51 protein-coding genes, 1 pseudogene and 1 riboswitch (2 of these 53 running past the window's edge) are annotated in these 57,671 nt (G+C 58.8%); of the genes and pseudogenes, 39 read left to right on the plus strand and 13 right to left on the minus strand.

What is annotated here, in order from left to right; all coding sequences use genetic code 11:
• Positions 1–14, minus strand: the 5' portion of a protein-coding gene (locus tag H598_RS0101905; protein ID WP_028111492.1) for a Do family serine endopeptidase. The gene continues 1,348 nt to the left of window position 1, outside the view; 14 of the gene's 1,362 nt are visible here — the first part of the coding sequence; it begins with the start codon at positions 12–14; its stop codon lies beyond the left edge, outside the window.
• Between the two features lie 77 nt (positions 15–91).
• Complete coding sequence (locus tag H598_RS0101910) at positions 92–481, minus strand: Z-ring associated ZapG family protein (protein ID WP_028111493.1); 390 nt, start codon at positions 479–481, stop codon at positions 92–94.
• Between the two features lie 138 nt (positions 482–619).
• Here H598_RS0101910 and zapE point away from each other — a divergent pair, with 138 nt between their 5' ends.
• The 26 genes from zapE (at position 620) to lpxC (ending at position 27,463) form a co-directional block, all read left to right on the plus strand.
• Positions 620–1,735 (plus strand): cell division protein ZapE, encoded by a 1,116-nt coding sequence (gene zapE / locus H598_RS0101915; RefSeq protein ID WP_028111494.1) that lies wholly within the window; start codon positions 620–622, stop codon positions 1,733–1,735.
• A 265-nt stretch (positions 1,736–2,000) separates the two neighbouring features.
• On the plus strand, positions 2,001–2,429 hold the full coding sequence (rplM, locus tag H598_RS0101920; protein WP_028111495.1) for a 50S ribosomal protein L13: 429 nt from the start codon (positions 2,001–2,003) through the stop codon (positions 2,427–2,429).
• A gap of 16 nt (positions 2,430–2,445) precedes the next feature.
• Positions 2,446–2,838, plus strand: a complete 393-nt coding sequence (gene rpsI / locus H598_RS0101925; protein ID WP_028111496.1) for a 30S ribosomal protein S9 — start codon at positions 2,446–2,448, stop codon at positions 2,836–2,838.
• A gap of 284 nt (positions 2,839–3,122) precedes the next feature.
• Positions 3,123–3,713 carry a ubiquinol-cytochrome c reductase iron-sulfur subunit gene (petA, locus tag H598_RS0101930; protein ID WP_028111497.1) on the plus strand — a complete coding sequence of 197 codons (591 nt, stop codon included), beginning with the start codon at positions 3,123–3,125 and terminating at the stop codon, positions 3,711–3,713.
• A 2-nt stretch (positions 3,714–3,715) separates the two neighbouring features.
• Positions 3,716–4,927 carry a cytochrome b gene (locus H598_RS0101935; RefSeq protein ID WP_371878036.1) on the plus strand — a complete coding sequence of 404 codons (1,212 nt, stop codon included), beginning with the start codon at positions 3,716–3,718 and terminating at the stop codon, positions 4,925–4,927.
• Complete coding sequence (locus tag H598_RS0101940; RefSeq protein WP_028111499.1) at positions 4,927–5,622, plus strand: cytochrome c1; 696 nt, start codon at positions 4,927–4,929, stop codon at positions 5,620–5,622. Before H598_RS0101935 ends, H598_RS0101940 begins: the two co-directional genes overlap by 1 nt.
• Positions 5,623–5,717: 95 nt before the next feature.
• Positions 5,718–6,347 (plus strand): stringent starvation protein SspA, encoded by a 630-nt coding sequence (gene sspA / locus H598_RS0101945; protein WP_028111500.1) that lies wholly within the window; start codon positions 5,718–5,720, stop codon positions 6,345–6,347.
• Complete coding sequence (locus H598_RS0101950) at positions 6,340–6,783, plus strand: ClpXP protease specificity-enhancing factor (protein WP_035414947.1); 444 nt, start codon at positions 6,340–6,342, stop codon at positions 6,781–6,783. The genes sspA and H598_RS0101950 overlap by 8 nt, the downstream gene beginning before the upstream one ends.
• A 75-nt stretch (positions 6,784–6,858) precedes the next feature.
• Positions 6,859–7,107 carry a hypothetical protein gene (locus H598_RS0101955; protein ID WP_156896897.1) on the plus strand — a complete coding sequence of 83 codons (249 nt, stop codon included), beginning with the start codon at positions 6,859–6,861 and terminating at the stop codon, positions 7,105–7,107.
• A gap of 151 nt (positions 7,108–7,258) precedes the next feature.
• A riboswitch (cyclic di-GMP riboswitch) is annotated at positions 7,259–7,343 on the plus strand.
• 100 nt (positions 7,344–7,443) lie between these two features.
• Positions 7,444–9,450: a hypothetical protein gene (locus H598_RS26825; protein WP_028111503.1), complete on the plus strand. Its 2,007-nt coding sequence runs from the start codon at positions 7,444–7,446 to the stop codon at positions 9,448–9,450.
• A 277-nt stretch (positions 9,451–9,727) separates the two neighbouring features.
• Positions 9,728–10,186: a division/cell wall cluster transcriptional repressor MraZ gene (gene mraZ, locus H598_RS0101965; protein ID WP_028111504.1), complete on the plus strand. Its 459-nt coding sequence runs from the start codon at positions 9,728–9,730 to the stop codon at positions 10,184–10,186.
• Positions 10,186–11,136, plus strand: coding sequence for a 16S rRNA (cytosine(1402)-N(4))-methyltransferase RsmH (rsmH, locus tag H598_RS0101970; protein WP_028111505.1), 951 nt, complete (start codon positions 10,186–10,188; stop codon positions 11,134–11,136). Before mraZ ends, rsmH begins: the two co-directional genes overlap by 1 nt.
• A 3-nt stretch (positions 11,137–11,139) precedes the next feature.
• The gene (gene ftsL / locus H598_RS0101975; RefSeq protein WP_028111506.1) at positions 11,140–11,451 is read left to right on the plus strand and encodes a cell division protein FtsL; all 312 of its coding nucleotides are present in this window, start codon (positions 11,140–11,142) and stop codon (positions 11,449–11,451) included.
• Positions 11,452–11,558: 107 nt separating this feature from the next.
• Positions 11,559–13,265, plus strand: coding sequence for a penicillin-binding transpeptidase domain-containing protein (locus tag H598_RS0101980; protein WP_051252297.1), 1,707 nt, complete (start codon positions 11,559–11,561; stop codon positions 13,263–13,265).
• Positions 13,252–14,721 (plus strand): UDP-N-acetylmuramoyl-L-alanyl-D-glutamate--2,6-diaminopimelate ligase, encoded by a 1,470-nt coding sequence (gene murE, locus H598_RS0101985; RefSeq protein ID WP_156896898.1) that lies wholly within the window; start codon positions 13,252–13,254, stop codon positions 14,719–14,721. Before H598_RS0101980 ends, murE begins: the two co-directional genes overlap by 14 nt.
• Positions 14,714–16,078 carry a UDP-N-acetylmuramoyl-tripeptide--D-alanyl-D-alanine ligase gene (locus H598_RS0101990; RefSeq protein WP_028111509.1) on the plus strand — a complete coding sequence of 455 codons (1,365 nt, stop codon included), beginning with the start codon at positions 14,714–14,716 and terminating at the stop codon, positions 16,076–16,078. The genes murE and H598_RS0101990 overlap by 8 nt, the downstream gene beginning before the upstream one ends.
• On the plus strand, positions 16,079–17,161 hold the full coding sequence (gene mraY / locus H598_RS0101995) for a phospho-N-acetylmuramoyl-pentapeptide-transferase (RefSeq protein ID WP_028111510.1): 1,083 nt from the start codon (positions 16,079–16,081) through the stop codon (positions 17,159–17,161).
• A gap of 7 nt (positions 17,162–17,168) precedes the next feature.
• Positions 17,169–18,461: a UDP-N-acetylmuramoyl-L-alanine--D-glutamate ligase gene (gene murD, locus H598_RS0102000; RefSeq protein WP_028111511.1), complete on the plus strand. Its 1,293-nt coding sequence runs from the start codon at positions 17,169–17,171 to the stop codon at positions 18,459–18,461.
• Positions 18,462–19,679 carry a cell division protein FtsW gene (gene ftsW, locus H598_RS0102005; protein WP_028111512.1) on the plus strand — a complete coding sequence of 406 codons (1,218 nt, stop codon included), beginning with the start codon at positions 18,462–18,464 and terminating at the stop codon, positions 19,677–19,679. It begins immediately after the preceding gene.
• Positions 19,663–20,760, plus strand: coding sequence for an undecaprenyldiphospho-muramoylpentapeptide beta-N-acetylglucosaminyltransferase (gene murG / locus H598_RS0102010; protein WP_169629186.1), 1,098 nt, complete (start codon positions 19,663–19,665; stop codon positions 20,758–20,760). The genes ftsW and murG overlap by 17 nt, the downstream gene beginning before the upstream one ends.
• Before the next feature lie 7 nt (positions 20,761–20,767).
• The gene (murC, locus tag H598_RS0102015; RefSeq protein ID WP_028111514.1) at positions 20,768–22,204 is read left to right on the plus strand and encodes a UDP-N-acetylmuramate--L-alanine ligase; all 1,437 of its coding nucleotides are present in this window, start codon (positions 20,768–20,770) and stop codon (positions 22,202–22,204) included.
• On the plus strand, positions 22,197–23,117 hold the full coding sequence (locus tag H598_RS0102020; RefSeq protein WP_028111515.1) for a D-alanine--D-alanine ligase: 921 nt from the start codon (positions 22,197–22,199) through the stop codon (positions 23,115–23,117). Before murC ends, H598_RS0102020 begins: the two co-directional genes overlap by 8 nt.
• Before the next feature lie 3 nt (positions 23,118–23,120).
• Positions 23,121–23,879: a cell division protein FtsQ/DivIB gene (locus tag H598_RS0102025; RefSeq protein ID WP_051252262.1), complete on the plus strand. Its 759-nt coding sequence runs from the start codon at positions 23,121–23,123 to the stop codon at positions 23,877–23,879.
• 3 nt (positions 23,880–23,882) lie between these two features.
• Entirely contained in the window at positions 23,883–25,118 is a 1,236-nt protein-coding gene (gene ftsA / locus H598_RS0102030; RefSeq protein ID WP_028111517.1) for a cell division protein FtsA, read from the plus strand.
• A gap of 106 nt (positions 25,119–25,224) precedes the next feature.
• Positions 25,225–26,451: a cell division protein FtsZ gene (ftsZ, locus tag H598_RS0102035; protein WP_028111518.1), complete on the plus strand. Its 1,227-nt coding sequence runs from the start codon at positions 25,225–25,227 to the stop codon at positions 26,449–26,451.
• Between the two features lie 100 nt (positions 26,452–26,551).
• A complete protein-coding gene (gene lpxC, locus H598_RS0102040) occupies positions 26,552–27,463 on the plus strand; it encodes a UDP-3-O-acyl-N-acetylglucosamine deacetylase (RefSeq protein WP_028111519.1) in 912 nt (303 codons plus the stop codon).
• Positions 27,464–27,468: 5 nt separating this feature from the next.
• Here lpxC and H598_RS0102045 read toward each other — a convergent pair whose 3' ends face one another.
• Positions 27,469–27,948, minus strand: a complete 480-nt coding sequence (locus H598_RS0102045) for a DUF721 domain-containing protein (protein WP_169629187.1) — start codon at positions 27,946–27,948, stop codon at positions 27,469–27,471.
• Here H598_RS0102045 and H598_RS0102050 point away from each other — a divergent pair.
• The 3 genes from H598_RS0102050 to mutT all read left to right on the plus strand — a co-directional run bounded on the left by H598_RS0102050 (position 27,947) and on the right by mutT (position 32,056).
• Positions 27,947–28,852: a M23 family metallopeptidase gene (locus H598_RS0102050; RefSeq protein ID WP_028111521.1), complete on the plus strand. Its 906-nt coding sequence runs from the start codon at positions 27,947–27,949 to the stop codon at positions 28,850–28,852. The genes H598_RS0102045 and H598_RS0102050 overlap by 2 nt on opposite strands.
• Before the next feature lie 73 nt (positions 28,853–28,925).
• Positions 28,926–31,613 (plus strand): preprotein translocase subunit SecA, encoded by a 2,688-nt coding sequence (secA, locus tag H598_RS0102055; RefSeq protein WP_028111522.1) that lies wholly within the window; start codon positions 28,926–28,928, stop codon positions 31,611–31,613.
• Positions 31,614–31,675: 62 nt separating this feature from the next.
• The gene (gene mutT / locus H598_RS0102060; protein WP_028111523.1) at positions 31,676–32,056 is read left to right on the plus strand and encodes an 8-oxo-dGTP diphosphatase MutT; all 381 of its coding nucleotides are present in this window, start codon (positions 31,676–31,678) and stop codon (positions 32,054–32,056) included.
• A gap of 7 nt (positions 32,057–32,063) precedes the next feature.
• On the opposite strand, the gene yacG is transcribed toward mutT, so the two are convergent.
• From yacG to H598_RS0102105, 9 genes and pseudogenes are all read right to left on the minus strand, one after another.
• A complete protein-coding gene (yacG, locus tag H598_RS0102065; protein WP_028111524.1) occupies positions 32,064–32,267 on the minus strand; it encodes a DNA gyrase inhibitor YacG in 204 nt (67 codons plus the stop codon).
• Positions 32,264–33,019 (minus strand): cell division protein ZapD, encoded by a 756-nt coding sequence (locus H598_RS0102070; protein ID WP_028111525.1) that lies wholly within the window; start codon positions 33,017–33,019, stop codon positions 32,264–32,266. Before H598_RS0102070 ends, yacG begins: the two co-directional genes overlap by 4 nt.
• On the minus strand, positions 32,997–33,620 hold the full coding sequence (coaE, locus tag H598_RS0102075; RefSeq protein ID WP_028111526.1) for a dephospho-CoA kinase: 624 nt from the start codon (positions 33,618–33,620) through the stop codon (positions 32,997–32,999). The genes H598_RS0102070 and coaE overlap by 23 nt, the downstream gene beginning before the upstream one ends.
• Entirely contained in the window at positions 33,617–34,498 is an 882-nt protein-coding gene (locus H598_RS0102080) for a prepilin peptidase (protein ID WP_028111527.1), read from the minus strand. Before H598_RS0102080 ends, coaE begins: the two co-directional genes overlap by 4 nt.
• 36 nt (positions 34,499–34,534) lie before the next feature.
• Positions 34,535–35,773, minus strand: a complete 1,239-nt coding sequence (locus tag H598_RS0102085) for a type II secretion system F family protein (protein ID WP_028111528.1) — start codon at positions 35,771–35,773, stop codon at positions 34,535–34,537.
• 8 nt (positions 35,774–35,781) lie between these two features.
• Positions 35,782–37,308: pseudogene (pilB, locus tag H598_RS0102090) on the minus strand (type IV-A pilus assembly ATPase PilB); the annotation flags it as partial.
• A gap of 69 nt (positions 37,309–37,377) precedes the next feature.
• Positions 37,378–37,815 carry a pilin gene (locus tag H598_RS0102095; RefSeq protein ID WP_035414953.1) on the minus strand — a complete coding sequence of 146 codons (438 nt, stop codon included), beginning with the start codon at positions 37,813–37,815 and terminating at the stop codon, positions 37,378–37,380.
• A gap of 217 nt (positions 37,816–38,032) precedes the next feature.
• Positions 38,033–38,872, minus strand: a complete 840-nt coding sequence (nadC, locus tag H598_RS0102100) for a carboxylating nicotinate-nucleotide diphosphorylase (protein ID WP_028111531.1) — start codon at positions 38,870–38,872, stop codon at positions 38,033–38,035.
• 6 nt (positions 38,873–38,878) lie between these two features.
• On the minus strand, positions 38,879–39,379 hold the full coding sequence (locus H598_RS0102105; RefSeq protein WP_028111532.1) for a retropepsin-like aspartic protease family protein: 501 nt from the start codon (positions 39,377–39,379) through the stop codon (positions 38,879–38,881).
• A gap of 45 nt (positions 39,380–39,424) precedes the next feature.
• Here H598_RS0102105 and ampD point away from each other — a divergent pair, with 45 nt between their 5' ends.
• From ampD to H598_RS0102145, 8 genes are all read left to right on the plus strand, one after another.
• Positions 39,425–40,003 (plus strand): 1,6-anhydro-N-acetylmuramyl-L-alanine amidase AmpD, encoded by a 579-nt coding sequence (gene ampD / locus H598_RS0102110; protein WP_028111533.1) that lies wholly within the window; start codon positions 39,425–39,427, stop codon positions 40,001–40,003.
• Positions 40,004–40,852 carry a beta-lactamase regulator AmpE gene (gene ampE / locus H598_RS0102115; RefSeq protein ID WP_028111534.1) on the plus strand — a complete coding sequence of 283 codons (849 nt, stop codon included), beginning with the start codon at positions 40,004–40,006 and terminating at the stop codon, positions 40,850–40,852.
• A 581-nt stretch (positions 40,853–41,433) separates the two neighbouring features.
• A complete protein-coding gene (gene pdhR, locus H598_RS0102120; RefSeq protein WP_028111535.1) occupies positions 41,434–42,189 on the plus strand; it encodes a pyruvate dehydrogenase complex transcriptional repressor PdhR in 756 nt (251 codons plus the stop codon).
• 75 nt (positions 42,190–42,264) lie between these two features.
• The gene (gene aceE / locus H598_RS0102125; protein ID WP_028111536.1) at positions 42,265–44,931 is read left to right on the plus strand and encodes a pyruvate dehydrogenase (acetyl-transferring), homodimeric type; all 2,667 of its coding nucleotides are present in this window, start codon (positions 42,265–42,267) and stop codon (positions 44,929–44,931) included.
• A 15-nt stretch (positions 44,932–44,946) separates the two neighbouring features.
• Positions 44,947–46,602, plus strand: a complete 1,656-nt coding sequence (gene aceF, locus H598_RS0102130) for a dihydrolipoyllysine-residue acetyltransferase (protein WP_028111537.1) — start codon at positions 44,947–44,949, stop codon at positions 46,600–46,602.
• Positions 46,603–46,728: 126 nt separating this feature from the next.
• A complete protein-coding gene (gene lpdA, locus H598_RS0102135; protein WP_028111538.1) occupies positions 46,729–48,153 on the plus strand; it encodes a dihydrolipoyl dehydrogenase in 1,425 nt (474 codons plus the stop codon).
• 137 nt (positions 48,154–48,290) lie between these two features.
• Complete coding sequence (locus H598_RS0102140) at positions 48,291–52,661, plus strand: EAL domain-containing protein (RefSeq protein ID WP_028111539.1); 4,371 nt, start codon at positions 48,291–48,293, stop codon at positions 52,659–52,661.
• Between the two features lie 39 nt (positions 52,662–52,700).
• On the plus strand, positions 52,701–54,902 hold the full coding sequence (locus tag H598_RS0102145) for a patatin-like phospholipase family protein (RefSeq protein ID WP_156896899.1): 2,202 nt from the start codon (positions 52,701–52,703) through the stop codon (positions 54,900–54,902).
• Positions 54,903–54,946: 44 nt separating this feature from the next.
• On the opposite strand, the gene hxpB is transcribed toward H598_RS0102145, so the two are convergent.
• The gene (gene hxpB / locus H598_RS0102150) at positions 54,947–55,594 is read right to left on the minus strand and encodes a hexitol phosphatase HxpB (RefSeq protein ID WP_028111541.1); all 648 of its coding nucleotides are present in this window, start codon (positions 55,592–55,594) and stop codon (positions 54,947–54,949) included.
• Positions 55,595–55,737: 143 nt separating this feature from the next.
• Between hxpB and H598_RS0102155 the strand changes: the two genes are divergently transcribed.
• Complete coding sequence (locus tag H598_RS0102155; protein ID WP_028111542.1) at positions 55,738–56,751, plus strand: DUF4382 domain-containing protein; 1,014 nt, start codon at positions 55,738–55,740, stop codon at positions 56,749–56,751.
• 287 nt (positions 56,752–57,038) lie between these two features.
• Positions 57,039–57,671, plus strand: partial view of a bifunctional aconitate hydratase 2/2-methylisocitrate dehydratase gene (gene acnB / locus H598_RS0102160; RefSeq protein ID WP_028111543.1) — the beginning only. 1,965 nt of this gene lie beyond the right edge of the window; 633 of the gene's 2,598 nt are visible here — the first part of the coding sequence; its start codon is at positions 57,039–57,041; its stop codon lies beyond the right edge, outside the window.

The following is a 57,671-nucleotide window of genomic DNA, read 5'->3' on the forward strand; positions in this document are numbered from 1 at the left end:
ACAGACTTATTCATCTATAGAAATTCTCCGTAATTCAGCAAATTTTTCTACTTGCTTATCGACCCCCTCGCTGCCGCTTTAGTTCCCCTGGTCAGCTGACTTTTTTTCTCGGGCTGATGATGCCGTGGGAGCCGTGAACGTAATCGTTAGGCTGCTGATCTTCGGTGGTCAGTGGCTCTGGCTCCGGTTGATGCAGCGGCAACTTGGCGGTGCTGAGTTGCTCCTCAAACAGGTGCGAGGCCGATTCGTTCCACAGCCGGTTGGCCTTGTCCACATCCTGGCTCAACTGCAGCAGGGTTGCGTGAGACTGCTCAAAGTAGTCCGCCATCTCCTGTCGTTGCTGATCCAGTTCGAAACGGGCTTTTTCCAGCTTTTGCCTGACGCTGTGGGCATCGGCGGGGGTACCTGAGGTGCGCCAGCGAACGGCGTAGCCGAGGCCAAATCCCACAATCAGGGCCAGTACTATCCAAACTTCATTCATATCTACTCCAAACCGACCCGTAAATTAAGGCCAAAAAAATTAGCACTATCTACTTGTTATAGACCAACTATACATCGGCTTGGGCTGCCATGGTACTATGACCACTCAAAGCTAAGACCAGTGACGAGGGCCATGGAAGTGCCACAGGCGACCCCCTTACAACGTTATCAGGCGGATCTCTCCCGCCCGGATTTTCACCCCGACCCGGCTCAACGCCACGCCGTCGAACAACTGCAACAGTTGTACGATGCCCTTCTGGCCCGAGATCAGTTCGAACCGGGCTTACTAGGGAAGTTGGGTGGCTGGCTCGGTAAAACGTCGCCGTCACCCACGGTTCGGGGCCTCTATTTCTGGGGGGGCGTCGGCCGGGGTAAGACCTACCTGGTGGATACGTTTTTTGAGGTGTTGCCGCTGCAGCGCAAAATGCGCATCCACTTTCACCGCTTCATGCACCGGGTCCATCAGGAGCTGAATCAGCTCAAGGACCAGCCCAACCCGTTGGAGCGAGTGGCCCAGACCCTGGCTGACGAGGCCGAGGTGATCTGTTTCGATGAGTTTTTTGTTTCAGACATCACCGATGCCATGTTGCTGGCAGGGTTGATGAAAGCCCTGTTTGCCCGCGGGGTGGTGTTGGTGGCCACCTCCAACATTCCGCCACGGGAGCTGTACCGGAACGGGTTGCAGCGAGCCCGTTTCCTGCCAGCCATCGACCTGATTGAACAACATTGTCAGGTAGTCAATGTGGATCATGGCATCGATTACCGGCTGCGGGCACTGGAACAGGCGGAGATTTTTCACTCTCCGCTGGATCAGCAGGCGGACGATAACCTGCACCGCTACTTCGAGCAGTTGGCTCCGGAGGCCGGCCATTTCGGCGGCGACATCGAGGTCGAGGGGCGGTTAATCCCGGTGCGTCGACAGGCGGATGGGGTGTTACTGGTGGATTTTATGGCGCTGTGCGACGGTCCCCGCAGCCAGTTGGATTACATGGAGCTGGCCCGCTGTTACCACTCGGTGCTGCTCAGTGGCGTTCAGGCCATGGGGGCCCAGCTGACCGGTGACGACATCGCCCGGCGCTTCCTGGCGCTGGTGGATGAGTTCTATGAACGCGGGGTGAAGTTGATCATCTCCTGCGAAGTGCCGTTGCCGCAGTTGTATCAGGGCGGCGGGCTGGAGTTTGAGTTTCGTCGCTGCCTGAGTCGGCTGCAGGAGATGCAGAGCCACGACTACCTGGCTCGCCCCCACCTGCCTTAATGCGTTTTTTATGCTGCCAGGACCGCGGTCGGCCGCTGTCGATTCTGGCAAAACTCGCCCATTGGCGGATTGGCTGTAAAAAACGGGTGATTTTTACGGCGCCTTACTCTATAATTCGCGCCCTGCCCACGTTACGAATGGTTGATTTATCAACCGGCACTCGGTTCCGATGTGTTCGAAGGGGCACGGAAGAAACCAACATAGGGCGTATTGTCGGCCCCGACAGTGCGCTGATGTGTAACAGCTAATTTGGGTTATTAGTCTGATGAAAACCTTTACTGCAAAACCAGAAAGCGTAAAGCGCGACTGGTTCGTCATCGATGCCGATGGCAAAACTCTGGGTCGTCTGGCCACTGAAGTTGCTCGTCGCCTGCGCGGCAAGCATAAGCCAGAATACACTCCTCACGTTGATACCGGTGACTACATCGTAATCATCAACGCTGAGAAAGTTACCGTTACCGGTAACAAGGCTCAGAACAAGATGTACTACAGCCACTCTGGTTACCCTGGCGGTATCAAAGAGATCAACTTCAGCGATCTGCAGGCTCGTAAGCCTGAAATGATCATTGAAAAAGCGGTTAAGGGCATGCTGCCGAAAGGCCCTCTGGGTCGTGCCATGTTCCGTAAGCTGAAAGTGTACGCAGGTAACGAGCATGCTCACGCAGCTCAACAGCCTCAAGTACTAGACATCTAATACGGAGATTTTGGCAATGGCACAAACTCAATACTACGGCACTGGCCGCCGCAAGAGCTCTACCGCTCGTGTATTCATTAAAGCTGGTAGTGGCAACATCACTGTAAACAAGCGTACTCTGGACGTTTACTTCGGTCGTGAAACTGCTCGTATGGTTGTTCGTCAACCTCTTGAGCTGGTTGAAATGCTGGAGAAACTGGACATCTACGTAACTGTTCAGGGTGGTGGTATCACTGGTCAAGCCGGTGCAATCCGTCACGGCATCACTCGTGCTCTGATGGAGTACGATGAGACTCTGCGTCCTGCACTGCGTAAAGCTGGCTTCGTTACTCGTGACGCCCGTGAGGTTGAGCGTAAGAAAGTCGGTCTGCGTAAAGCACGTCGTCGTCCACAGTTCTCCAAGCGTTAATTCGCCGCGAGCACAAGGACTGGAAAACCCGCTGCATGTCAGCGGGTTTTTTTATGTCTGTCTAAAATCAAAGCGCAATCCACTGTTTTGTAAACTTATCGCCAACTCATGTTTTCAAATTATTGTTATTCAGCACAATATCCCCACGGAAAGTATGATCTATCTCTAATTTTTCTATATAATGGGCGCGCGACCGAGCTTCAGCGCTACCTGAATCCACAATTTGGGTAACAACTGCTCGGGTCATTAAAAAATAAAAGCAGACCCCAATGGGAGAAAAGTGGATGAGCAATGCGCCTGTCGATAATGGACGTCGCAGATTCCTGACCGCTGCTACAGCCGTAGTGGGCAGTGTCGGCGCCGCTGCTGTTGCGGTTCCATTCATTAAATCATGGAACCCGAGTGCCAAGGCAAAAGCCGCCGGCGCTCCAGTAGAAGTCAATATCAGTAAAGTGGAACCTGGACAGCTGCTGCGCGTTGAGTGGCGCGGTAAGCCAGTGTGGATCGTACGTCGCACCGAAGCGGTGCTGGATGGATTAACCAAGCTGGACGATCAGCTGCGTGATCCGGACTCCGTCGAGCCTCAACAACCTCCTTACGCTCAGAATGCCTTCCGTTCCATCAAGGACGAATATTTTGTTGCCGTTGGCCTGTGTACCCACCTAGGGTGCTCACCGACCTATCAGCCCGATACCTTTGGCCAGCAGGTCGAAGGGGTGCCATCCGGCTTCTTCTGCCCTTGCCACGGTTCAAAGTTTGATATGGCCGGCCGGGTTTTCCAGGGGGTGCCTGCACCGCTGAACCTGGTGATTCCGCCGCACTTCTATGTTGATGAAAAGACCATTTTGATCGGCGTTGAGAAGGGAGTGGCCTGATTATGAAAAAGATCATTGATTGGATCGACGAGCGGATCCCGATGACGGCCACGTACAACAAGCACGTGGGCCAATACCCTGCTCCTAAGAATTTCAACTTCTGGTACTACTTCGGTTCTCTGGCAATGCTGGTGTTGGTGAACCAGTTGCTGACCGGTGTCTGGTTGACCATGAACTACGTTCCCACCGCCGAAGGCGCGTTCGCTTCGGTGGAATACATCATGCGGGATGTGGAATACGGTTGGTTGCTGCGCTACATGCACTCCACCGGGGCCTCCGCCTTTTTCGTGGTGGTCTACATGCACATGTTCCGCGGCATGATGTACGGCTCCTATCAGAAGCCCCGGGAACTGTTGTGGATCTTCGGCATGCTGATCTTCCTGATCCTGATGGCCGAAGCCTTTATGGGTTACCTGCTGCCCTGGGGACAGATGTCCTACTGGGGGGCTCAGGTGATCATCTCCCTGTTTGGTGCCATTCCGGTCATCGGTGACGATCTGACCCTGTGGATTCGAGGCGACTACGTGGTCTCCGGCGCCACACTGAACCGCTTCTTTGCCCTGCACGTGATTGCCTTGCCTCTGGTACTGGTGGTGCTGGTATTCCTGCACATCATCGCGCTGCACGAGGTGGGGTCCAACAACCCGGACGGCATCGAAGTGAAGAAGAACAAGGGCCCGGACGGCTGGCCAGTGGATGCGATTCCCTTCCACCCCTACTACACCGTGAAGGACATCATGGGAGTGGCCGGATTCCTGATCATCTTCTGTTATGTGCTGTTCTTTATGCCAGAGGGCGGGGGTTACTTCCTGGAGCGGCCAAACTTCGAAGCGGCCAACCCGCTGAAGACGCCGGAACACATCGCGCCAGTGTGGTACTTCACCCCGTTCTACGCCATTTTGCGCGCCATCCCGGACAAGCTGCTGGGTGTGGTCGGCATGGGCGCGGCCATCGGCGTGCTGTTTGTGCTGCCATGGCTGGACCGCTGTAAGGTGAAGTCCATCCGCTACCGCAGCATGCTGCACAAGGTGAACCTGTCACAGTTTGTGGTCTGCTTCATCGTTCTGGGTTACCTGGGTGCCGTACCGGCCACTCCGACCCTGACCCTGTTGGCACGCATCTGTACCCTGGGTTACTTCGGCTTCTTCGTACTGCTGTTTGTGTACAGCAAGAACGAGAAGTGCAAACCGGTTCCAGAAAGGGTGACAGGCTAATGAAAAAGTTAATCGCAGTAATGATGGCTTGCCTGCCGGCTCTGGTGTTTGCCGCCGGCGGCAACAATGAACACGTGGTCAGTGCCAACATTGATCTGACTGACAAAGCGTCGCTCAAGCGCGGTGCTCAGGCATTCATGGATAACTGCAGTGGCTGTCACAGCCTGCAGTACCAGCGTTACCAGCGCATTGCCGATGATCTGGAGATGACCGAAGAGGAGGTCGGAAACCTGATTCTGAGCGATGCCAAGATTGGTGAGCAGATCAAGTCGGCCATGAGTACCGACAATGGTGCCACCTGGTTTGGTGCGCCGCCGCCGGATCTGACCCTGGAAGCGCGGCTGAAGAGCCCGGACTGGATCTACTCCTACCTGAAGGCGTTCTATGTGGATGAAAGCCGTCCCTTCGGCGTCAACAACCTGGTGTTCCCGGCGGTGGGCATGCCCCATGTCCTGGAAGGACTGCAAGGGACACCGGTGTTGCAGGAAGACGGTACCATCGTCGCCAGCGGCGGCCAGATGAATGCCGAAGAGTATGATCAGTACGTTCTGGATATCACCAATTTCCTGGCCTATACCGGTGAGCCGGTCAAGCTGGAACGTGAACGTATTGGTAAATGGGTACTGGCTTTCCTGGCCTTCTTCTTCGTGATTGCGTTTTTCTTGAAGAAGGAATATTGGCGAGATGTACACTAATCGCCAATAACAGGTTACAATCTACCTCTTGCGCATTTGGGGGCATTCTTGCCCCCAAATGTTTTATCGTTTCTGAGTGAGTTTGGAGGATGTCGATGGCTGTTGCTGCCAATAAACGCTCTGTAATGGCGCTGTATTCCGGTGCTAGTGATCTCTATAGCCACCAAGTACGCATTGTCTTGGCGGAGAAGGGCGTCGGTGTCGAGGTAATCCAGGTTGATCCAAACCAGCTACCGGAAGACTTAGCAGAGCTCAACCCATACAACAGCGTTCCGACCCTGATCGATCGTGAATTGGTGCTGTACAACTCCCGTATCATTATGGAGTACCTGGATGAGCGTTTCCCTCATCCGCCGTTGATGCCTGTGTATCCGGTATCCCGTGGTCAAAGCCGTCTGATGATGTACCGCATCCAGAATGACTGGTATGCATTGGCCGAACGCATTATGCGTGGTGAGAAAGCCGATGCGGCTCGTAAGCAGCTGACCGAAAGCATTCTGGGCCTGAGCCCGGTATTTGCGGAAACCCCTTACTTCATGAGCGAAGAGTTCACCCTGGTAGATTGCTACCTGGCAGCCCTGTTCTGGCGCCTGCCTCAGCTGGGCATCGAAGTGGCCGGCCGTGGCAGCAATGAAGTGAAAGCCTACATGACCCGCATCTTCGAGCGTGAGTCCTTTAAGGCATCGCTGACCGAAGCCGAGCGCGAGCTGCGCATCGGTGTCTGAGGTAGAGCACAGCCTGTCACCCCAACGCCCCTACCTGTTGCGGGCGCTGTATGAGTGGCTGGTTGATAATGATCTGACCCCTCACCTGGCGGTCAATGCCGAGTTACCCGGCGTCCGGGTACCGACTCAGTATGTGCAGGATGGCCAGATTGTGCTGAACATAGCTCCCCATGCGGTGGGCAATCTGCAGATGGGCAATGACGACGTCCGCTTTAATGCCCGTTTTGGCGGTCAGCCACAGGCCATTGTGGTCCCCCTGTATGCCTGTGAGGCTATCTATGCCCGGGAAAATGGCGCCGGAACCCTGTTTCCGCCTGAACCGAGCTATGAGCTGCAACTGGAGCAGCAGCAGGATGACACCACTGCGCCTGAGGCTGTCGACTCGCAGGACAGTCGTCCCGAGCCGGGGCGACCCACTCTCAGGGTCATCAAGTAAGCATTCGATGATTGAAAAGCCGGAGCCTATGCTCCGGTTTTTTTTGCTTTGTCCGCGGAAAATCGTTCGGATTTAATGAAGCCTGCATTGGGCCTGAGCTTCTTTGCCCAGTCTTGGTTACAAAAAAGCGATTTCCCCAATATCGCTCATGTGATCGCGATCACGTTTTTGGCCTTTGATACTCAAGTTTTTGCATTTTGCGACGGTGTCGAGCTTGCTGCTCCGACCATCGATAAAATTGGCGTCAGAACAATTGATTGTAGAAAGCTTCTGAAAATTGGTGGCTCAGCCGGCAACCTTAATTCCAATCTGAAGTGTAATTAATGAAGATCATTTTTTGCTCTATATCAGTAAATTAATTTCTTCAAGGGGGTGGTTTTGAGCTGTTTGTCTAAAAAATGGGCCTTGAGTATTCTCTTCCCACTTCGTTATTCGGTGTCCGCGCCATTCGCAGCGGCATCGGGTGTGTTTAGACAGCAGACAAAGGCAAAACCAGTGAGAGCTGGCGACGCAAAATCTCCGGTCTTAAGGCGTACGCCAAAGATAGCGGGATTACCTCATGTCGTATGTGGTGTATTGAGGGAACAACGGTGCCGGGCTTATGGCCTGGTGTACTGACCAACCGTCGCGTGAAATTGTCTGCCGATTTAGGAGCATTAGATGTCAAATCGGCATTTTCAGCTGGGCCCCAATGGCCTGGTAACACTGAAGACCCTGTTTTCAGTCACCCTGTTAGCGGTCACCCTGAGCGGGTGTGGGGGCGGATCATCGGATCCGTCGCCGGACCCGGATCCGCCGCCGGTCATTCCGGACCCGGATCCTGAGCCGGACCCGGATCCAGATCCGGACCCGGACCCAGACCCAGATCCGGACCCAGATCCAGACCCGGACCCAGACCCAGATCCAGACCCGGACCCGGATCCAGACCCGGACCCGGATCCAGACCCAGAGCCGGATCCAGACCCGGAAGTGGGGGTGATTCTGAGCTCCGATGCGGTGGTGTTTAATGGTCAGAATGCCTATGGCGAGATTGCCGATTGGCGTGCCGACGGCGATTTTCGCGTCGTGGCCTGGCTGGACGAGATTGCGGTTGAGGCCGGTGCCAAAACCATGCTGTTGTCCTCCGCCGCCAATGGCGATTATCTGGCCTTTACCCACAACAGCGTCGAAGGTCGCTGGAACGGTCAGACGGTGTCTGTCGGCGGGCAACTGGCGTTTGATCAGAGCCGCTACGTAGAGATTACCGTGGCCAATGGCAACCTGACCGCCTCGGATGGCAGTGCCAGCGCCACCACCAGCAACGGTGCGGTAAGCCCGACGGCGGTGACATACAACTGGTTGTATCGTCAGCAGGATCAGTATTCTCAAGGGGCGTTGCAGTCACTGGCGTTGATCGACCTGGATAACAACGATCACTCCCGCGCCCTGAGCTTTGACCAGGACAAGGGCGTGGTGGCCTCCGGAGCGGGCGCCAACGGTACGCATCTGCTGATGAACGTGGCGGCGTCGGACTGGCGAGCCATTGAGTCGAACGTCAAGGCGCCGATGCCGCACCTGGCGAGCCAGGCGGAGTGGGATGCCCGCTTCGAACAGATGTACCCTAACCAGCGTCCGGTCATGAATGAGACCAAGGGCAACGACAACCTGGTGTACGCCTGGGAAGGGCATTACTGGCTGCGGGCTTACGTGCGCATGGCTAAGACCTATGGGGACAGCAAGTACCTGGACTACGCGGTTGAGCTGGCGGATCACATGCTGTATTACACCGACGAACAGCGGGTAGAGCGGGGTGAGCTGAACATCTTCAATGAGCCTTACCATGAGTTGGCGCCGAAGTTGTATCTGACCACGCCCGGGTTACCGGTTCCCGGATGGCGACGCCCCTATAATGGTGGCTGGCGCAATGAGGCACTGACCGACGGCATGATCCTCAATGCCATTATGCGGCTGGCGGATCACATTAAGAGTGACAACCTGACCGCCTATATGGCCAAGGCCGACAGTTACATCGAACGGGCGAAAGTGATTGTACGGGCACACGACACCTCATTCAGCACCACCAAGAATGCGGCGATTCAGGGCTCCTACTTTTACGTCAACCCGGATAATGCCGATACCGGTGACAGTGGTTTGTACTCCAACCCTCTGCCGTTTAACCACAACATGACCCTGGGTGTGGCGATGATCTACCTTAACAAGTGGACCAACGACAGCGGTGACCTCGGTCAGAAGGCCAATGAGATCCTGGGCTTCTATATGGATAACCTCAAGGCGGACAGCAACAACGTCTGTACCTGGGATTATCAATACAAGGCCGACGGCAGTGGTAAGATGGAAGACTTTAACCACGCCCACCTGGACGTAGGCTTCATGGTTCTGGCCCGCCAGGAAGGGATGTTGGACAGCGACCAGCCGCTGACCTGCCTGGCCAACACCATGGTCAGCAATGTGTTCGTGGCGCCGGCCATGGCCAGTTTTGGTGTCGATGGCACTGGCTTGAGTTCAACCTGGGATCAGGTGGCCGTAGGCTATGACTGGATTGATCTGCAGGCGTACGATGCCCGCATCGGAGACATCAGCGATCACATCCTGCGTCACTACGGCGCGCCGAACTGGTACCGGCCGTATCTGGCATCTGCCAATACCCTGTACTGGAACAACCAGTAACCCTCAGGGTTGTTGGAAAACGGATTGGCTGCCTTCGGGCAGCCTTTTTGTTTTTTTGCTCAGTTAATGACTCTGGTTACCTCGGTTAAGCCGCCGCTGATTACGGGTTAACTAGTTAAAAAATAAGTGTAAGAACCCCATTCTGACGGGATTTGACGCCGATCGTCTCACCTTGACAATACTCGCTTTGTGTCCATAAACTTGGTAGCTTGTGGGAAAAAGTGGTTATTTGTGGGATGAAGTCGTCCGATTGAATTTAACAGGGATGGGATAGCTTTTGTTTAGAGGCGCCAGCAGCATCTCTCTCGATGCCAAAGGCCGGATCGCAATACCAAAGCGATACCGGCCGTTGTTGTGCGCGCAAAACGACAATCAGTTGGTGGTGACCGTCGACATCAAGTCGGCCTGCCTGCTGCTGTACCCGCTGGATGCCTGGCAGGAGGTCGAGCAAAAACTGGCGACCCTGTCCGATACCCAACCCAGTGAGCGCGCCATTAAACGGCTGTTGCTGGGCTACGCCGCCGATGTGGAGATGGATCGCATGGGCCGGGTGTTATTGCCTCCCCCTTTACGACAGTACGCGCAACTGGATAAGCAACTGATGCTGGTCGGTCAGCTCAACAAGTTTGAGATCTGGTCGGAAAGCAACTGGCAGCAACAGATTGCCGACTCTCAAACCGCTTTAGAAGCGGAAGCCTTTATTGATAACCAACGTTTACAGGAATTTGCCCTCTAATGGCGGAAAGTTTTAGTCACGTAACCGTGCTGCTGAAAGAAGCAGTGGACGGATTGAACATCAAAGCCGACGGTACATACATCGATGGTACCTTCGGACGTGGCGGTCATAGCCGGGAAATTCTGTCGCGTCTCGGACCCGATGGCCGTTTGTTTGGCATCGATCGCGACCCCCAGGCGGTTCAAGTGGGTCAGCAACTGCAGCAGCAGGACCCCAGATTCACCATCATTCATGGTCCTTTCTCCGGGCTGGCCCAGTACCTGGAAGCGCGTGACCTGGTCGGTCAGGTCGATGGCGTACTGTTGGATCTTGGGGTGTCGTCGCCGCAACTGGATGATGCCGAACGCGGCTTCAGCTTCCTGCGGGATGGGCCGCTGGACATGCGCATGGACAACACCCAGGGCGAAACCGCATCACAGTGGTTGCACCGTGCCGATGCCAAAGACATCGCCTGGGTGATTCGCACCTTTGGTGAAGACAAGTACGCCGGGCCCATCTCCCGGGCCATCAAGGCCCACATCGAGGAGGGCAAGCCGCTGGAGCGAACCCGGGACCTGGCCAAATTGATTGAAGACATTACTCCGAAACACAAGATGGAGAAGGGCAAGCACCCGGCGACCCGCACCTTCCAGGCGGTGCGCATCTACATCAACAGCGAACTGGAGGAGATCGAACAGGCGCTGAAGGGCTCCCTGGTGGCGTTAGCCCCAGAGGGACGGTTGTCGATCATCAGCTTCCATTCGCTGGAAGACCGGATGGTCAAACGCTTCATGCGACGTCAGAGTCAGGGTGAGCCGTTGCCTCCCGGCCTGCCTCTGACCGAGGAACAGATCAATAAGACCCGAACCATGAAGACCGTCGGCAAAGCGTTGAAGCCGTCGGATGGTGAGGTGAGCGATAACACCCGTTCCCGCAGTTCGGTGCTGCGGGTTGCTGAGCGATTGGGGTAATTCATGATTGGCGACTCCAGCCTGGCTGGCATCATCTGGCGAGACCTGTGGCACCACAAGAGCGTGGTGCTGCTGAGCGTGCTGGTGCTGGTGAGTGCCTTGGGGGTGGTCTGGACCGCGTATGAAGCCAGGCTACTGACCAATGATCTCAACGATCAGCGTCAGCGCCGTGATGAACTCGACATTCAATGGCGTCACTTGCTTCTGGAGGAGCAGACCCTCACCGAACACAGCCGGGTCAGCCGGTTGGCGGAGAAGCAACTGGACATGAGCCGACCGGCACCGGGTCAGGAAGTGGTGGTGAGGCTGCCATGAAACCCAGTCAACGCCGCCATCGGCGTCCCAATGCCCGCCCCGCCAAAGCCGCCAAGCCTGCGGCAAAATCCGGTGCCAAGCAGAAGCTGAGACCGACGCTGTTTCAGATGCGCTACCGTTTCGTGGTGTTCGCCCTGTGCAGTGTGTTTGTGGCCATTATGGCGCGGGCGGCGTACATCCAGGTGATCTCTCCGGACCGGTTGATTAACGAAGGTGACATGCGCTCATTGCGCACTCAAACCCACGAAGTTCAGCGCGGGCTGATCACCGATCGCAACGGCGAGATGTTGGCGGTCAGTGTGCCGGTAGAGGCGATCTGGGCCGACCCTAAGATTTTGAATCAACGCCATAGCTTCGACGATAAGCGCCGCTGGCAAGCGCTGGCGGAGGTGCTCGATGAGCAGCCCGAGGCGCTGGCGGCGCGCCTGAAGGCCAACCCCAAGCGTCGTTTTGTCTATCTGAAGCGCCAGGTGACGCCGGCGTTGGCGCGCTACGTACGCGAGCTGCGCATTCCCGGCATTGGCCTGAAGCCGGAATCCCGTCGCTACTACCCGGCAGGGGAGATCACCGCGCAGTTGGTGGGGATCACCAACATCGATGACAAGGGGCTGGAAGGGATCGAGAGTCAATACGACAACTGGCTCACCGGTTCGGCCAGCAAGATGAAGGTGCGCAAATCCCGCGACGGCAAAGTGGTGGAGAACCTGTCGGTGATCGAGGAGGGGGAAAACCCCAATGATCTCAAGCTCAGCATCGACATGCGGCTGCAGTCTCTGGCCTACCGGGAGCTGAAGAAGGCCACCGAGTATCACATGGCCTCTTCCGGCTCCATCGTCATCATGGACGTGGTTACCGGTGAGGTGCTGGCGATGGTGAACACCCCCAGCTACAACCCCAACCAGCGCAGCAGCATGCAGAGTTTTGCCATGCGCAATCGAGCCATCACCGATACCTTTGAGCCAGGATCGACGATCAAGCCGCTGGTGGTGGCCACGGCGTTGGCAGAGGGGGTGGTCAAGCCCGATGAGGTGATCAATACCAGTCCCGGCTGGCGCCGCATTGGCGGCAGCATCGTTCGCGATTACCGCAACCTGGGCAAACTGGATCTGACCCACGTGCTGCTTAAATCCAGCAACATGGGCACCGCCAATCTGGCTCTGAGAATGGATGTGGAGACCGTGCTCAACAGCTATGCCGGCTTTGGTCTGGGGGATTACTCCGGGGTGAACCTGCCCGGCGAGTCTACCGGGGTGTTGTCGCGACGCACCCGTTGGTCCGATTTTGAGCGAGCAACGTTGTCGTTTGGTTATGGCCTCAGTGCCACGCCGCTGCAACTGGCCAAGGTGTACGCCATCCTCGGCAATGGCGGCCGCAAGCACCCGGCGTCGGTGCTGAAAGTGCGCGCCGACCAACTGCCGCCGGCAGAACAGGTGGTTCCGGAGTGGGTCGCCGATGAGGTGGTGGCGATGTTGTCGGGGATCACCGGTCCCGAAGGCACCGCCAAGCAGGCTCACATCGACGGCTACACCGTGGCCGGCAAGACTGGTACCTCCCGTAAGGCGGTGGCTGGCGGCTATGGCGATGATTACGTTACCTATTTTGCTGGCCTAGCGCCGGCGGAGCGCCCCCGGCTGGCGATGTCGGTGGTGATTAACGACCCGAAAGGGGAACAGTATTACGGCGGCACCGTGGCGGCGCCGGTCTTTGCCAAGGTGATGGCAGGCGCATTGCAGATGCTCAATGTGGCCCCCTTTACCCCAAAAGTGCCGGTGCGGGTGGCCGCCAAACGAGGAGGCGTGAATGATCGCTCTTGATGATCTGTTAGCGCCGTGGATGCCGCTGTCAACGGGCATTAAGGTTCAGGGGTTGACCCTGGACAGCCGCCGGGTTGAGCCCGGGGATCTGTTCGTGGCCCTGCCGGGTCACCTGGTGGACGGACGTGACTACATCGATGCCGCCGTGGCCAATGGCGCGGTGGCGGTGCTTGAGGAGTCGCCCCAGAGCGGTGTACTGCAACAGAAGCCGGTGCTGCGCATTGGCCTGACCGGCTTGAACCGGGCGCTGTCGGCCATGGCGGTGGCCGCCTACCCGGCGGCGAGCCAGCCGATTTTGTACGGCGTTACCGGCACCAATGGCAAAACCACGGTAACCCAGTTGCTGGCGCAACTGCACCACCAGCTGGGCCAGACCGCCGGCGTAATGGGCACCGTGGGCAACGGCCTCTGGGGCCAGCTACAGCCGTCGGTCAATACCACCTCCGACGCCATTACCGTGGCTCGCAACCTGGCGCAGCAAGCGCACGACGGTGCCGAAGCGGTGGCCCTGGAGGTCTCCAGCCACGGCCTGTGTCAGCATCGAGTGGACGGGTTGAGATTTGATGTGGCGGTGTACACCAACTTGAGTCGTGATCACCTGGATTACCACGGTGATATGGACAGCTACGCCGATGCCAAGTTGCGATTGTTCCAGTTACCCGCTGTGGGAACCGCTGTCTTTAATCTGGATGACCAATACGGTGCCCTGTGGCATCGGCAGTGGGATCCCCAGCGTCCCTGTGTCGGCTACAGCCTCGATGGGGCCAGTTGCCGGGGCCAGTACCTGTCGGTGATTCGAGCCGATTACCACAGTGACGGGGTGTCTGCCACGATCCGCTCCAGCTGGGGCGAATTCGAGCTGGCATCACCGCTGATCGGTGCCTTTAACCTGGCCAACCTGCTGGCGGCGCTGGCGGCGATGCTGGTGCGTGATGTCCCCTTGGCACCGTTGTTGCAGGCGGTGACCCAGTTGCAACCGGCGCTGGGCCGAATGGAAGCGTTTACCGCGCCAGGTAAGGCCACCATGGTGGTGGACTACGCCCACACCCCAGACGCCCTCAAGCAGGCGTTGCAGGCGCTGAAGGCCCATTGTCGAGGCAAGCTCTGGTGTGTGTTCGGCTGTGGCGGTGACCGGGATCAGGGCAAGCGGCCATTGATGGCGCTGGAAGCCGAGTCGGTGGCCGATAACCTGATTCTGACGGCGGACAACCCCAGAAACGAGTCGGTGGAGGCCATCATCGAACAGATGCAGGCTGGCCTGCAGGGTAAGGCGCAGGTGTGGCTTGAGACCGACCGTGCCAAGGCGGTGTCTCTGGCCCAGAGCCTGGCCGCGAGTAAAGACATGATACTGGTGGCCGGTAAGGGTCACGAAGACTATCAGATCATTCACAATACCCGGCAGGACTACAACGAGCGCCACTGGGTGCAACAGGTGATGGAGGGCAAGGATGATTAAACTGACCTTGTCTGAGCTGGCGACCATCGTCTCCGGTCAGTTGCTGGGCGACGATGTCGAGATACAGCAGGTGTTTACCGACAGTCGACAGGAGGTGGCCGGCGGGCTGTTCGTGGCGATTAAGGGCGAACATTTTGACGGCCATGGTTACGTGGCCGCCGTGGCTCAAACGGCCGCCGCCGCGCTGGTGAGCGAGCCCCAGTCGGTGGCCCTGCCACAGGTGGTGGTGGCCGATACCCGCCTGGCGCTGGGGCAACTGGGTGCTTGGCTGTGTCGCACTCTGGCGCCCTATCGGGTGGCGATCACCGGTTCGGTGGGCAAAACCTCGGTCAAGGAGATGGCTGCGGCCATTTTTTGCCAGCAGGGTGAGACCCTGGCGACTCTGGGGAATTTTAACAATGACCTCGGTGTACCCCTGACCCTGCTTCGGCTGGAGCCTCAGCACCGTTTTGGCGTGTTTGAACTTGGGGCCAATCATGCCGGCGAGATTCGCTATACCTCGTCGCTGGTGCGGCCCAATGTGGCGATGATCAACAACGTACAAGCGGCTCACCTGGAGGGATTCGGTTCCCTCGATGGCGTCACCGCCGCCAAAAGCGAGATTTTTGAACATCTGAGTGACGACGGGGTGGCGGTGCTGAATCTCGACGATCACAAGGCCGCGGCCATTCGAGACAACATCGGTACTCGACCGACCCTGACCTTCTCCAGTCGTCAGCCTGCGGATCTGCACGGCAGCGACATCGAACGTCTCGGCGACGGCTGTTACCGCTTCAGCCTTAACCGGGCCGATGGCGCCCGCAGCGTCAGCCTGCCTCTGGTGGGGCGGCATCAGGTGGACAACGCCCTGGCGGCCGCGGCCCTGGCCACCGCCGCCGGCATTGAACTGGATAAGATTCAGGCCGGGCTGCAGAGCCTGGTGCCGGTGAAAGGGCGGATGCGGCCGTTGCAGTTGCAGCCGGGGCTTCAGGTGATTGACGACTGCTACAACGCCAGCGTCGCCTCCAGTAAAGCCGCCATCGACACCCTGGCCGAACTCGACGGCACTCGAGTGTTGATATTTGGCGACATGGGGGAGTTGGGGCCCGACAGCGAGGCACTGCACCTTGAGGTCGGCCAGCATGCCTGGAAAAAAGAGATTGACCATGTGCTGACAGTGGGTACATTAAGCCGCTCGGTTTCGGCGCCTCACTCGTCAGGACGTCATTTTGCGGCTCAATCGGATTTGATCGCCGCCGTCATCCGCAGCCTGCCTGATTGGGCAGGGCCGGTGACCCTATTGATAAAAGGTTCCCGCAGCGCCGCCATGGAGCGAGTCATAGACGCTTTGCAGGAACAATATGGAGAACAGAAGTAGATGCTGGTTTATCTGGCCGAGTACCTGGCCCAGTTCCACAGTGGATTTAACGTCTTTTCCTATCTGACGTTCCGCTCCATTCTTGGCTTGTTGACGGCCCTGTGTTTTTGCCTGTTTATGGGCCCGTACCTGATTCGCTATCTGCAGGACATGCAGATCGGTCAAGTGGTGCGTGACGACGGCCCCGAGTCCCACTTCAGTAAGCGCGGCACCCCAACCATGGGGGGCTTGATGATCCTGGGCGGCATCTTTGTCAGTGTGCTGTTGTGGGGCGAATTGACCAACCGCTATGTGCTGGTGATGCTGTTTGTGCTGGGGGCCTTTGGCACCATCGGCTTCGTCGACGACTACCGCAAGGTGATTCGAAAAGATCCCAAGGGGCTGATCGCACGCTGGAAGTATTTCTGGCAATCCGCCATTGCCCTGGTGGTGGGGGCTTACCTGCTGTGGAGCGCCCAAAGTCCGGATGAAACCATGTTGGTGGTGCCCTTCTTCAAGGACGTGATGCCACAACTGGGGCCACTGTTCATTCTGCTGGTGTACTTCACCATCGTCGGCAGCTCCAATGCGGTTAACCTGACCGATGGCCTCGATGGCCTGGCGATTGTGCCGACGGTGATGGTGGCGGCGGCGTTTGCCTTGGTGGCTTACCTGTCCGGCCACGCCGAATTCTCCCGCTACCTGCATATCCCTTATCTGCCCGGAGTGGGTGAGTTGGTGATCGTCTGCACCGCCATGGTTGGCGCCGGGTTGGGCTTTTTGTGGTTCAACACCTATCCAGCCCAGGTGTTTATGGGCGATGTGGGCTCATTGGCGCTGGGGGCGGCACTGGGGGCGATTGCGGTGCTGACCCGACAGGAGATCCTGTTGGTGATCATGGGCGGCATCTTCGTCATGGAAACCCTGTCGGTGATTCTGCAGGTGGGCTCCTTCAAGCTGCGTCGTAAGCGCATCTTCAAGATGGCGCCCATTCATCACCATTTCGAATTGAAAGGCTGGCCGGAACCACGGGTTATCGTTCGTTTCTGGATCATCTCCCTGTGTCTGGTGTTACTGGGTCTGGCGACCCTTAAGGTGCGTTAACGTGAGTCTGACGTCGCGAGTGGATTGGTTGGTTCTGGGGCTGGGCATCACTGGCCTGGCCTGCGTACGCCATCTCCATGGCCGTGGCGACACCGTCGCGGTGTGGGACACTCGCCAGACGCCTCCGGGGGCCGAGCAACTGGCGGCCGAGTTTGCCGATGTGCCGCTGCTCAGCGGCGAGTTCGAGGCGGCCGGCCTGAAGCAGGCAACCACTCTGGTGGTGTCACCGGGTATTGCCCTGGCCACACCGGCCATTGCCGAGGCGATGGCGGCCGGCGTCGAGGCCATCGGCGACATCGAGTTGTTTGCCCGAGAAGCGGACAAACCGGTGATCGCCATCACCGGATCTAATGGCAAGTCGACGGTCACCACCTTGGTGGGTGAGATGATCGAGGCCGCCGGTCTGAGCGCGGGTGTGGGCGGCAACATCGGTGTGCCGGCATTGCAGTTGCTGAACCGCGGCCACGATGTCTATGTGCTGGAGTTGTCCAGCTTCCAGCTTGAGACCACTCACAGCCTGGCGCCGCGCATCGCCACGGTGCTGAATGTCAGTGACGACCACCTGGATCGCTACCGGGACTTTGAGCATTACCGCGACACCAAACGCACCGTTTATGATGGCGCCCAGTTGTGTCTGCACAACCTCGACGACGACGATACCCGTTGCCATGACCCCCAAGCCTGGAGTTTTGGCCTGCAGGCGGGGCGTTTCCACCTGGCCGACGGCCAGTTATGCGACGGGGCCGTAGCGGTGATGCCGGTGGCAGAGATGGCGCTGGTGGGACAACACAATCAGGCCAATGCCCTGGCCGCCATGGCATTGGCCACGGCGGTGGGCATCGACCATGACGCCATGCGTCAGGCACTGCGCCGGTTTGGTGGCCTGGCGCACCGCTGCCAGACGGTGGTGGTAAAACACGGTGTCCACTTTGTGAATGACTCCAAGGCCACCAACGTCGGCGCCACTCTGGCAGCCCTAGAAGGGTTGGCGGAGTTTCCCGGTCGCTTGCACCTGATTGCCGGGGGCGTCGGCAAAGGCGCCGATTTCTCGCCGCTGGCGCCGGTGTTTGCCGCGCGATTGGCGAGTCTGTTTACCCTGGGGCAGGACGGTCCGTCGCTGGCGGCGCTGTTTGCCGGGGCGGTGCAGTGCGACTCCATGGAGAGTGCGGTTCGCCAAGCGGCGGCAGTGGCGGTCGAGGGCGACATGGTGTTGCTGTCCCCGGCCTGTGCCAGCCTGGATATGTTCGCCAACTACATGGAACGCGGCGACAGTTTTCAACGTGCGGCGGAGGCGGTCTGAATGGCGTCTACCGAGCAGCAGTTGTCACTGAGATTGCCTCGCAGCGGCCTGATGGGCTGGCTGGGGGCACACTCGGATCAGCCGCCGCTGTACGATCGCTTTCTGCTGTTGCTGCTGCTGACGCTGGCAGCCATCGGCCTGGTGATGGTGACCTCGGCGTCATTGGCCGAGGCGCAAAGCCTGACCGGCGATCCGCTCTATTTCGTTAAGCGCCACCTGGCGTTTCTCGGCGGTGCATTGGTGATCCTGGCCCTGGGGCTGCGCATCCCCATGAGTTGGTGGCAACAACGCAGTACCCAGTTGATGCTGGGAGGACTGGTGTTGATTGTGCTGGTGTTGTTCGTCGGCCGCAGCGTCAACGGGGCGACTCGCTGGTTGCCGTTGGGCCCGGTAAACATTCAGGTGGCTGAGGTGGCCAAGTTCACCCTGTTCCTGTACCTGGCCGGTTACCTGGTGCGGCGTCACCAGGAGGTTCGGGAGGAGCTCAAGGGCTTCTTGAAGCCCTTTGTCACCCTGGGCGTGTACGCCGGTTTCATTCTGGCTCAGCCGGATCTGGGTACCGTGGTGGTGATGTTTGTCACCGTGATGGGAATGCTGTTCCTGGCCGGCGCCAAGCTGAGGGATTTCTTTGCCCTGATGCTGCTGGGGGTGTCCCTGGTGGTGGGATTGATCATCTCGGCTCCGTACCGGCTACGACGGGTCACCAGTTTTTGGGATCCCTGGGCCGACCCGTTCGGCGCCGGTTACCAGCTGACCCAGTCTCTGATGGCCTACGGCCGCGGCGATTGGTTGGGGCAGGGGCTGGGCAACAGCATCCAGAAACTGGAGTACCTGCCCGAGGCGCATACGGATTTCATTTTTGCGGTACTGGGTGAGGAGCTGGGGTTTGCCGGCGTCACCTTTGTGCTGCTGCTGGAACTGATTCTGGCGCTGCGAGCGCTGCGCATTGGCAATCTGGCATTGCAGGCCAATCAGGCCTTTGCTGGCTATTTTGCCTACGGCATCGGTATCTGGTTCAGTTTTCAAACCGCGGTAAACGTCGGTGCCAGCGTTGGCCTGTTGCCAACCAAAGGCCTGACGTTACCCATGGTCAGTTATGGTGGAAGCAGTTTATGGGTAATGACCGTCGCAGCCGTTGTATTGCTGCGCGTCGATTACGAGCGACGATTGGCCGGGGCAAGTCCTGGCAAAAAGGGGGGCAGTGATGACGGCTCCTAAACGATTAATGGTGATGGCCGGTGGTACCGGCGGTCACGTTTTCCCGGCGCTGGCCGTGGCCCGGTATCTGCGGCAGCAGGGCTGGGAGGTCAGCTGGCTGGGCACCGCCGATCGCATGGAGGCGCGCCTGGTGCCCCAGCATGGGTTTGAGATCGACTTTATCGACATCCAGGGAGTGAGGGGCAATGGCCTGATGCGTAAGCTCAAGGCGCCCCTGCAGATCCTCAAGGCGATCTCCCAGTCCTGGCGCCTTTTGCGCCAGCGTAAGCCGGATGTGGTGCTGGGCATGGGCGGCTATGCCGCCGGGCCTGGAGGCATCGCGGCCTGGCTTAGGGGGATCCCGGTGGTGCTGCATGAGCAGAATGCCGTCGCCGGTGCTACCAACCGCATCCTGGCTCGCTTCGCCAGCCGCATCCTCTGCGCCTTTGACGGCGTCTTTCCCGGCCGGGATGCCCGCCGGGTTGGCAATCCGGTGCGAGAGGAGTTGTTGGCGGTGGGGCGGGATCATCCCGTGGTACCCGGTGACCAGCTTAAGGTGTTGGTTGTTGGTGGCAGCCTGGGAGCCAAGGTGCTCAACGAGACCCTGCCCCAGTCGGCGCAGCGGTTGGGTCCGAACACCAGCTTGACCGTCTGGCATCAAGTTGGGCGTGGCAACGAGGCCGCCACCCGGGAAGCCTGGCAGGCCCTGGCGCCGGCCGTGGGAGTGCAGGTGTCGGAGTTTATTGATGACATGGCGGCGGCCTATGCCTGGGCGGATCTGGTGATCTGTCGAGCGGGTGCCCTGACCGTGGCCGAGCTTAGCGCCACCGGCCGGCCCTCGATTCTGGTGCCGTTTCCCCATGCGGTGGACGATCACCAGACCAAAAACAGCGAGGCCCTGGTGGCCTCAGGGGCGGCCAAATTGATGCCGCAGTCCAAGCTGACGCCGAAAAGCCTGGCGCTGCGGCTCACCCAGATGGCTCATGATTCAGAGCGGTTGATGTCCATGGCGCGGGCGGCAACCGAGGTGGCGGTTCCTCAGGCCACCCAGTTGGTGGCACAGGAGTGCATTCAGGCCGCCGGGGGGCAACACAATGAGTAATTCAGCCATGCAGAACGGAATGGGCGCCATGCGCCGAGTGAAAGCGATTCATTTTATCGGCATCGGCGGCGCGGGCATGGGCGGCATCGCCGAGGTGCTGGCCAATGAGGGCTATCGCATCAGTGGCAGCGACATCGCCGAAAACGCGGTAACCGATCGGCTCAAGGCGCTTGGGGCAGTAATTCACCTGGGCCACGATGCCCGCTGGGTGGCCGACAAGGACGTGGTGGTGGCTTCTACCGCCATTGCCGACAGCAACCCGGAGATCATCGCCGCTCGTGAGCGACGGATTCCCGTGGTGCAGCGCGCCCAGATGCTGGCGGAACTGATGCGGTTTCGCCACGGCATTGCCATTGCCGGTACCCATGGGAAAACCACCACCACCAGCTTGATCGCCAGCATCTTTGCTCAGGCGAAGCTGGATCCGACCTTTGTCATCGGCGGATTGCTCAACAGCGCCGGCACCAACGCCCGGCTGGGGTCGGGCAAGTTTTTGATTGCCGAAGCCGATGAATCCGATGCCAGCTTCCTGCATCTGCAGCCGATGGTATCGGTGGTCACCAATGTCGAGCCGGACCACATGGACACCTATGGTGGCGACGTGGGCCGGTTGCACGACACCTTTATCGAGTTTCTCCACAACCTGCCCTTTTATGGCCTGGCGGTGGTGTGCGGTGATGATGACGGTGTGCAGGCGATTTTGCCCCGGATCAGCCGTCAGGTGACCACCTATGGCTTTGGCAGTGACGTCGACGTGCAGGGACGGGATTTCGTTCAGCACGGCACTCACAGCGAGTTTGTGGTGCAACGCCATGGCTGCGATGACCTCAAAGTGACCCTGGCCCTACCTGGACGGCACAACGCCCTCAACGCCCTGGCGGCCATCGCGGTGGCCTCCGACGCCGGCATCGACGATGCGGCCATTGTCTCCGCCCTGGCGCAGTTTGAAGGCATCGGCCGCCGCTTCCAGCAGTACGGAGAGTTTGATAGTGGCCGTGGCCGGGCACTGTTGGTGGACGATTACGGCCACCACCCCAGCGAGGTGGCGGCCACCATCCGCGCCGCCCGTGCCGCCTGGCCCGAGCGCCGACTGGTGATGGCGTATCAACCGCACCGCTACAGCCGCACCCGGGATCTGTATGACGACTTCTGCCAGGTGTTGGGTGAAGTGGATCAGTTGCTGCTGCTGGAGGTGTATGCCGCCGGCGAGGAGCCGATTCCTGGTGCCGACAGTCGCGCCCTGGCCCGATCGATTCGTGGCCGGGGGAAAGTGGACCCCATCTACGTGGCGTCGCCCCAGGCGTTGCCCGGAGTATTGGCGGACCTGATTCAGGACGGTGACGTGGTGATGACTCAGGGGGCCGGCAACATTGGTGCCCTGGCCAAGCAGTTGGGCGCGATGAAGTTGAGTATTGACGCCATGAAAGAGGTAGGCGATGAGTAAGTTTGGCAAAGTGGCGGTGATGTTCGGTGGCAGCAGTGCCGAGCGGGAGATCTCTCTGAAATCCGGGCAGGCGGTTCTGGCCGGACTGCAGGCCGCCGGCGTGGACGCTCACCCCTTTGATCCGGCCGAGCGCCCCCTGGCCCAGTTGCAACAGGAAGGCTTCGAACGGGTGTTTGTGGTGCTTCATGGCCGTGGCGGCGAGGACGGCACCCTGCAGGGGGCCCTCGACCACATGGGCCTGCCCTACACCGGCAGTGGCGTGCTTGGCTGCGCCCTGGCCATGGACAAAGTCCGCACCAAGATGCTGTGGGCTGGCATGGGGCTGCCCACAGCGGCGTTTGAGGTGGCCCGTCAGGAGACGTATCAGGCCGAGCAGGCTGGCACCATGCTGGCGCGTCTCGGTGGCAAGGTGATGGTGAAACCCGCCAATGAAGGGTCTTCCATCGGCATGGCCATCGCCGACACCGCGTTACAGCTGCAGCAGGCCATCGAAGCGGCGCTGGAGTACGACCGACAGATTTTGGTGGAACGCTTTATCGATGGGCCAGAGTACACGGTGTCGATCCTCGGTGAGCAGGCGCTGCCGGCCATCGAGATGCAGACCGACAATCAGTTTTACGACTATCAGGCCAAGTACCAGTCCACCGAGACCCGCTACCTGTGCCCGTGTGACCTGTCTGCGGAGGAAGAGCAGCAGTTGCGCGCCCTGGCTCTGGATGCGTTTAAGGCGGTAGGGGCCAGTGGCTGGGGCCGGGTGGATGTGATGCGCACCGCCGACGGCGACTGGCAGTTGCTGGAGGTCAATACCGTACCGGGTATGACACAGACCAGCCTGGTGCCAAAGGCGGCGCAAGCGAGGGGCCTGGATTTTCAGGCGCTGGTTGTGGCCATTTTGGCCCAGACCCTGAGGTAAGCCATGGTCTCCTTGCCGGCATTGCCCAAATGGCGACGGCCCGAGGTCAACTGGTATTCCCTGGTGGGGATACTGATGCTGATACTGGTGCTGGTGTTGCTGGCATGGGGCGGTAACCGGCTTGGGCAGACACTGGCGGACGCCGACCGCTTACCCATCAGCGAAATCGCCCTGGTGGGAGAGCGGAGCTACACCTCGGATGCGGAGGTGCAGCAGGCGCTGGCCGGTATCGATGGCGCCAGCCTGGTGACCGCCAACATGCAGGGGGTGGCAGCAGCGTTGACCGATCTGCCCTGGGTTAAGCGGGTCACGGTGCGTCGGGAGTGGCCAAATCGGTTACGGGTGTATCTGGTGGAGCAGCAGCCACAGGCGCATTGGAATGGTGACCACTGGCTGAATCAGGACGCGGATGCATTTACCGCGCCGGCTCGCCCCGGATTGGTGCCGCTGCCCGAACTTTTCGGGCCGGCGGACAGCAACCAAAAAGTGTGGCAACACTGGCTGATATTCAGTCAGCTTTTGCGGTTAAATGGGTTTGAGCCAGCGGCGCTGGAGTTGACGGCCCGCCATGCCTGGAAGGTACAGCTCAAAGACGGGTTGGAGCTGCGGCTGGGAAGGACCGATGGCGTCGAGCGCCTGCAGCGGTTTATTGACCTGTGGCCGACGCTGAAAACGCAAGGAAGACGAGCACAATACATTGATCTTCGGTACGATACGGGATTGGCCGTGGGTTGGCAGTTAGAACAACAAGAGAATCAATAGAGCATGACTAAGAGTCAGGAACGTAATCTCATCGTCGGGCTGGATATCGGCACCTCCAAGGTGGTGGCGATCATTGGTGAACTGATGCCCGATGGGGTCATCAGCATTGTCGGCCTGGGCAGCCAGCCTTCCCGGGGCATGGACAAGGGTGGTGTCAACGATCTTGATTCGGTGTCACGCAGCATCAAAAACGCCATTGGTCAGGCGGAGATGATGGCCGACTGTCAGGTGGGTTCGGTGTTCCTGAGCATCTCCGGCCGGCATGTGGACAGTCAGAATGAAAAGGGCATGGTCTCCATCGACGACGATGAAGTGACCCAGGATGACGTCGACCACGCCATCCACACCGCCCGCTCGGTGAAGATTCCCACCGAGCGTCGCATCCTGCACGTGCTGCCTCAGGAGTTCAGCATCGACGAGCAGGAGGGGATTCGCAGCCCGGTGGGTATCTCCGGCATGCGGATGCAGGTGGACGTGCACATCGTTACCTGCTCCAACGACTGGGCCAAAAACATCATTAAATGTGTCGAGCGTTGTGGCATCCAGGTGGAAGACCTGGTGTTCTCCGCCCTGGCATCCGCCGATGCGGTGCTGACCCAGGACGAGAAAGACCTCGGTGCCTGCCTGGTGGACATCGGCGGCGGCACCACCGACATCGCCATCTACACCAATGGCGCCTTGCGTCATTGTGCGGTGATTCCCGTGGCCGGCAATCAGGTCACCAACGACATCGCCAAGATTTTCCGCACGCCGCTGGCCCACGCCGAGCAGATAAAGGTGCAGTACGCCTGTGCTCGTAGTGCCCTGGTCAGCCAGGAGGAGAGCATCGACGTTCACTCCGTCGGTGGCCGGCCGTCTCGAACCATGTCCCGCCACACCCTGGCGGAGGTGGTGGAGCCCCGATACCAGGAGATCTTTGAACTGGTGCAGGAGGAGTTGCGCAGCAGTGGCTTTGAAGAACAGGTGGCGGCGGGGATCATCCTCACCGGCGGAACCTCAGCCATCGACGGTGCTGTCGAAGTGGCAGAAGAGTGCTTTGGCATGCCGGTCAGGGTGGCCATCCCTACGGAATCCAAAGGGTTAAATGAATATGTCAGTGAGCCAAGCTTTGCAACACCCGTTGGCTTGCTGTACTTTGGCGCCGAAAGAATCCGCGATCGCGAGCGCGAACGGGAAACCGGCAACGGAGTCACCAGCTTTTTGGATCGAATCCAAGGTTGGTTTAAGGGTGAATTTTAGCGGCCGATAGCAGTGGGACAGGGTAGGATAGCGCCCCTGTCTGCATGACGCGGCGGCCGCAGGGTCGATAGAACAATTTGGACGCAGGCTAAACGGAGATATATGTATGTTTGAGGTCGTGGATGCGCACACCGAAGATGCCGTCATTAAAGTGATTGGTGTAGGTGGCGGTGGCGGGAATGCCATCGAACACATGGTCGAACAGACCATCGAAGGAGCTCAGTTTATCGTGGCCAACACGGACTCGCAGGCATTGCGCAAGTCCTCGGCGGGCACCACGATTCAGCTGGGCAAGAATGTCACCAAGGGCCTGGGCGCTGGCGCCAACCCGGCCATCGGCCACGAAGCGGCGATGGAGGACAAAGAGTCCATCCGTGCAGCCTTGCAAGGATCCGACATGGTGTTCATTGCCGCCGGCATGGGCGGTGGCACCGGTACCGGTGCGGCGCCAGTGGTGGCCGAAGTGGCCAAGGAGGAGGGAATCCTCACCGTGGCGGTGGTGACCAAGCCGTTCGTGTTTGAAGGCAAGAAGCGTTCGGCCTATGCCGATCAGGGCATCGAAGAGCTGTCCAAGCACGTGGATTCCTTGATCACCGTGCCCAACGACAAGCTGCTGAAAGTGCTGGGCACCAAGACCAGTTTGCTGGAAGCGTTCAGCGCCGCCAACAACGTGCTGCTGGGCGCGGTACAGGGGATTGCCGAACTGATCACCCGTACCGGTCTGATCAACGTCGATTTCGCCGACGTGAAAACCGTGATGTCCGAAATGGGCAATGCCATGATGGGCACCGGTGTCGCCCGTGGTGAAAACCGCGCCGAAGAGGCGGCGGAAGCGGCCGTCTCCAGCCCGCTGCTGGAAGACATCGATCTGACCGGTGCCAAAGGGGTGCTGGTGAACATCACCTGTGGCATGGATCTGTCCATCGAAGAGTACACCCTCATCGGTGACCACGTTCGCGCCTACGCGTCCGAGAACGCCACCATCGTGGTGGGGACCGTGATCGAACCGGAGATGAGCGACGAGATTCGAGTGACCGTGGTGGCTACCGGTATCGGTGCCGATAAGAAGCCAGACATCCAGATCGTGGTGCCGCCAAAAGCGGCGACGCCACCGCCTCAGCCGGTGGCTACCCCTGCACCGACTCAGAACCTGGAGCAGCCAGCGGTGTCGATGCAGCCGATTCGGGTCGAGCCGGCGGTCAGCAGTGAGCCCGTTGCGCCTCAACCGGCGGCACCGAGCTCCAACCCGCAAAGCAATGCCGCTCCGGCTCAGGATCCTCAGAAAGGGGCTTACCTGGACATTCCGGCATTCCTGCGCAAGCAGTTGGATTAAGCCACTGGAAATGAGCTCCTCTGACCAGATTTTGGCCTGAGGGATTTTTTCTGGTAGAATATGCGCCCTTAATTGAGTTTATACGAGAGCAGGACCGTCTATGAGTAAACAACGCACTCTGCAACGCCCGGTTCAGGCTACTGGTGTGGGTCTCCATTCCGGTAACAAGGTAACCATGAGCATTAATCCCGCCCCAGTGGGCACAGGGATTGTGTTTCGTCGTACCGATCTGACCCCCGCCGTTGAGATTCCTGCTGCCGCAGGTCTGGTGCGTGAAACCACTCTGTGTACCGGTCTGGTGAATGAACAGGGTCACCGCATCGCCACCGTTGAGCACCTGCTGTCGGCTCTGGCCGGCCTGGGTGTCGATAACGCCGTTATCGAGGTGGATGCCCCTGAGATTCCGATTATGGATGGCAGTGCCAGTCCATTTGTCTTTCTTCTGCAGACCGCCGGTCTTGTGGAGCAGCCTGCGTCCAAACAGTATCTGCGTATCCGCAAGCCGATTCGGGTAGAAGAGGGTGACAAGTGGGCCGAGTTCCGCCCCTACAACGGCTTTAAACTCAACTTTGCCATTGACTTTGATCACCCGGAGATCGCCCGTAGCCAGCAGAAGATGGTGATGGATTTCTCCTCTGCCGAGTACATTAAGCAGGTGAGCCGTGCCCGTACCTTTGGGTTCATGCGCGACATCGAGTACCTGCGTGCCAACAACTTGGCACTGGGCGGTAGCATGGAAAATGCCGTGGTTCTGGATGAGTTCCGTATCCTCAACCCGGATGGTCTGCGGGTCGACAATGAGTTCGTGAAGCACAAGATTCTGGATGCCATTGGCGATCTGTACCTAGGGGGCTACGCCATCCTGGGTGAGTTCACGGCGTACAAGTCAGGCCACGCTCTCAACAACCAGTTGATTCGGGCCGTGCTGGAGCAGCAGGAGTGCTGGGAGCTGGTGAGCTTTGAGAAGCCACAGGAAGTCCCGATGGACTACCTGGCTCCGGTTACCGCTTGATGCGATTATGATTTCTTCTGGCCGCCCCCATGGGCGGCCAGTTTTTTTAGTTTCTCCCCTAAGCTACCGCCTAATGAATTTGCCAGCTCCTGAAGCTGATCGGCGGCCTGTTGGCTCAGTTGATTGGTATTTTTTGCAACCGGGCGCTGAATCCTGGATAACCCCGGGTTGACTTTGATCTCAATAGTGGTGAGCATTGGGAAGTTTTGTTGCCTGAGTTGTTGCAGCAGCTGCATCTTTTGAAATTGCAGTCTGGTGGCCCAGGCGGCGGAGTCCGTTTCAATAATGACGACGCCGTTGCGCACATTGGCAACCCGATAGCGGCCATTGAGCTCGTTACCCACTAATTGGGTAACAGCCTGCTGCAATCTTCGCAGAGTGTCGGTTCGCTGGCGAACGTCGACCAGCTTATGGCTCATGAGATCTGCAAGGTCAGTCGGTTTTGATTTCATACCAAGACAATAAACAAAAGATAAGTACTCCATGAGTGTAACAGTCTTTATTAAGGGAAAGCACGGTGTCAGGCATTGGCAACCGGGAGCCGGGTGGTTTTTATTGCCTCTGGTCCTGGTAGCGGCTGGCATCGGTCTGTGGAAGGTCAGCAGTGATCAGCTCCAGGACGCCCTGCGCCAGGTGGCGGAGGCGCAGAAGAGCCAGACCGAAGACCAGGAGCAGGTGCAGGAAATCAAGCAGCTGACTCAGACCCAATTGGCGACCCTGGCGATGCGCCTGGGCCGCATGCAAGCTCAGATGAACCGGCTTGAATCCCTGGGTATTACCCTGGCCGACAAGGCCGAACTAACTGAACAATTTGATTTTTCGTCTGAAGTAGGCTTAGGCGGTGCTAACGCCGATCAACTCGGTGACGTCGAGTTGAAGCAGCTTTTGCTGGAGATGGAGCAGCTCGCGGTGCGACTGCAACGCTCCGATGAAAAGCTGAGCCTACTTGAAACTGTCGATCGCAATCACCATATCGATTTAAGCAGCTATTTGTCCGGGCGTCCTATCGTCAAGGGCTGGCAGTCTTCCGATTATGGGATGCGCAATGATCCATTCACCGGACGACCCGCGATGCACAAAGGCATCGATTTTGCGGGAACCGAGGGTGGGGATGTCGTGGCTACTGGCGCCGGAGTGGTGACTTACTCCGGCGAGATGTTTGGCTACGGCAATCTGGTAGAGATTGATCATGGTAACGGTTTGAAAACCCGATATGGTCATAATAAGTCGCTTTTGGTCAAGGCAGGCCAGGTGGTCAGCAAAGGCGACGTCGTCGCCGAGCTGGGCAACACCGGCCGATCTACCGGACCCCATGTACACTACGAAGTGTTGCGCAATGATCGGCAAGTAGACCCTAACAAATACGTGTATCGTAAGCCCCGCAGCTAGTGGAACTTGAATGGTAACCACGCTGAAATCTGGTCCTGCCAGCCGAAGCGTAAGTCAAAAGTGAATTAAAACGATGTTTGCACAACTCCTCACCAAAATTTTTGGTAGTAAGAACGAACGGACTCTGAAGCAGCTGCGCAAGGTTGCCGAACAGGTCAACCAACTGGAAGCGGAATACGAAGCGCTGAGCGATGAACAGCTCAAGCAGAAAACCGAGGAGTTTAAGAAAAGGGTGGCCGACGGGACCAGCCTGGACGACATCCTTCCGGAAGCCTTTGCCGTGGTTCGTGAAGCGTCCAAGCGTGTGTTTGGTATGCGTCACTTCGACGTGCAGCTGATGGGCGGCATGGTGCTGCAATCCGGCCGCATCGCCGAGATGCGCACCGGTGAAGGTAAAACCCTGACCGCGACCCTGCCGGCTTACCTGAATGCCCTGACCGACAAAGGCGTTCACGTCATTACCGTCAACGATTACCTGGCTACCCGGGATGCGGAGTGGAACCGTCCGCTGTTTGAATTCCTGGGCATGACCGTTGGCATCAACGTACCAGGCATGGGCCCGCAGCAGAAGAAAGAGGCCTACGCGGCCGACATCACTTACGGAACCAACAACGAGTTCGGTTTTGACTACCTGCGCGACAACATGGCTTTCTCTGCCCCGGAGCGGGTGCAGCGTCCGCTGTTTTACGCCATCATCGATGAAGTGGATTCCATCCTGATTGATGAGGCCCGGACACCGCTGATCATCTCCGGTGCCGCCGAAGACAGCTCCGAATCCTACATCAAGGTCGACACCATCATTCCGAAGCTGACTCGTCAGGACCAGGAAGACACCGAGGAGTACACCGGTGAGGGTGACTACACCATCGATGAGAAGGGCAAACAGGTTCACCTGACCGAGCGTGGCCAGGAGAAAGTGGAGCAGTTGCTGATGCAGATCGGCATGCTGCCAGAGGGCGACTCCCTCTACAGTGCCGCCAACATCTCGTTGCTGCACCACGTTAACGCCGCCCTGCGGGCGCACACCCTGTTTGAAAAGGACGTCGACTACATCATTCAGGACGGCGAAATCGTCATCGTGGATGAGCACACCGGCCGTACCATGCCTGGTCGTCGCTGGTCCGAAGGTTTGCACCAGGCGGTGGAAGCCAAGGAAAAAGTTAAGATTCAGAACGAAAACCAAACCCTGGCCTCCATCACCTTCCAGAACTACTTCCGCCTGTACGACAAGTTGGGTGGCATGACCGGTACCGCCGATACCGAAGCGTTCGAATTCCAGCATATCTATAACCTGGATACCGTGGTGGTGCCGACCAACCGTCCTATGGTTCGTGACGACCGCCCTGATCAGGTGTACCTGACCGAGCCGGAGAAGTTTGAGGCCATCATCGCCGACATCAAGGATTGCCAGGAGCGCGGCCAGCCGACGCTGGTGGGTACCATCTCCATTGAGGCGTCCGAACTGCTGTCCAACGCCCTGCGTAAAGCCAAGATCAAGCACAATGTTCTGAACGCCAAGTTCCACGAACAGGAAGCGCAGATCGTGGCCGATGCCGGCCGTTCCGGTGCGGTGACCATCGCCACCAACATGGCAGGTCGTGGTACCGACATCGTGCTCGGAGGCAGCTGGCAGGCGGAGCTGGACAAGTTGAGCGCCGATGGGGCCAGTGAAGACAAGATTGCCGAGAAGAAGGCCGATTGGCAGCAGCGCCATGACGCGGTACTGGAAGCCGGTGGTCTGCACATCATCGGTACCGAGCGTCACGAATCCCGTCGAATCGACAACCAGCTGCGTGGCCGTTCCGGTCGTCAGGGTGATGCCGGTTCCTCCCGTTTCTACCTGTCCATGGAAGATTCGCTGATGCGCATCTTCGCCTCTGACCGTGTCTCCGGCCTGATGAAGAAGCTGGGTATGGAGAAGGGCGAAGCCATTGAGCATCCATGGGTAACTAAATCCATCGAAGGCGCCCAGCGCAAGGTGGAAGCACGCAACTTCGACATCCGTAAGCAGTTGCTGGAGTTCGATGATGTGGCCAACGACCAGCGTAAAGTGGTGTACGCCCAGCGTAACGAGCTGATTGAAAGCGACAGCATCGCCGAAACCATCGAAGTGATCCGTGAAGACGTACTCAGCAACGTCATCAACAGTTACATTCCACCCCAGTCTCTGGAAGAGATGTGGGACGTTCCAGGCCTGGAAGAGCGCCTGAACTCCGAGTTTGCCCTGCAACTGCCGATCAGTGCCTGGCTGCAGGAGGACGACGATCTTCATGAAGAGACGCTGCGTGAGCGCATCATCGACGCCTGGAGTGCCGCCTACAAAGAGAAAGAGCAGTTTGTCGGTGAACCGGTACTGCGCCAGTTCGAAAAGGCGATCATGCTGCAGACTCTGGACAACCTGTGGAAGGAGCACCTGGCGGCCATGGATCACCTGCGTCAGGGCATCCATCTGCGCGGTTACGCCCAGAAGAACCCGAAGCAGGAGTACAAGCGCGAATCGTTCGAGCTGTTTGAGAACATGCTGGAATCGTTGAAGCACGACGTCATTGCGGTGTTGTCCAAGGTACGAGTGCAGACTCAGTCGGAAGTGGACGAGATGGAAGCCAAGCGCCGTGAGCAGGAAGAGGCTCTGGCGGCTCAGCGCAACTACTCCGGTGCCGGTGAGCAGGAGCAGCCACAGCAACCTAAGGTCGGTCGTAACGAGCCGTGCCCTTGTGGCTCAGGTAAGAAATACAAGCAGTGCCACGGTAAGCTGGCGTAGCCCCCCTGGTGCAGAGAATGCCAGTCTTCGGACTGGCATTTTTTTTGAAGAAAGGAATGCTCATGGAGATTCAGAAAATCGTCATCGGTCTGGTGGCCAATGATCGCAACCAGTACCTGATCAGCCTGCGTCAGGGTAAGCAGCACCTGGCGGGTAAGTGGGAGTTTCCTGGTGGTAAATTGGAAGCGGGGGAGACGCCGCTACAGGGGCTCAACCGGGAGTTGCAGGAGGAGGTGGGACTGGAAGTCGGTGACGCCGAGTTGATGGAGCGCAAGGTGTTTGCGTTTTCGGATCGCACCCTGGAACTGCACTTCTACCGAGTGACCCAGGTTCGGGGGCAGGCGGTTGCCCGCGAGGGGCAGCCGCTGCGCTGGGCCAGCGTCGCGGAGTTAAAGCAGTTGCCTTTCCCCGACGCCAACCAGTCGGTCATTGACCGGCTGTAGCGCTTCCTCAGTCCGGCTGCTTAAAGAAATCGCCCTGGTCGTAGCCCAGATCATCCGGCAGTTCCGGATCCGCCGCAATGGCGTGTTTCTCATCGGCCCAGTCGCCGAGATCGATGAGCTTACAGCGCTCGCTGCAGAACGGCTTGAACGGGTGTTCGTTGTCCCAGGTGACCTTGGCGCTGCAGGTCGGGCATTGTACTTCTAAGGTCATGGGCTCTCCATCGACAGTGACATCATAAAGGGGATGTTACGCACATCGGCGTTGCCCTGCTCATAGTGCATCATATTGATGCTGAAACGGTTCCTATGACCACTGATGATAGGGTAGCAGCCGTAGTGATTGTCCAGGCGCAACCTCAGCAGTGCCAGGGGCTGGGGCGCATTATGGAGAAATTGCCCCTGCACCGCCACCTTGTTTTGCCATGGGCTGCATTCCCGAATCAGCTGCAGCTGCAGCTCAACGGCATTCAGCACCGGCGCCAGGGTCGCGATCCATTGCTGCATCTGCGCCAGTCGAGTCTCTTTTGACAGATGCAGCCAGTATTGAAGCCGCGGCAGATCGAAGCCACAAGCGCCACCGGCCAGGCTGATTCGCTGTCGAATCTGGCTGAGAAATTTATCCTGCTTGATGCTCTGACCGGGCCGCTCCATCTGCTGCAACGCCTGGCTTTGACCTTCCAGGGTACTGACTAGGGCGCGCAGCTGTTGCTGATCCACCCCGGCCTGGCTCTGCCACTGTTTAACCAGGGTCAGGCTGTTATCCAGCTGTTTGCCGAGATCACCCTTCAGATCGGCCCGCTCCAGTACTTCACACAGCTCAAACAGGGTGCGAAAGAAGCCACGGTGGCTGCTGGCCTGATTGCCACTGCGGGCATCAGACAAAGCTTGATGGAGCTGCTCTACCCGCAGGTACAGTCGGGTGCGCTCATTGAGCGGGTGTTCAAATACCGTTGTCTGAGTCATGGTTCCTGGCTAGGGTTAGATACTGTTGGTGCAGGGCGTCCACCTGTTGAGTAAGGTCGGTCAGATCGCCGCTGTTGTCAATGCGGTCATCGGCGCCGTCCAGTCGTTGCTGGCGGCTGGCCTGATTGGCCATGATGTTTTCCACCAGGCTGCGGCTGTTGTCGTCCCGGGCCATGGTGCGACGAATCTGTTCCGCTTCCGGCAGATCCACCACCACCACCCGCTCTACCAGAGATTGCAGGCCGTTTTCGATCAGCAGCGGGATCACCAGCAAGGCGTAGGCGGAGCGTGCTTGCCGTCCACGTGCCACCATGGTGGCGCGCACCAGTGGATGGATCAAGGCGTTGAGCCAGGCCAGCTCCTGCTCGTCATTAAATACCCGCTGTCGCAGCGCGGCCCGATCCAACTGACCCTCACCATTCAAGACGTCGGCGCCGAAATGGTCGACGATGGCGGCGAGGCCGTCACTGCCCGGGGCCACCACTTCGCGGGCGATGAGATCGGCATCGATGAGTTCGATGCCGCGGTCGGCAAACAGGTTGGCTACCGTGGTTTTGCCGGAACCGATGCCGCCGGTGAGGCCGATCAGCAGGGCGCTCATAGGCCGAGCATCCGGCTTAGGTACCAATGGATGATGTCATTGCCCCACAGGATTGCCACCCAACCGGCGGCGATGATCCAGGGGCCGAAGGGCATGGGATGGTCACGATTGAGTTTGCCCAGCGCCATCTGCCCAAGGCCGAAGACGGCGCCGAGGACGGAAGAGAGCAAAATGATCAGCAGCAGCGGCTGCCATCCCAGCCAGGCGCCAAACAGCGCCAACAGCTTGAAGTCGCCGTAGCCCATCCCCTCTTTGCCGGTGAGCAGTTTAAAGCCCTGGAACACACTCCACAGGCTCAGATAGCCGAACGCGGCACCGATCACCGCGGTTTCCAACGGCACCAGCCCGCCATAGAGGTTAAACAGCAGTCCGGCCCATAGCAGCGGCAGGGTAATTTGATCCGGCAGCAGCATGGTGTCGGCATCGATGAAGGCCAGGGCGATCAGCCCCAGGGTCAGCAGCCACAGCGCCAGGAAGGTTAGGCTGGGGCCGAAATGCCAGGCCAGGGTCGCAGACAGGATGCCGGTCAGCAACTCGACCATAGGGTAGCGCCAGCCGATGGGGCTCTGGCAGTGATGACAGCGGCCTTTGAGCAGCAGGAAGCTCAACAGTGGAATGTTATGCCGGGCCGGAATCGGAGTCTGGCAATGGCCACAGCGGGAGCGAGGCACCGCCAGATTGAACGGGCTGGGCAGATCCGGCATGGTTACCGGCTGCTGACAATACTCCTGGCATTCCAGGCGCCAGTCGCGGTCCATGATCAGCGGCAGGCGATGGATCACCACGTTTAAAAAGCTGCCGATGATCAAACCCAGCAGGGCGGTGCCAGTCACAAAAAGCCAGGGCTGCTGTTGCAGTAGGGGAATCCAGTAATCCATTTATCTATTCAGCTGAATGAGTTAACTAGGGAGATCCTAGCCGACCACGCTACCTAATTGGAAGATCGGAAGATACATTGCCACAACTAAACCGCCGACTAAGGTGCCGATGACCACCATCAGCAGGGGCTCGATCAGGCTAGAAAGGCCATCGACGGCATCGTCCACCTGCATTTCGTAGATGGTGGCGATCTTATTCAGCATCTCATCCAGGGCGCCGGATTCCTCACCAATCATCACCATCTGCACCAGCATATCGGGAAAACGCCGCTGGCCCCGCATTGCCATGTTCATCTGCATGCCGGCAATCACCTCCTGGCGAATGGTGGCAATGGCGCGGCGATAGACCGCATTGCCGCTGGCGCCGCCGGCGGACTCCAGCCCTTCGATCAGCGGCACCCCGGCGGCAAAGGTGGTGGCCAGGGTACGGGCAAAGCGGGCGATGGCGCCCTTATTCAGGATCGGGCCGACCAGGGGCAGTGACAACAGCAGCGCATCGATGCGATCGCGAAAGGCAGCGGAGCGGCGGTGGCAGAGCACAAACCCCCATACCAGCGCTACCAGGGTGGCAACGAAGTAGGGCCAGGCGTGTTGCAGAAACCGGGACAGACCGATCACCATCTGGGTAAAAGCCGGCAGCTGGGCGTTAAAGCTGGCAAAAATCTCTTCAAACTGTGGCACCACAAACAGCAGCAGAATCACGGTGACGATCACCGCCACCAGGATGACGGCGGTGGGGTAGAACATCGCCTTCTTGATTTTCGATTTCAGTGCCTCGGCTTTCTCCCGGTAGGTGGCAATCCGGTCAAACACCCTATCCAGGGCGCCGGAGTGCTCACCGGCTTGAATCAGGTCGCAGTACAGCTCGTCGAAATGCAGCCGGTGGGGCCGCAATGCCTGAGACAGTGGCAGCCCCGCTTCCACTTGCAACAGCACCTCTCCCAGCAGCTGCCGCATGCTGGCTTTTTCATGACCCTGACTGATCATCTTCAGGGTGGTCACCAGTGGCACCCCCGCCAGCAGCATGGTGGCAATCTGGCGGGTGATCACCGCCACGTCCATGGCGGTGACCTTGGTGTTGCGGTTGAACAGCGGTTGCGGCTTGCGCTTCAGGCGGATGGCATGAATGCCCTGGCGTCGCAGCTGTGCCCGAGCCTCCTCCTGGCTGTGGGCACGAATTTCCCCCTTGGTTCGCTGGCCGGCCCGGTTGGCCCCTCGCCACAGGTACTCGATCACTTTCAACTGCGCCGACGCTGCCGTTTTGCTGCCGGACATGGCGACTCCTAGAAGCTGGTGATGCGGTTGATCTCCGCCAGACTGGTGAGCCCCTGGGCGGCCTTGGCCAGCCCTGACTCCCTCAGTGGCACCATTCCCTGCTGACGGGCCAGGGCTTGCAGGGCCAACGAGGTGCCGTCGGCCATGATCAGTTCCGCCAGGGCCGGGTTCATGGGCATCAATTCGTACACGCCCAGCCGGCCTTTGTAACCGCCGGTGCAGTGAGCGCAGCCTTTGGCCTGATACAGGGTCAGGCCGCTGTTGATTTGGTCACGGCTGAACCCTTCGCGGGCCAGCACCGGTTCCGGCAGGGGTTCTGGCTGTTTGCAGTGAGGACAGAGACGCCGACACAGACGCTGGGCGATGATCAGTGACACCGAAGCGGCGATGTTATACGGAGCCACCCCCATATTTTGCAACCTGGTCAGGGTTTCGGCGGCCGAATTGGTATGCAGGGTCGACAACACCAGGTGACCGGTCTGGGCGGCTTTAATGGCAATTTCGGCGGTCTCCAGATCCCGTATCTCTCCCACCATCACCACGTCCGGATCCTGACGGAGAAAGGCCCGCAGTGCGGCGGCAAAACTGAGGCCGGCCTTGTTGTTGATCTGCACCTGGTTGATGCCGTTGAGGTTGATCTCCACCGGATCCTCGGCGGTGGAGATGTTGCGCTGGGCGGTGTTGAGAATGTTGAGTCCGGTGTAGAGGGACACGGTTTTGCCGGAGCCGGTGGGCCCGGTAACCAGAATCATCCCCTGAGGCCGAGCCAGGGTGTCGCAAAAGCGCGCTTTTTGATCCGGCTCGTAGCCGAGGGCGTCGATGTTCAGCAGCGCCGCCGAGCCGTCCAGAATTCGCATCACGATCTTTTCCCCGAACAGGGTTGGCAGGGTTGAGACTCGGAAATCGATGGATTTTTTTCGCCCCAGTCGCAGCTTGATGCGGCCGTCCTGGGGCAGACGCCGCTCGGCGATGTCCAGTTTGGACATCACTTTCAATCGGGCGGAGATGCGGCTGGCCAGGTTTACCGGTGGGCTGGAGATGGGGTGCAGTACGCCGTCGATGCGAAAGCGGATGCGGTACTCTTTCTCATAGGGCTCAAAATGCAGATCCGAGGCGCCGCGTTTAATGGCATCGGTAAGCAGCTTGTTGATGTAGATGACAATGGGGGCGTCATCTTTGGAGGGGCCCGGTTCGTCGACGGCGGTGTCGCTGCCGTCCTCCACTTCGATGCTGCCCAGGTTCTGCTCATCCAGTTCACTGAGCTCCAGGGCATCGAAGTCGTTTTCCAGGTAACCGTCGATAAAGGCGTCCAGCGCCTCTTCGGCCACCAGAATGGGGATAACATGATGGCCGGTATTGAATTCAAAATCTTCCAGCGCCGTCAGATTGGCCGGATCGCTGGTGGCCACAAACAGGTGATCGCCGCGTTTGCCGATGGGCAGGCAGCGATACTGCTCCACCAGCCGCACGCTGATCTGCTCACCGGGCAGGTTGTCGGGATTGAGGGCCTGGATGTCAAACAGCGGCGTGCCGAAGTTGACCGCCCGGCGGTACAGAGACTCGTCCATAACGGCAGAGGGGGAGGCGCCGCCTCCCCAACTGAATCAACACAGACCGGCGGCGACGCAGGTGCCGGACTGAGCCCAGGACAGCGTGCCACCACTGGCCGTCGGGGTCAGGATGTAGGTGGCGCTGTCGACCCCGGCGACGGCGGTGGCGGTGATGCCTGCCGCAGTGTAAGTGACCGAGGCGACGTTGGCACCGCCGGCGGCGCCGGTGACGTTGCCGTCGCCGTCGATGCTGACCTTACCGCTGCAGGCGGTGTGCACCGCGGCGGCGTTGCCTGTGGTGCCATTGGTTTGCACGCACACCTCGATTTGGGTCTTGATGGAGCCGGTGGCTGAGATCACCTCACTGAATTTGGCGCGTTTGGTGTAGGTCTGGTAAGCGGGCAGGGCGATGGCGGCGAGGATGCCGACGATGGCCACCACAATCATCAGTTCGATCAGGGTAAAACCACCGGCGTGTTGACGGATTTTCATCAGGATACTCCTTTCCAGAAACGGCTTTCCTTGTCGTCGCTCCGGAACTCCTTCCCAGAGCGGCTTCCACTATCAAAGCTAGTACAGGATGGGGGTGACACAAGGCAAAAGCCGACACCCACGCCGGTTTTTGCCGATGATTTTGGTGGTTGTGACTGAAAAGGCGGGAGATTTTTGAAAAGAAAAACGGCATCCTCAGATGCCGTTTTTTGCTGTTTTATTTGAACCGCATCGACAGGTCCACCGCCCGCACGTGCTTGGTCAGGGCGCCGACCGAGATGTAGTCGATGCCGGTGTGGGCAAAACTGGCGATGGTGTCCAGGGTAACGTTACCGCTGACTTCCAGCTTGGCACGACCGCCATTGAGCTTGACCGCCTGCATCTGCATGGTCAGGTCGAAGTTGTCCAGCATGATGATGTCGGCGCCGCCGTCGATGGCCTGGCCAAGTTCATCGAGGTTTTCCACCTCTACCTCAACCGGCTTATCGGCGTGCAGCGCCCGGGCGGCGTCAATGGCAGCGGCAATGCCGCCGCAGGCATGGATGTGGTTCTCTTTGATCAGGAAGGCATCAAACAGGCCGATGCGATGGTTTTTGCCGCCGCCGCAGGTTACGGCGTACTTCTGGGCGGTGCGCAGACCCGGCAGGGTCTTGCGGGTATCCAGCAGCTTGGTGTCGGTGCCATCCAGTTTGAGTACGTATTGATTCACCAGGGTGGCGACGCCGGACAAGGTCTGGACGAAGTTCAGTGCCACCCGTTCGCCGGTCAGCAGGGTGCGGGCCGGACCGGCCAGTTCACACAGCACCTGGTTGGCAACCACCAGATCGCCGTCGTCCACATGCCAGTGCAGCGCCACGTCGCCGCCCAGTTGATTGAAGACTTGCTCCACCCAGGCTTTACCGCAGAACACCGCTTCCTCGCGGCAGAGGATGGTGGCCTCGCTGTAGCGATCCGCCGGGATCAGTTGCGCGGTGATGTCGCCCTGTTCGGCACTGAGGCCGCCGAGATCTTCCGCCAGGGCGGTGGCGACAGCAAGACGGATGTCATTTTCCAGCATAGTGTGTTACTTCCTGATTGTGAGCGTTTGACCACGTTGTACCAATTCCAGATGCCTTAGGGCATTCATGCCCAGCAGAATGGTGTCGTCGTGTTGGCCAGGGTTTAGGCTGGCGTCCAGATTATACAAGGTCAGCGCACCGATTTTGAGAGTTTCTATTCGGGTTCTGTAGACGGTGACGGTTCCGTTGGCGGTGCTGACCGGAAACGGAGCGCCAGCCTGCAGTCCCAGCGATTCGGCCAGGTGCGCCGGAATGGAGGTGGTAGTGGCGCCGGTATCCAGCATCAGGGTCACCGGCCTCTGATTGAGCTGGCCGCTGACCACATAGTGGCCGCGCTGATTTTGCTGCAGCACCAGTTCACTGCCGACGGCGTCCGGCTGCTGATTGGGGTTGAACTGCTGCTCCAGTTTGTCATCGAAATAGAGATACAGCAGCAACAACAGCGACAGCCAGGCCAGAATCAGCATCGGCTTTCCAAAGGGGCTGGTGGGGCGTGTCTTGTCCATCTTCAACCTGTTACAGTGGCAATGGGATCATTATTAAGTTTCTGTATGCAAAAGGCCAACCGCAATTACACTGAACTGGAGCCCGGCGGCCGCTGGGTGATGCAGGCCGAGCACCGCTTCTCGCCGTTTCAGGATGCCCGCCCGCCGGAGTGCGATGTCGACGCCATCGTCATCCATAACATCAGCCTGTGCCCGGGCCAATTTGGCAGTGGCTACGTCGATCAGCTGTTTCTCGGCTGCATTCAGCTGGACAGTCCGGTGCTGGCGGACGTTCGCGGCCTCAGGGTGTCGGCGCACCTGTTCATTCGTCGGGATGGCAGTGTGGTGCAGTATGTGCCGTTCGATCGTCGCGCCTGGCATGCCGGCGTCAGTGAACTGGCGGGACGCAGTCGCTGCAACGATTTCTCCATTGGCATTGAGATGGAAGGCACAGATTCTTGTCCCTACTGCCCGGCTCAATACGCCAGCCTGGTTGAAGTAACGGCCGCTTTATTAGATGCTTACCCTCGAATCTCACGTGAGCGGATTGTCGGTCACAGCGACATTGCGCCCGGCCGCAAGACCGACCCCGGCCCCGCATTTGACTGGCCCCGTTTTCTCAATGAACTGAACAAGGCGATGTAGATGGCACTGTTTTCCCTGTTAGTGGTCCTGATCCTTGAACGCTTAAAGCTGATTGCCCCGATGCTGCAATTCAATGTGGTGTTCGGCGCCTACCAGCGAGCGGTGTTTAACGACGTGCAGTTGCGCTCATGGTGGCGGATGGCCCTGGTGCTGGTGCTGCCGGCGGCGCTGGTGGCGCTGCTGGCTTATGAAGTCCAGGGCAGTGCCTATGGCCTCTGGCATCTGGGGTTGTGGTTGCTGGTCGGAGTGGTGCTGTTTGGCCACAGTGAACTGAGGGAACGCTTCAAGGAGTACCTGCAGGCGGCGTGTCGGGGCGATGTTCAGGCTTGCTTCCATACTGCCGACCGCGTGGATGTGGTGCCCATGGAAGCGGTGTCGGAAAAGGAGTTGGGTCAGCGCATGGGGCAGGTCGCTGCCTGGCTGAACTACCGCTACTACGCTGCCGTAGCGCTCTACTTCGTGTTGCTGGGCCCGGCGGTCGCCACTTTGTATTGCACGGTACGCGCCTACCACGATCATTTTGAGCGGGCGCAACTTCACCGACCGCTGGTGAAGCCGTTGTTGGCGCTGATGGATTGGTTGCCGGCCCGCATCGTGGCGTTTGGTTTTGCCCTGACCGGCCATTTCAGTCGTGCCTTGTCGGTGTGGATGTCACTGGCGTTTCGGCCGACGGTGTCAGCCCGAGAGCTGATCACCGAAGTGGCGTTGGTGGCCGAGGAGATTCCGCTGGAAACCGCGGCACCGGTATGCGTTCAGTCGACCCTGTCACTGTTGAAGCTGGCCAAACGCAACGTCACCCTGCTGCTGATCGTGGTGTCGCTGCTGACCATCTTCGGCTTTATCCATTAAGGCAACTCCGCCGGTTACCGATCGGCGGCTCTTCGGTTTCCGGTCATTTTATCTCCCCCCTGGCCGGGTCGCCTTGAGTCTGGGTGGTCGTTTTTCTCACCAATGACGCCTGTGGGGCGGGTTGTGAATACTCGGCGGCGGGCGGGTTTCACTGTTGTTCGCTCGGGGCGGGTGAGCCAGCGCACAAAAAGCGCTGCCCCAGGGCCCGGGCTGGCTAAAAATGCGCCGCCTTTAGAGACTGTTCAGGGTCGATAGCAATAAAACTAACGTTAATTGTCGGTTTTGCGAGCTGGTCGATTGATCTGTCTCTCAAAGGTCGGATGATCTAACGTGGCAGCAATCCTCGTTGCTTGCCAGAATCTTATTCATTGATTCTTTTGATATCGTTGCTTTGTAAAGTGGTCATACCATTGTGATAAGTCCCTGTTCGGTTTTGTCGATCGGGTCGATCTTTTAATTGCAATGTGTGATATCAATCAAAGTGGTTGCCATGAAAGAGTGTGATCTGGTACATTTCCGTTCGCACTATTAATGGTCATACCAATTGACAAACCATTAACAGACTGGGAAGTTATCCGACCATGGCCTACCAAAAAATTAGCCAGCCTAAGCTGTCTGACGTCATCGTAAACCAACTGGAAAAGATGATTTTAGAGGGCAGCCTGAAACCGGGGCAAAAACTGCCACCGGAGCGCGAGCTGGCGCAACAGTTTGAAGTGTCTCGACCATCACTGCGTGAGGCGATTCAGAAGCTGGAGGTTAAAGGCCTACTCAACCGGCGCCAGGGAGGCGGCACCTATGTGCAGGATCAGCTGTGGAAAAGCCTGGCCGATCCCCTGATTGAATTGCTGGCAGACAATCCAGAGACACAGTACGACTTACTGGAGTTCCGTCACGCAACCGAAGGTATGATGGCCTATTATGCAGCATTGCGGGGAACGGATTCGGACCGCGCAATACTGAAACAGCGAATTGATCGTCTTAACGAAGTTCAAGGACAGCTGGAGCTTGAAGCGACGGCCATCGTGGACTTCTACCGGGCGGTGGCCGAGGCTTCTCACAACGTGGCGATGTTGCACGTTGTATTGAGTCTTTCGCCATTGCTTGAGCGTAATGTTGCTGAAAACCTTGAGCTTCTTTATCGCCGTGAGGGCTCAGCACACTACGCCAACCTGCATCGGGAAGCCCTGTTAAAAGCGATCTTGAATCGCGAGCCCGAAGTGGCACGCAGAGCGTCCAACGAACACCTGGCCTACATCGAAGAAGTCACTATCGAAGTGCGTCAGGAGGACAGTCGTCAGCAGCGGAGTTTGCGACGCTTGCGAAACGACTACTAGCAGAATGCGAGTAAAGGCAGTTCAGATCCTCTGGACTGCCCCATCACAAGCAACGATGGAAAGAGGAACATTGTGATGCCGGAAATGATGCCACACGACGTGGATCCGCAAGAAACTCAGGAATGGCTGGGCGCCCTGGCCGCGGTTTTGGAGCAAGAGGGCCCGGAACGTGCCCATTATCTGCTGGAGCAGATGATCGACAAAGCCCGCCGCAGCGGCGGTCACCTGCCGTACAAAGCCACCACCGCTTACGTCAACACCATCCCGGTAGGCCATGAGCCTAACATGCCCGGAAATCAGGAACTGGAACACCGTATTCGAGCCATCATTCGCTGGAATGCCCTGGCGATGGTGTTACGGGCTTCCAAGAAAGATCTGGAGCTGGGTGGACACATCTCCAGTTTTGCCTCCAGTGCCACCCTGTATGACGTGTGTTTCAACCACTTTTTCCGCGCCCCGAACGACAAGGACGGCGGCGACCTGGTGTATTTCCAGGGCCACATTGCGCCGGGGATCTACTCTCGCTCCTTCCTGGAAGGCCGCCTGAGTGAAGATCAGCTGGATAACTTCCGCCAGGAAGTGGACGGCAAAGGCATCTCCTCTTACCCCCATCCGCGCTTGATGCCGGATTACTGGCAATTCCCGACCGTGTCCATGGGGCTGGGTCCCATCGCGGCCATCTACCAGGCACGCTACCTGAAATACCTCACCGACCGTGGCATTAAAGATTGCTCCGAACAGAAGGTGTACTGCTTCCTCGGCGACGGCGAAGTGGATGAGCCGGAAGCCCTGGGGGCCATCGGCCTGGCGTCCCGCGAAGAGCTGGACAACCTGATCTTCATCGTTAACTGTAACCTGCAGCGTCTCGACGGCCCGGTTCGTGGTAACGGCAAGATCATTCAGGAGCTGGAAGGTGAATTCCGCGGTGCCGGCTGGGAAGTGATCAAGGTGATCTGGGGTCGCTACTGGGATCCACTGTTGGCTCAGGACACCTCCGGCAAGCTGCTGCAGTTGATGGAAGAGACCGTCGACGGCGAATATCAGAACTGCAAAGCCAAGGGGGGCGCCTACACCCGCGAGCACTTCTTCGGCAAGTACCCGGAGACCGCCGAGATGGTGGCCAACATGTCCGACAGCGACATCTGGCGCCTGAATCGCGGTGGCCACGATCCGGTCAAGGTGTACGCGGCTCTGAAGAAAGCCAATGAAACCAAAGGCCGTCCAACGGTGATCCTGGCTAAGACCGTTAAGGGTTATGGCATGGGTGACGCCGGTGAGGGCAAAAACATCGCCCACGGGGTGAAGAAGATGGACGTGGAGGCGCTGAAGCACTTCCGTGATCGCTTCAACATTCCGCTGAGCGATGAGCAGCTGGAAGAGATTCCCTACTATCACCCGGGTGAAGACTCCCCAGAGGTGCAGTACTTGCGCGAGCGCCGGGAAGCCTTGAAAGGGTACATGCCGGCCCGCAGCTCCAAGTTCTCCGAAGAACTGGTGACGCCGCCGCTGAAGGCCTTCGATGCCGTGCTCAAGGGATCCAATGGTCGTGAAATCTCCACTACCATGGCCTTTGTACGGGTGCTGACGGCGTTGTTGAAGGACAAGCAGATCGGCAAGCGTGTGGTGCCGATCATTCCGGACGAGGCCCGTACCTTTGGTATGGAAGGCCTGTTCCGTCAGGTGGGCATCTACGCCCACGAAGGGCAGAAGTACACCCCTCAGGATAAAGACCAGGTGGCGTACTACCGCGAAGACAAGAAAGGTCAGGTGCTGCAGGAAGGCATCAACGAACTGGGTGCCATGAGTTCCTGGCTGGCTGCGGCGACCAGTTACTCCACCAACGATGCGCCGACCATTCCGTTCTACATCTACTACTCGATGTTTGGCTTCCAGCGCATCGGTGACATGGCCTGGGCGGCCGGTGACCAGCGTGCTCGTGGCTTCCTGGTCGGCGGTACCTCCGGTCGAACTACATTGAATGGCGAAGGCCTGCAGCATCAGGACGGTCACAGCCACATTCAGGCCAACACCATTCCTAGCTGCATTACCTATGATCCGACCTACGGCTACGAAGTGGCGGTGATCGTTCATAACGGTCTGGAGCGGATGTACGGCGAGGCTCAGGAAGACATCTTCTACTACCTGACCACCCTCAACGAGAACTACGAGCAGCCTGCCATGCCGGAAGGGGTGGAAGAGGGCATCATCAAAGGCATCTACAAGCTGGACACCCTCAAGGGCTCTGGTAAAGGTAAGGTGCAGTTGCTGGGCTGTGGTTCCATTCTGCAACAGGTGCGCAAAGCCGCCGATGCCCTGGCCAAAGACTATGGCATCGATGTGGATGTGTTCAGCGTCACCAGCTTCAATGAACTGACCCGTGACGGTCAGGCCGCTGACCGGGTGAATCTGCTGAATCCAACGGCCGAACCTCAGCAAGCCTACATCAGCACCGTGCTGTCTGCGGAGGCGCCGGTGATTGCCGCGACGGACTACATGAAGTCTTACGCCGATCAGGTTCGTGCCTGGGTACCGTCGGATTACAGCGTGCTTGGCACCGACGGTTTCGGCCGCTCCGACAGCCGCTCTAATCTGCGTCACCACTTCGAAGTGGATTCCCGCTGGATCGTGCTGGCCTCACTGAAGTCTCTGGTAGACCGCGGTGAACTGCCGGTGAAGGTCCTGACCGATACCATTGAGCAATACGGTATCGATACCGACAAACAGAACCCGCTGTGGGCCTGATAGGGATTAAGTAAGATGTCACAAATTAAAGAGATCCGCCTGCCCGACGTCGGTGGCGATGCGGTAGAGATCATCGAACTGTGCGTGGCCGCCGGCGATGCCGTGGAAGCCGAAGGCTCACTGATCACCGTGGAGACCGATAAGGCCACCATGGATGTGCCCAGTGAAGACGCCGGTACCGTGGTTGAGCTGAAAGTGGCCGTGGGTGACAAGGTGTCCGAAGGTGACCTGATTGCCCTGGTCGAGGTTGCGGGGGCAGAGGCGCCTGTCGAAGCCCCGTCCGAGGCACCCGCCGAGGCAGCCCCTGCGGCGGAAGCCCCGAAGGCCGCCGCCGTCGAGGCCGAAGTGGCAACCCCTGCCGCCGGCACACCGAGCCTGCAGCAAGTTCAGGTACCTGATATTGGTGAGTCCGGTGAAGTGGACATCATCGAGGTGCTGGTTGCGGTCGGCGATACCGTCGAAGCGGAACAGGGCCTGATCACCCTGGAAACCGACAAGGCCACCATGGAAGTGCCCGCCCCCTTTGGCGGTGTGGTCAAAGAGCTGAAAGTGGCCGTGGGCGATAAGATTGGCGAAGGTGGCCTGGTGGCGGTGCTGGAAACCGTTGCCGAGGAAGCGGTCGCTGAGGCGCCCGTTGCGCCAGCCCCTGCCGAGGCTGCGGCTGCTGCCCCGGCGGCGCCTGCGCCTAAACCCAGCGCACCGCCGGTACCTCATCACCCCTCTGCGGCGGCGCCGAAGAGTACCGGAGCCGTGTACGCCTCGCCGGCGGTTCGCCGTCTGGCCAATGAATTTGGTGTCGACCTGACCCAGGTGAAAGGGACCGGGCGTAAGAATCGCATCGTCAAAGAGGACGTGCAGGCGTACGTTAAGTACGAACTGTCCCGTCCTAAGGCCAGCGCCGCGACCAGCACTGGTGCCGGTAACGGCCTGCAGGTAATTGAGCCGCCGAAAGTCGACTTTGCCAAGTTTGGTGAAGTGGAGTTGGTGCCTCTGACCCGGATTCAGAAGATCTCCGGCCCGAATCTGCATCGCAACTGGGTCACCATTCCTCATGTGACTCAGTTTGATGAAGCGGACATCACCGATCAGGAAGCGTTCCGCAAGCAGCAGAATCAACTGGCGGCCAAGCTGGAAGACGGCGTTAAGCTGACGCCGTTGGTGTTTATCCTCAAGGCGGTGGCCCGAGCGTTGGAGTTGCATCCCAAGTTCAACAGCTCCCTGTCTGCCGATGGCGAGCACCTGGTGATGAAGAAGTACATCCACATCGGTGTGGCGGTGGATACGCCAAACGGTCTGGTTGTGCCCGTGGTTCGCGACGTTAACACCAAGGGCATCAACGAACTGTCCCGGGACTTGGGGGAGTTGTCCGCCAAAGCTCGTAAAGGTAAGTTGACGGCGGCCGACATGCAGGGCAGCTGCTTCACCATCTCCAGCCTGGGCGGCATCGGCGGGACGCAATTTACCCCCATCGTCAATGCCCCGGATGTGGCCATCCTCGGGGTGTCCCGCTCCGAGATGAAGCCGAAGTGGGATGGGCAGGCCTTCCAGCCGCGACTGATGCTGCCGCTGGCCCTGTCTTATGATCACAGGGTGATTGACGGAGCCGATGGCGCCCGATTCATCAGCACCCTGAGTCAGACACTGGCTGACATCCGTCGATTGATTCTGTAAATCGGCATATAAAGGCCGACCAATCTGGTTGGCCTTTTGTTTATGGAACCGGGGCAGTACAATGCCCGCATCCCCGCCGTCAGGTGGTGGCTGCCCCAACGGAATGAATAAAAAATAGAGGATATTATGAGCAACGAGATTAAAACCCAGGTAGTGGTTCTCGGTGCCGGACCTGCCGGTTACTCCGCCGCGTTTCGTGCCGCTGATTTAGGTCTTGAGACCGTCATCATCGAGCGTTTCAGCACCCTGGGTGGGGTGTGTTTGAACGTCGGCTGCATCCCATCAAAAGCCCTGCTGCACGTGGCCAAAGTTATCGATGAAGCCAAAGCCATGGCCGCTCACGGCGTGACCTTCGGCGAGCCGAAGATCGATCTTGACCAGGTGCGCGCCCACAAAGAGAAAGTGATTGGTCAGCTGACCGGCGGTTTATCCGGCATGGCCAAGATGCGCAAGGTGAAGGTGGTGAACGGCTTCGGTAAGTTTACCGGCCCGAACAGCATTGCCGTGGAAGGCGCCGATGGCACCACCGTGGTGAATTTTGATCACGCCATCATCGCCGCCGGCTCTCGCCCCATCGAGTTGCCGTTCATTCCTCATGAAGATCCGCGCATCTGGGATTCCACCGATGCCCTGGAACTCAAGGAAGTGCCAGAGCGCCTGCTGATCATGGGCGGCGGCATCATCGGTCTTGAGATGGGTACCGTCTACCACGCCCTGGGCAGCCAGGTGGAAGTGGTTGAGATGCTGGACCAGGTGATCCCTGCGGCCGACAAAGACGTGGTCCGGGTATTCACCAAGCGGATGAAGAACAAGTTTAACTTCATGCTGGAGACCAAGGTCACCCAGGTGGAAGCCAAAGATGATGGCATCTACGTCAGCATGGAAGGCAAGAAGGCCCCTGCCGAAGCCCAGCGTTACGACGCAGTGCTGGTGGCCATTGGCCGCACCCCGAACGGCAAACTGATTGACGCCGACAAGGCCGGGGTCAAGATTGATGAGCGCGGCTTCATCAATGTCGATAAGCAGATGCGCACTAACGTTAATCACATTCACGCCATTGGCGACATCGTCGGTCAGCCAATGCTGGCGCACAAAGGCGTGCATGAAGGCCACGTGGCCGCCGAAGTGATCTCCGGTAAGAAGCACTACTTTGATCCCAAAGTGATTCCGTCCATCGCCTATACCGATCCGGAAGTGGCCTGGGTGGGTCTGACCGAGAAGGAAGCCAAGACTCAGGGTATCAGCTATGAGACCGCTACCTTCCCATGGGCTGCCAGTGGCCGTGCCATTGCTCAGGACGCCTCCGACGGCATGACCAAGCTGATTTTCGACAAGGAAACCCACCGGGTGATCGGTGGTGCCATTGTCGGCAGCAACGGCGGTGAACTGCTGGGAGAGATTGGCCTGGCCATTGAGATGGGGTGCGATGCCGAAGATCTGGCATTGACCATTCATGCCCACCCAACCCTGCATGAATCAGTGGGTTTGGCTGCGGAAGTGTACGAAGGCAGCATTACTGATCTGCCCAACCCCAAGGCAAAGAAGAAGTAACCCTCTTCAAATGCAAAATAAGCGGCTTCGGCCGCTTTTTTTATGCACAGTTGGATGGACGTTTTGCCGAAGTGAATTTAAAGTAACGGCAGTAGAACAACAATAACAACTGGTGCCATGTGCGATTAGGTCGATTTTTGCTGTGGGTCCTGCTGCTACTTGGGCAGGGGAACCCGGCGTTTGCTTATTACAGTCGGGTGTTTGATCATAACTCCGGCCTGACGGTGAACTCCGTCAATGACCTCGCCATTGGAGCCGACGGCATGGTGTGGGTGGCGTCCCACGATGGCCTGTACCGCATTGCCAGTCACCGGGTTCGCCGTCTCGATCGCCAGCAGGAGCAGCGCCTGATCACCGACAACACCCTGACCCGGGTGCGGCGCATCGGCGACCACACCCTGTTTGTGGCCGGTGAGCACGATCTGTTCCTGTTCGATGTGCTTCACAACCGTGCTCAGCTTCTGGGACGGGACCGTTTTCCGCACTATGACCGCGCCGGAACCTTTGCGGTGACCTCCGCCCAGGATAATGTGCTGTGGTTCATCAATCTCAATGGTCAGCTGCACCGGCTGGACCTGGATCAATCCACCCTGACTCAACTGGCGGACATCGGTCCGCAGGCGCACCCGTTTCAGGCGTTGGTGCGTCACAACAATACCCTGGTCACTGCCACCAGAGAGCAGATTCTGACGTTTTCCATGGATGGCCGCTTGATGGAGCGGCGTCGCTGGGATCGCGGCCAGGGCAATCTCACCACCCTGTTTGTGGACCGCCAGCAGCGGCTGTGGGCGGCCTCGACCCGCGGCCTGTATCTGTATCGTCAGGGCCAGTTTGAACTGCTGGAAGCGGTAGGGCGCTCGGTGCGTGACATGGCTCAAGACAGCCAGGGCAACCTGTGGGTGCTGAGCACCGTCGGCCTGCACCGGGTGGAACCGGATACCCTGGCGGTCACCTCCATCGGTCGTGGTTCCAAGGTATTTGATGGCAACAGCAGCATGCATAAGCTGGTGATCGACGATCATGATCAGCTGTGGATTGCCACTCTCAACGATGGTCTTGTGGGCCTGTCTCAGCCGGAGTCGTTTCTGGTCGACCGGCTCAGCATGGACAGCAATCCGCCGCTGACCAATGACATGGTGTGGGGCTTCTGGGGGACGCCGCAGGCGTTGTACGTCAGCACCGAAGAGGGACTGGATCGAGTCAACCTGGAGAGCAGGGACAGTCAGCCCATGGTATTGGAGGGGCTGGACAGCCTCGACAGTGTGTTCTCCGTGGTAGCGATGTCGGACTCGGCACTGATGGTGGGCACCTCCAAGGGCCTATTCAAGTTGGATAAGGCCACTGGCGTCGCCCGCCGCTTTGCCGTGGGCAGCGACGGCCGTGAGGATCTCAGTAACCGGGTGATTCTGAGCCTGACCGAGGGCCCGGGCAGGGTGTGGATCGCCACCGACATGGGGTTGTATCGGTACCGCAGTCTGGATGACAGCGTCACCTTGGTAACGGCGGCGGACCAGCCGGTTATGGGGGTGCGCAATGTGCTGGATCTGGGCGATCAGGTGTGGCTGGGGGGCAAACGGCGTCTCGGGGTGTATGACCCCGAAAGCGGTGAGTACCAGTCGCGGATTCACTGGCTTCCGGACGGTGCAGATCAATACCATTTTGGTCCCATGGCGCAGATCGGCCCCGGTCGCTTCCTGATGGGCAGCTTTGGGGAAGGGGTGTACGAGATTGACGAGGCGACGCAAACCGGCACCTACCTCAACAAGGCGTGGCGGCTGAACTGCACCTCGCCCTATTTCATTGCTCCCATTGCCACTGGCGCCCTTATTGGTTGCCCTCAGATTCTGGCCCGTTACGACAGTGACAACGGCACCATCACCAGCGTCGGTGGCGAACGGGGGCTGATGGACACCGAACTCAACGAAGGCGGCGTCCATGTGATGGAGGACGGGACCGTGATGGTGGCCACCACCTCCGGGGCCTGGCGGGTGGATCCGCGACGGATTCTGGTTCGGGATGAGTCCTTTGCCATTCAACTGGAGTCCATCAAGGTTCAGTACGATGACGGTGTGGAGACCTACTTGATGCCGGAGTCACAGCCGGTGGAGATACGTCCCAATTTTGAGTTGGTGAGCATCGCCCTGGGCACCACCAACCTGTTGTCGGCCAAGCCGGTGAATCTGAGGTATCAACTGGCCTTTGACGGCCACCTCAGCAGCCTGACCGAACTCCAGGGGGAGAGCACCATCAGCCTGTCGCGTCTGCCAGCCGGGTCACATGAACTGTTGATCTACGCCGAGTTTGACGGCGTCTGGCAAGCCCAACCGCTGCGGCTGCCCTTCGTGGTCAAACAGTACTGGTGGCTACGCCAGGGGATGCAGTTGCTGTTTGTGACCGTCACCATGCTGCTGCTGTTCCTGACGGCGGTGAACTGGCGCAACCAGCTAAGGAGTCAGCGCCGAATCAACCAGGCGCTGCAGCACAGTCAGCATCGGCTGCAATTGGCGCTGCAAGGGGGCGGCTCAGACATCTGGGAGTGGGACGTCAAGAGCGACAGTTTTTACGTGGAAAACCGCCAGTCGGCCCTGTCTCACTCCGACCGGCCGATGCGGATCCCCAGGGTGGGGATGAGCCTGCATCAGCTGGATCGTGCTTTGGTGGTGGAGGCCTGGTTTGCCCTGCTCAAAGGGGATCAGGAAAGGATCAACATCGAATTCCGGGCGGTTAACCCCATCGGAGAGTGGCGCTGGTTGTGGGTCACCGGAACCGTGATTGAGCGGGATCCGGAAACTGGACAGGCGCTGCTGGTGGCCGGGGTCTACAGCGATAAGACTAAGGTGCGCAAGATGGCTCACCTGCACACCCTGTACGCCCATGCGGTAGAGAACACCACCGAAGGGATGCTGATTCTGGATGCCGATTACGTGGTGACGGCCCACAACGCCTCGGCGTTGTCGATTCTGGGCTATGATCATGCCGGCCTCGACGGTCTGAGCCTCAGCCAGCATATTCTGTGTGACGACACCGTGTTGGAGGAGCTGAGTCAAAGCCGTCGCTGGAGTGGCGAGGTTCGTTTGCGCCGGCAAAATGGCACCGATGTGTCGGTGTGGTTGAACCTGTCCTACATGTCTCTGGACAACGACGGTGACTATCAGGTGGTGCTGTTTTCCGACATCACCGAGCGTAAAAACCAGGAGCTGGAGTTGCAGAAGCTGGCTAACTTCGACCTGGTCACCGGCTTGCCGAATCGCAGCCAGTTTAATCAGATGATGGGCACCCTGATGGCTCAGGAACCGGATCAGCCGTTGGCGCTGTTGTTCCTGGACCTGGACCGCTTTAAGCACATCAACGACACCTTTGGTCATGGCACCGGCGATGCCCTGTTGGTGGAGGTGAGCCGGTTGCTGGCGGCGGTGGTGGGCAACAGTGGCACCGTGTGCCGCTTTGGCGGCGATGAGTTTGTGATTCTGATGCGGGGCTTCAACTACCGCCTGGAAGTGGAAGCCCTGGCCGAACGGGTGCTCAGTGCGTTGTCCGAGCCGATACAGGTGCAACAACAGGTGATGTATCAGTCCGCCAGCATCGGCATCGCCCTGTATCCGGAAGATGGCGGCCAGCCGGAGGAGTTGCTGAAGAACGCCGATCTGGCCATGTACCACGCCAAAGAGGAGGGCCGGGGCCGAGTCTGCTTCTATACTCGGGAGCGTGACGCCAAGGCCACCTACCAGTTGGAGATGGAAAACGAGTTGCGCCAGGCGCTGGAGCAGGATCGGCTTACCATCCATTACCAGCCGATGGTGGAGCTGAGCGATCGCAGCGTTTGCGGGGTGGAGGCGCTGATGCGCTGGAACCGCAGTGACGGTACCCCGGTGTCGCCGGATGTGTTTATCGAGCTGGCGGAATCCAGCGGTCTTATCATCCGTTTGGATCGCTGGATGCTGGAAAATGCCTGCAGAGAGTTTATGTCCTGGCCGGACAATCGCCGCCTAAAGCTGTCCATCAACGTCTCTGCCAGCCACTTCCGCCAGTACGACTACGTCGAGTTTATTCAGTCGATGCTGGAGCGCACGGGAATGCCCGCGTCGCAGTTGTGCCTGGAGATCACCGAAGGGGTGCTGATGCAGCAGATCAACCTGGCCCAGGCTCATCTGGTGGCGCTGCGGGAGTTGGGGATCTCGGTGGCCGTGGATGATTTTGGTACCGGCTATTCGTCGTTGTCCTATTTGAGTCAATTTGCGGTTAACAGCTTGAAAATTGACCGCTCTTTCATTCAGTCTATGCTGGAAAACAAAGCCAACCGAGCCATCACCTGCAGTATTCTGGATCTGGGACGCAACCTGGAGCTGGACGTGGTGGCCGAAGGGGTTGAGACCGATGAGCAGTTGGCGTTTCTGAAGCGCCAGGGCTGTCATCTGGTTCAGGGCTTCTATTTTGCCCGGCCCATGGCGGCTTCCGCTTGCTGCCAATGGTTGGCGGCGCGGGCGTCGGCTTCGCTGGTAACTGACTAACTTTCTCGGAGAGATACCTTGATCAGATTGTGTGTATGTTTGCTGTTGTTACCAATGATGACCTGGGCGGTGGAGCGGCCAACCGTGGGGGTGGTCCTGTCTGGTGGTGGTGCCAAAGGGGCGGCTCACGTGGGGGTACTGCGGGTTCTGGAGCAGAACAATGTGCCGGTGGATTACATCGCCGGTACCTCCATGGGCGCCTACGTCGCCGGCTTGTATGCCCTGGGCTACAGTGCCGATGAGATTGAGACGGTGTTGACCACCCTGGATTTCAACACCGGTTTCGACGACGACATTCCACGCCAGGATCTGTCCTACCGTCACAAGCAGCAGCAGGATGATTTTCCGCTGCCGTTGAAGATGGGTTATCGCGATGGGGAAGTGCGTTTCCCCAAAGGGGCGTTACAGGGGCAGACCATGCGGTCGCTGATTCGTCGCTCGGTGGGCAGCATTCCCGAACTCAACAGCTTTGATGACCTGCCGATACCGCTTCGAACCGTGGCAACGGATCTGGCGGATCGCAGCGAAGCGGTGCTGGACAGTGGCAATCTGGTGCTGGCGATGCAGGCCAGCATGACCGTTCCCGGTGCCCTGGCGCCCATCGAGCTCGATGGCCGCATGTTGGTGGACGGCGGCATGGCCAACAACCTGCCGGTGAACGTGGTCAAGGAGATGGGCGCCGACGTGGTGATTGCGGTGGACATCGGCACGCCATTGAAGGGCAAGGATGAGCTTAACTCGGTGTTCGACATTGTCGATCAACTGACCGGCTACCTGACCAACCTGACCCGGGATCAGCAGGTGGCGCTGCTGGAGGAGGGCGATCTGTTGCTGGTGCCGGAGATCGGTGAAGTGGGAACCAGTGACTTTGATCTGATGCCGGAGATGATTCCCCGGGGTGAGAAGGCCGCCAATGACCAGATCGAGGCGATTCGGGCGCTGGCGGTGTCCGATGCCGATTATCTGGCCTATGCGGCACAGAAGAAAGCGGTGCAGCGTTTTTGGCAGCGTAAGGGCTCTGGCGAGTTGGTGGCCATTGAGCTGGATAATGACTCCTGGGTCAGTGAAACCCAGATCCTCAACGCCTTGAAGGTGGAGCCAGGCCAGACACTGGAGCAGGATGACATTGAGAATGCCATCGCCCGAGTGTACGCCCTCAATGAGTTTGAGCGGGTGGACGCGCACATCGAAGAGCGCGCCGACGGCCGGGTGCTGGTGGTGGACACCGATGGCAAAAGCTGGGGCCCTCATCAGTTCGAGCTGGGGCTGAGGCTAGAAGACAACTTCGAAGACCCCACCAGCAGCAGTCTGGATCTGGCATTCACCATGAATAACCTCACTCGCTTCGGTGCCCAGTGGCGCAATGAGCTGAGCGTGGGCACCAATCGTCGCTTGCGCAGCGAGTTGTACCTGCCGTTGGAGACCAGTCAGCAGTGGTATCTTCGCAGTCAGTTCGAATATGAGCAGGAGGTGTGGGAGAGGGTGACACCGGTTCCGGAGTTTCCGTTTACCAACATCGAGCGCAGTCGCAATAATCTGCTGGTGGGAGCTGGCATCAACATCGGCATCAATGCCCAGTTCGAGTTGGCCTATCAGTTTGAGGGCGGGGACGTTCGCACTAACCACAGCCTCGACTTTTCCGACATTGGCGATTACACCTTCCACGGCGCCAAGGCGCGTTTGGGCTATGACTCTCTGGATCAGCCGATGTTTCCGACCCAGGGCAGTAAGTGGTTGGTGGAGGTGTCCCACCTGAATGAGCGTTCGGATCTCACCTTTGATGGCCAGCCCACCAACGAGGAGAGCTCGCTGGTGTACCACCTGGAGTGGACTGGTGCTACTCGCTGGGATCAGCACAGCATGTTTATGCGGACCGAGTTTGAGACCATCGACAGCGACGGCATCAGCTTCGTCCACTTTACCTCGCTGGGGGGATTCCTGAACCTGTCCGGCTTCTATCGAGACTCCTTGGTCGGCAGTCATAAAGCCTTTGCCGCCGGGGTGTATACCTATGATCTCAGTGAGGGCACCCTGGGAATTAAGTGGCCACTGTACCTCGGAGTGTCGGCAGAGGCGGGCAATGTCTGGCTGGAGCGGGACGATGCTGGCGTCGATGACCTGATCTATGCCAGCAGTCTGTTTGTCGGGGCCGAGACGGCTTTGGGGCCGGCAGCGCTGGCATGGGGCTGGGCCGACAGCGGTGATTCCAGCCTGTACCTGTTCCTGGGTAAGCAGTTTTGATCGGCGCCGTTGAAACCCGATTTAGGCGTCCCTAGGGCGCCTTGTTATTGCCAGTGACTGAGGTCGAACTCATTCAGGCTGCCTAACCGCTGATCGGCGATGACGTAGCGAGGATCGTTGCGGTGATCCCGATCCGGAATCGCCAGCACCTGCATGCGTGCGGCCTTGGCGGACAGCAAGCCGTTGAAGGAGTCTTCGATGGCCAGGCAGTCAGTGGCAGCCACGCCGATGGCCGCGGCGGCATCCAGGTACACCTGAGGGTGAGGTTTGCCCAAAGGCAGTTGCTCGGCGGAGCAGGTGGCCTGAAAATAATCGCGAATGCCCAGTTTATCCAGGGTGGCATCCATCAGAATTGCCGGCGACGAGGTGGCGACTGCCAGTGGCAGCCCGGCTTGCCGCAGTTGGGTCAGGGCGGGGATTACCCCAGCCATGGGCTGGCCCTGGGCACGAATCACCGCCACCATGGCGTCCAGAATCTCGGCCTCTACCTGCTTGACGCTGGCGTTGTCCCAGGGGTGACGGCTGTACCAATACTGAACCACGTGATCGATTCTCAGCCCCTGGGTTTTCAGGGTGTCCGCCAGGGTAATGGGCACGCCATATTTGGGAAAGACTGCCATTTCAGCCTGTTGCCAGAAGGGTTCGGAGTCCACCAGCACTCCGTCCATGTCGAAGATGACCGCTTTGATCATAACTGCTCCTGTTGTGCCTGGCTAAAGCGGTTGCCTTTGCCTGCGATGAGGGTAGACTCCGATGAATTTGGTTCATCCCCGGTCTTTCGTAAATGAGCCTAAACTCAATGGGGTAGCTTAGCCTAATAGCAGAGGATGTCTCTATGACCCAATCGCCTTTTCTACTCTCTCTCGGTGCCGCAGTGCTACTTTCGGGTTGCGGTGGCAGCAGTGGTTCCTCCACCCCTCAGACTGGCCAGTTTTCGCTGGCGGTGTCGGATGCACCGGTGGATGACGCCAGTGAGGTGGTGCTCTACTTCAATGAAGTGGTGCTGGTGCCGGAAGAGGGTGGTGAACCGACCCTGATCGATCTGAGTGAGGGGGGGCCGGATCGAATCGATCTTAAGCAGTACACCGGCAGCGACCGTGCGCCTATTGTGACCAATGAAACCCTGGCGGTGGGTAACTACACCATGTGTCTGTACGCCCTTGACGGTGATGGCAGTACCGATCTGTCTTACGTGGACAGCGACAGCCAGGGCATCGTGTCATTGAAAGTAAACAGCAAAGGCAGTTGTCAGGGGGTTAAGGGCAACACCGATGAGGCCGGACGAATCTTCTTTAATCGTCCGTTTACCATCAATACCGGCAACAATAACTTTGTCGCCGAGTTTGATCTGCGCCAGGCTCTGGTGGATCCGGTGGGGCAACCGGGCATGTTTATTAAGCCCACCGCAGTGCAACTGATCAACCTGGCGGGGGTGGGCAACATCGCCGGTACCCTGACCGAGACGCAGAGACTGGCCTGTGAGGCCGATACCGCATCATTGCTGGGCGTATCCGAGTTCCAGCATGCGGCTTACCTGTATCAGGGCAGTCGCGATCGAACCACCATGGGTGACATCATCGGTGATGCCAGTTACCCCGATGGCAGTGTGCTGGTGGAGCCGGTGGCAACCGCCGACATCAGTTTCGACGAGACCAGCCAGAGCCATCGCTACGAGTTTGGTTTTGTCGGAGAGGGTGATTACAGCATCGGCTATACCTGTGTGGCCAACAACGATCTGGCCGACAGCCACGAAACCGATGCCGAAGATTTCATCATCTACCAGCATTACACCCCGGTCAGCGTTGAAGCGGACCAAACCACCACTCAGGATCTGGCCCCGATTCTGTGATCCGACACCGGCGGGGTTCGCAAGGATCCCGCCGAGCCTCACCGTCTTACACTTTAGTCCAAAAAAACGCCGGTTTAGGCCGGTTGCAATTTAAACTTCCGTTTTAATTCAGATATACTGCCTCTAGCTCGAAAAGGTGTGGCATTCATCACAAAATGGAACCAATATGCCACACACAACCGGAGGTCCTTGACTAGCCGCATTCGCCGCTATCGGAGTCATACCCGGAATCTATAACAGGACGAGCAGCTTCGTCGTAAGCCTGCCAGTAAAAGAGGATTTTTGCCGTGCTAGAAGCCTACCGTGAACACGTTGCCGAACGCGCAAACCAAGGTATCGCCCCTAAGCCACTGGATGCGGAACAGACCGCAGCCCTGGTGGAACTGTTTAAGAACCCCCCTCAGGGCGAGGAGGCGTTCCTGATTGATCTGCTGGAGAACCGCATTCCACCTGGGGTGGATGAAGCGGCCTACGTAAAAGCCAGCTTCCTGACCGCCGTTCTGACCGGTGAAGTCAGCAGCCCGCTCATCAGCCGTGAGCGCGCCACCGAACTGCTGGGCACCATGCAGGGCGGTTACAACATCGAGCCACTGATTGCCGCCCTGGATGACGCCGAGTTGGCGCCGCTGGCGGTGAAGGCGTTGTCCCACACCCTGCTGATGTTTGACTCCTTCCACGATGTGGTGGAGAAGATGAACGCTGGTAACGACGCCGCCCGTCAGGTGGTGCAGTCCTGGGCCGACGCCGAGTGGTTCCTGTCCAAGCCTGCGCTGGCGGAGAAGATCACCCTGACCGTGTTTAAGGTCAGCGGCGAAACCAATACCGATGACCTGTCGCCGGCACCGGATGCCTGGTCTCGTCCGGACATTCCACTGCACGCCCTGGCGATGCTGAAAAATGCCCGTGACGGCATCACTCCG

Origin of the sequence: Ferrimonas kyonanensis DSM 18153 (genome assembly GCF_000425405.1) — a bacterium.
GTDB classification, from domain to species: Bacteria; Pseudomonadota; Gammaproteobacteria; order Enterobacterales; family Shewanellaceae; genus Ferrimonas; species Ferrimonas kyonanensis.

What these genes read in the sequence shown, in the direction of transcription:
- aceF (WP_028111537.1), top strand. Translation starts at nt 44,947, where the DNA reads ATGTCACAAATTAAAGAGATCCGCCTGCCCGACGTCGGTGGCGATGCG.
- murE (WP_156896898.1), top strand. Translation starts at nt 13,252, where the DNA reads ATGATCGCTCTTGATGATCTGTTAGCGCCGTGGATGCCGCTGTCAACG.
- yacG (WP_028111524.1), bottom strand. Translation starts at nt 32,267, where the DNA reads ATGACCTTAGAAGTACAATGCCCGACCTGCAGCGCCAAGGTCACCTGG.
- secA (WP_028111522.1), top strand. Translation starts at nt 28,926, where the DNA reads ATGTTTGCACAACTCCTCACCAAAATTTTTGGTAGTAAGAACGAACGG.
- petA (WP_028111497.1), top strand. Translation starts at nt 3,123, where the DNA reads ATGAGCAATGCGCCTGTCGATAATGGACGTCGCAGATTCCTGACCGCT.
- H598_RS0102050 (WP_028111521.1), top strand. Translation starts at nt 27,947, where the DNA reads ATGAGTGTAACAGTCTTTATTAAGGGAAAGCACGGTGTCAGGCATTGG.
- H598_RS0102095 (WP_035414953.1), bottom strand. Translation starts at nt 37,815, where the DNA reads ATGAAAATCCGTCAACACGCCGGTGGTTTTACCCTGATCGAACTGATG.
- ampD (WP_028111533.1), top strand. Translation starts at nt 39,425, where the DNA reads ATGCAAAAGGCCAACCGCAATTACACTGAACTGGAGCCCGGCGGCCGC.
- sspA (WP_028111500.1), top strand. Translation starts at nt 5,718, where the DNA reads ATGGCTGTTGCTGCCAATAAACGCTCTGTAATGGCGCTGTATTCCGGT.
- murC (WP_028111514.1), top strand. Translation starts at nt 20,768, where the DNA reads ATGCAGAACGGAATGGGCGCCATGCGCCGAGTGAAAGCGATTCATTTT.
- H598_RS0101980 (WP_051252297.1), top strand. Translation starts at nt 11,559, where the DNA reads ATGCGCTACCGTTTCGTGGTGTTCGCCCTGTGCAGTGTGTTTGTGGCC.
- ftsL (WP_028111506.1), top strand. Translation starts at nt 11,140, where the DNA reads ATGATTGGCGACTCCAGCCTGGCTGGCATCATCTGGCGAGACCTGTGG.
- H598_RS0101910 (WP_028111493.1), bottom strand. Translation starts at nt 481, where the DNA reads ATGAATGAAGTTTGGATAGTACTGGCCCTGATTGTGGGATTTGGCCTC.
- lpdA (WP_028111538.1), top strand. Translation starts at nt 46,729, where the DNA reads ATGAGCAACGAGATTAAAACCCAGGTAGTGGTTCTCGGTGCCGGACCT.
- H598_RS0102105 (WP_028111532.1), bottom strand. Translation starts at nt 39,379, where the DNA reads ATGGACAAGACACGCCCCACCAGCCCCTTTGGAAAGCCGATGCTGATT.
- hxpB (WP_028111541.1), bottom strand. Translation starts at nt 55,594, where the DNA reads ATGATCAAAGCGGTCATCTTCGACATGGACGGAGTGCTGGTGGACTCC.
- H598_RS0102045 (WP_169629187.1), bottom strand. Translation starts at nt 27,948, where the DNA reads ATGGAGTACTTATCTTTTGTTTATTGTCTTGGTATGAAATCAAAACCG.
- H598_RS0102155 (WP_028111542.1), top strand. Translation starts at nt 55,738, where the DNA reads ATGACCCAATCGCCTTTTCTACTCTCTCTCGGTGCCGCAGTGCTACTT.
- lpxC (WP_028111519.1), top strand. Translation starts at nt 26,552, where the DNA reads ATGAGTAAACAACGCACTCTGCAACGCCCGGTTCAGGCTACTGGTGTG.
- H598_RS0101935 (WP_371878036.1), top strand. Translation starts at nt 3,716, where the DNA reads ATGAAAAAGATCATTGATTGGATCGACGAGCGGATCCCGATGACGGCC.
- rsmH (WP_028111505.1), top strand. Translation starts at nt 10,186, where the DNA reads ATGGCGGAAAGTTTTAGTCACGTAACCGTGCTGCTGAAAGAAGCAGTG.
- aceE (WP_028111536.1), top strand. Translation starts at nt 42,265, where the DNA reads ATGCCGGAAATGATGCCACACGACGTGGATCCGCAAGAAACTCAGGAA.
- pdhR (WP_028111535.1), top strand. Translation starts at nt 41,434, where the DNA reads ATGGCCTACCAAAAAATTAGCCAGCCTAAGCTGTCTGACGTCATCGTA.
- H598_RS0101955 (WP_156896897.1), top strand. Translation starts at nt 6,859, where the DNA reads ATGAAGCCTGCATTGGGCCTGAGCTTCTTTGCCCAGTCTTGGTTACAA.
- H598_RS0102070 (WP_028111525.1), bottom strand. Translation starts at nt 33,019, where the DNA reads ATGACTCAGACAACGGTATTTGAACACCCGCTCAATGAGCGCACCCGA.
- H598_RS0102080 (WP_028111527.1), bottom strand. Translation starts at nt 34,498, where the DNA reads ATGGATTACTGGATTCCCCTACTGCAACAGCAGCCCTGGCTTTTTGTG.
- ampE (WP_028111534.1), top strand. Translation starts at nt 40,004, where the DNA reads ATGGCACTGTTTTCCCTGTTAGTGGTCCTGATCCTTGAACGCTTAAAG.
- coaE (WP_028111526.1), bottom strand. Translation starts at nt 33,620, where the DNA reads ATGAGCGCCCTGCTGATCGGCCTCACCGGCGGCATCGGTTCCGGCAAA.
- H598_RS0102085 (WP_028111528.1), bottom strand. Translation starts at nt 35,773, where the DNA reads ATGTCCGGCAGCAAAACGGCAGCGTCGGCGCAGTTGAAAGTGATCGAG.
- ftsW (WP_028111512.1), top strand. Translation starts at nt 18,462, where the DNA reads ATGGCGTCTACCGAGCAGCAGTTGTCACTGAGATTGCCTCGCAGCGGC.
- H598_RS0102025 (WP_051252262.1), top strand. Translation starts at nt 23,121, where the DNA reads ATGGTCTCCTTGCCGGCATTGCCCAAATGGCGACGGCCCGAGGTCAAC.
- rplM (WP_028111495.1), top strand. Translation starts at nt 2,001, where the DNA reads ATGAAAACCTTTACTGCAAAACCAGAAAGCGTAAAGCGCGACTGGTTC.
- H598_RS0101940 (WP_028111499.1), top strand. Translation starts at nt 4,927, where the DNA reads ATGAAAAAGTTAATCGCAGTAATGATGGCTTGCCTGCCGGCTCTGGTG.
- H598_RS26825 (WP_028111503.1), top strand. Translation starts at nt 7,444, where the DNA reads ATGTCAAATCGGCATTTTCAGCTGGGCCCCAATGGCCTGGTAACACTG.
- ftsA (WP_028111517.1), top strand. Translation starts at nt 23,883, where the DNA reads ATGACTAAGAGTCAGGAACGTAATCTCATCGTCGGGCTGGATATCGGC.
- ftsZ (WP_028111518.1), top strand. Translation starts at nt 25,225, where the DNA reads ATGTTTGAGGTCGTGGATGCGCACACCGAAGATGCCGTCATTAAAGTG.
- nadC (WP_028111531.1), bottom strand. Translation starts at nt 38,872, where the DNA reads ATGCTGGAAAATGACATCCGTCTTGCTGTCGCCACCGCCCTGGCGGAA.
- H598_RS0102020 (WP_028111515.1), top strand. Translation starts at nt 22,197, where the DNA reads ATGAGTAAGTTTGGCAAAGTGGCGGTGATGTTCGGTGGCAGCAGTGCC.
- rpsI (WP_028111496.1), top strand. Translation starts at nt 2,446, where the DNA reads ATGGCACAAACTCAATACTACGGCACTGGCCGCCGCAAGAGCTCTACC.
- mutT (WP_028111523.1), top strand. Translation starts at nt 31,676, where the DNA reads ATGGAGATTCAGAAAATCGTCATCGGTCTGGTGGCCAATGATCGCAAC.
- mraY (WP_028111510.1), top strand. Translation starts at nt 16,079, where the DNA reads ATGCTGGTTTATCTGGCCGAGTACCTGGCCCAGTTCCACAGTGGATTT.
- H598_RS0101990 (WP_028111509.1), top strand. Translation starts at nt 14,714, where the DNA reads ATGATTAAACTGACCTTGTCTGAGCTGGCGACCATCGTCTCCGGTCAG.